Origin of the sequence: Epilithonimonas pallida (genome assembly GCF_900182975.1) — a bacterium.
GTDB lineage: Bacteria > Bacteroidota > Bacteroidia > Flavobacteriales > Weeksellaceae > Epilithonimonas > Epilithonimonas pallida.
The window spans coordinates 55484-113154 of the sequence record NZ_FXUO01000003.1 but is presented as its reverse complement, the minus strand read 5'-3'; the positions used below and the strand labels follow the sequence as shown (position 1 = coordinate 113154).

The window sequence follows — 57671 nt, the reverse complement described above, 5'->3', positions numbered from 1 at the left end:
TTAATTGTCGCAATCATTGGCGGAATGCCGAGACAGTTCAAAAACCTCATCGAGTTTTACAAGCAGGAATATCTGAGAGCAGGACACGACGAGAGCAAAATGCAGATTGCCATCCACTCGCATACCTTCGTAAGTGATGATCAGAAAGATATTGATCAATACTTTTTCAATTACAAATCCCAGATGGACAGAATTGGCAGAACCCGAGGATGGGCACCTTACACCAAAGAGCAGTATGATGGCGGAAGAAGCAAAGACGGTGCATTATTCATTGGAAGCGCAGATGAAGTGGCAGAAAAAATCAATGAGGTGAAAGAACTGTTTGGATTGACAAGATTTATCGGGCATATGGATGTTGGGGATCCGGCACACGACGTGATGATGAATTCTATAGAATTATTCGGGGAAAAAGTAGCGCCAATAGTAAGATAAGTCAATAAGATTTTTTCAATTCAACCCTTTCAGAGTTTGAAACTCTGAAAGGGTTTTTTATTGTTTTTTTTAAATGATTTTTTGACTTTGATTAGTCCGATGAACAGGACGTTTGAAGAGGTGGTCAAAAACGTCTTGATGTTTTCACTAAAACAACTTGATGTTTTGGTAAAAAGGTCTTGATGTTTTCGTTAAAACGTCTTGACTTTTTGATATTCATAAGGACGAAAATTACTCTCTCTGTAAGTCCGATGGGCAGACATTTGTAAAGGTAGTCAAAAACACACGTGTCTTTTCATTAAAACACACGTGTGTTTTTACTAAAACGTCCGTACCTTTTCAGAGAAGGATACGGACGTTTGTTATAATTGATGAAGTTTTATATTAATAATTACTTTCAATCAGTAAGATTTAATAAATTGTTTCCTGCAGACTCTACATAAATTTCATCAAAATCTACCGAATCCAATATGCCAATTCCACCTTGCGGTTTCAATTCTACATTATTATCAAGAAAAATTCTAAAATTAAAGTCTTCCATATTAGAAACTCCTTTTTCTTCATAATGCTTTTGGATAATTATCTGGTACTTTTGATAATTATCATTTTTAATCAAATCTCCTCCAATCACTCCCATACTTTCATCTATAATAGTAAAGAATACTTCTCCTATTTGCTTTTCATCAATATATAAATAGCCTTTCATTTTTTAATATAAAAATTAAGAATGCCCTGCGCCATCTTCCGCTTTCGGAGGTGTTTCAGTTTTCAATTCTTTCACCTCAACGACTTGCTTTCCATCTTTACCTTTAAGGTAAGCTGGTAGCTCTAATCCAGCCATATTGAACAGATCATTGAGTGGCGGAACAGTTTTCATCATTCCCGAAACGAAGTTGGCAGTTGAGGTATTGCCATCCGGATTGTTGCCGCTGTCCCAAACGGTTACTTTATCAATCTTGATATTCTTCACCGCCTCAACCTGGGTTTTAACCAACTCCGGTAATTTCTCAATCAACAATAACTGGAAGGCACTGTTGGTATCGCCACCTGCAGCCTGAACCACTTTGTCGTAACCTTCTGCTTGTTTCGTCAGGATTTCGAATAAACCTTTTGCTTCAGCTTCCATTTTAGCAAAGATCGCATCAGCTTCACCCTTTGCCTGCAATCTTATTTTTTCAGCTTCGGCTTGCGCATCGATGATTGCTTTTTGTTTTGCAATTTCCGCAGGAACTACAATGTTAGCCTGTTGAGTGGAACGTTCTCTTTCCGCTCTGGCAGTTTCCGCTTTTTGTTCAGCCACATAGGATTCTTCCAAAGCTTTCGCTGCCTGAACTTTTTCCGCTGCTGTAGCTATTCTCAAAGCTTCTGCTTCTTTCTCTCTTCTTTCCGCATCGGAATTGGCAATTGTAATTTTTGCTTCGTTCTCCCCTTTTACCGCCAGTGAATTGGCTTGAGACGTAGCGATACGCGCATCCCTTTCAGCTTCGGCTTTACCAATGGATTCATCTTTCCCGGCTGATGCAATGCTGATTTCCCTATCTTTTTGAGTAATCGCAATCTTAACGTCTCTGTCTCTTTGTGTCTCGGCGATCTGCGTATCTTTTTCCCGGTCGGCAATTGCTTTTCCAGTTTCCCCGATTTTGGTTTGTTCTGCTACGGAAATAATCGCTTCGTTAATTGCTTTAGCTGCTGCTTCTTTTCCAAGAGCCTCGATGTAACCGGACTCGTCTCTGATATCGGTAACGTTAACGTTGATTAATTTAAGACCAATTTTCTTTAATTCAGTATCAACGTTTTTAGAGATATTGTCTAGGAATTTATCTCTGTCTGAGTTGATTTCCTCAATCGTCATCGTTGCAATGACTAAACGTAACTGACCAAACAAAATATCTTTTGACAACTCCTGAATCTGCTCCGGAGATAATCCCAATAACCTTTCTGCAGCGTTGCCCATAGAGTCCGGTTCGGTAGAAATCGCAATCGTGAATCGACAAGGCACATCCACACGGATATTCTGTCTTGATAAAGCATTAGTTAAATTAGCTTCAATTGAAATCGGTTTCAAATCCAGATAAGCAAAATCCTGAATCACCGGCCATACAAACGCACCACCACCGTGGATACACTTGGCAGAGCTGCCGCCGGTCTTTCCGTAGATGACCAAAATCTTGTCGGACGGACAACGTTTGTAGCGCGAAATCAGCGCCAAGAATGTTACAAATAATACGAATACTCCGACCAAAATCAGAATAAAAGTTCCATTAATCATAGTTATGAATTTTTAAATTTTTTCAACAATTAGTATTTTTTCTTCGATGCGGACAATCTTCACCATGTTTCCGGAAGGGATTTCTTCGGTTTCGGTTATCGCCAATAGTTCGTGATTGGTACCATTCAGTGACACCTGGACTTTGCCTTTACCTGATTTGTTTGCAGGAATTCTTAAGTAAACTTCCGCTGTTTTGCCAATCAGTTTATCGATATTGAAGGTATTGTCTTCTGTCAATTTCAAAATCTGTTTGATAACAATAAAAAAGATAACCACAAACAGACAACCGACAATTGCAGCGAGAATAATAAGAAATGTTTGGTTTTGAAAACTGTTATAAAAAGCTACACCTGTCCATCCAAATCCCATCAGAAAATTGATCAAATTCCGGAACGAGAATAGTTGGAATGGCCCATGAACGGCATCAAAATCACCATTAAAGTCAGCGTGCAAACCGTCGGTGAAATCGGTACCAACAATCGTAAAAATCAATTGAATCAGGAAAATGAGACTGGCAATAATAGCTACCCACCAAAAGGCCTGCTGTAAAGCACTCATCCCGATAAAGAAATCCATCATAGTTTTTGTTTTTCCTAAAAATACATATTTCTTATGAAAAAGACAAGACTTTATTTATAAAAACTATAATTACTTAAAATCATATTGTTTTCCCTGATAAACGAAAGATCCCGAATCTGAAGGAATATAATTGATTTTAAAATCCTTAATTCGTCTTGAAGTCATATAAGGCTTGATAACAAAATCTAAAATCTTGTCTTCGTTTTTATTTGATTTCATCCAAAATGTAACTTGGTCTTTGTCTTTGACGCTCACGATTTTTTCTTTGTAAAAGCTGTGAACCAGCATTTCTTCTTTATTGTATTGATGAAAATTAAATGCAATTCTAAGTGCGAAAAATAGCATTAGACAAAACCCAAACCTCAACAGATTCTTCGGATTGAAACAATCTTTTATTACGAATTTTAAAAAGTAAATTATTAAAAGTAAAATGCTTAATTCTATCAAATTAACTGAGATATTACGGCTCATCAATGATTCAAAATCGGAAAACCAATGAATGAGTTTTAGAACATAGTCAACGAAACCATCAAAAATAGAATACAAATACGGCATATTATTGAATCCAAAAGCAATCAAAATCACCATCAATAAAGAAGAAACAATGATAATCTCGGACAAGGGAATAATCAAAAGATTCGCAACAATTGATATAAAAGAAAACTGATGAAAATAATAAATCGCTAAGGGTAAGGTTGCAATCTGCGCCGCAAAAGTCATTGCTGAGATTTCATAAAAGAATTTTTCCGCTTTGAATCTTGGTTTTCTGAACAGTTTTTTAATGGGATTCGTCAACCACCAAATGCCCAAAACCGCTCCATAACTCAATTGAAATCCGACATCAAATAATTGATTTGAATCGACAATCAAAAGAATAAAAGCCGATAACGCCAAAGAATGCAGCAAGTCCGACTTTCTCTGCAACAAAATCATAATATAATAACACGTAATCATCAGACAGCTTCGCATTACGGAACTTCCATAATCGATGAAAACAGCGAAAGTCCAAATCAAAAGAATACTAAGAATAATCGAAACTTTTCTAAATTGAACAGGAAGAATTTGATTCAAAATCAACAACGTTATCCAGAAAATAATCACCATGTGCGAACCTGAAATCGCCAAGAGATGCACCAAACCGGTTTGATTAAAATCCTTAACGGTCTCAGCATCCATTTCCGTTCGGTCCGCGAGAATAATGCCTTTCAAAAACTCCTGGATCTTCGGAGATAGAGACGAATGATTGATTTGATTCAGAATATCCAATCGCTTTTGTTTGATTTTATCTTCAAAAGAAACAGATAACTTATCGCTTTTTAGTATGTCATTCGGAAGATAAGCCTGGAAATAAACACCTTGTCTTGCTAGATACTTTTTGTAATCGAACTGAAAATCATTCTTGATTTCTTCCGATGTGTAGATGTAAACTTCAGCTTTATAATAATGTTCAAAATCTAACGCTTCAACATCTTTTGGAATACTGATAACTGTTTTGAAAGGGAAACTCTCTTTTTGTTTTAAATCCGAAACGTCAAGAATATCAACATAATATTTCCTGTTCTTTTCATTGGAATTAAGCTTCTTATCCACTTGAAAAACAATGGTTTCTTTTTCTTTTAAAGTTGGAAAGTTGGGTTGTTGAGAATTCTGAAAATGAACAAAAATTCCTATTGAAAAAAAGAAAAATCCTAAACAATAATATTTGATGCGTTGAAAAAAATGATTTTTGATTAATAAGGAAATTAGTGAAACTGACGAGATTATTAGAAATGAAAAGACGATCACCTGACACATAATCAGGTGTTCCTGAAATAGAATCCCGAAAATGAAACATAGCAGCAATATAAGTAATGGCTGTTTTTTCATTGAAGTTCATTTGTGTTTTTAATTTGTTTTATGAAAGGCTTTGACTCCGATCAGCCTGACATTTTGACATTCTACAAGTTCAATATAACAGCGGTTATTATTAGAGCTGTCACACTGAGCGTAATCGAAGTGTCTGATGATAAAGATAATAAATAAAAAAGAAAGTTTGCCATTCCGGAGGAATCTCTGTAAGAATCGATAAAATGTTTAGATTCCTCCGGAAAGATAAAAATGCTTCAAAGCCTTTTGAATGAGCTTCGGAGTATCTATACCTTTATCATTTCTATGCCTTCAATAATTTCATCAATAATTTTAAGATGATGCTTCGTATGAAGACCTAAAAATTTGAGTGTTGTTTTTTTATCGAGGTCACCGAGAAAAGGATGCGTGATGAATGCTTTCTCAGGTAGATTTTTTACGGCTTCCAGTTTTTCTTTCGCCAGATTCAAAAGCTTTTCGATACTTTCTTTAGTCGGTGTTTCTAATGGAACAAATTGTTTTGGAGACTTGATTTTCCCTCTCGGAATCAACCCAAAATTGAGAAACACAAACTTTTTGATGCTGAATTTCGGATTATAATTTTCCGGATTGGTCATTGTCAATCCTTTCAGACTTCCATTGATGATTAAAAGGGAATGTTCCAAATGCCAGCCGACAGAGGCTTTGGAAACTGATGGGTTTTCCTTATTAATTTCAGGAAGCAATGATTCTATTTTTTGTAATAATTTTTCTAATGTCATTATTTCAGATTTACAATAAATTCTGCTGCGTTCTGACTGGCGCCACTTCCTCCTAATTTTGTTCTCAAAATTTCGTAATTATTCAGAACTTCGTCTCTTTTATTAGTATTGAGGATTTTATTAAGTTCATCAACGAGGTTTTTAGTATTCAGTTCGTTTTGAATGAGTTCGGTCACTACTTCTTTGTCCATAATCAAGTTGACCAAAGAAATATACTTAATATTTTTCACCAGTCTTTTCCCGATTTCGTAGGAAATTCGGCTTCCTTTATAGCAAACAACTTCCGGGATATTGAGCAAAGCGGTTTCCAGAGTTGCTGTTCCGGAAGTTACCAAAGCAGCTTTGGAACATCTCAACAAATCGTAAGTTCTGTTGGAAACAAAATGGACATCGTCATCCACAAATTGTTCATAAAAATCTTTGTCAAGACTTGGTGCACCGGCAATCACAAACTGGTAATCCGGGAAATCATTTCTCACAGACAACATGGTTTGCAGCATTTTTGAAACTTCTTGTTTTCTGGAGCCGGGCAACAATGCAATGATATCTTTATCATTAAGCTGGTTTTCTTTTTTGAATTCCTGAATATCAATCGGTGGCAAACCTTCTATTGCATCCAATAATGGATGTCCGACAAAATGCGCTTCAACCTGATGTTTTTTATAAAAATCCTTTTCGAACGGAAGAATCACCAGCATCTCATCGACATATTTTTTGATGGTTTCAACTCTACCTTCTTTCCAAGCCCAAAGCTGAGGAGAAATATAATATACAACTTTAATTCCCAATTCTTTAGCAAATTTCGCAATCCTCAAATTAAATCCCGGATAATCCACTAAAATCAAAACATCAGGTTTATTTTCCAGGATATCTTTTTTACAGAATTTGATATTGTTGAGAATGGTTCTCAGATTCTGAACCACTTCCAGGAAACCCATAAAAGCCAGATCGCGGTAATGTTTGACCAAAGTTCCGCCTTGTTTCTGCATCAAGTCGCCGCCCCAAAACCGGAATTCGGCATTTTGGTCTTTCTGTCTGATGGCTTTCATTAGGTTGGAAGCGTGCAAATCGCCGGAAGCTTCACCTGCTATTATATAATATCTCAAGGTTTATGGATTTTAGATTTTGATAGTCTGCCCGATAGATAAATCTAAAGAAGTTTTCCGTTCAAAATAATTAACTTTGAGCAAAATTAAAGTTTTTTGAGCGATTAGGATTGTGAAAGTTCTGATATGGGGAAATTTGTTTTACACACCAATCCCTAGCCCCGATAGTAGCGGCATCCTTTTTCTTTTTTGCTAAAAAAGATTAATTTAGCCTAAATCGGCTAATAAAGAGTAGTTTACAAGAGTGGAGAACTCTATCGGTAACGATTTAGTAATGGTGCTTACTGCACTTGCTTTCACTTGATTACCTTGTAAATCATTAATGCAAATGTAATAAAAAATGGGTAGAGTACATTAGTGCTTTACCCATTTTTTCGCCCTTTCCTTTCTACTGAAATATCAATAAAATCTCCCCACTGGGGGTATTCTGTGATATTGGTTTCAATATTATTCCCAAATTTTGGCATATCAACAATAGATGCAGCTCCGAAACAAATTGTGAGAACTTCTAAACGACTATGCTATGGAAATCGTGTTGAATAAGATATTAGCGCAAATTCATCATCAGGAAGATAAATTTTCTTCTCAAAAGATGCCAACGGCGGAAGAGGCTTATCAAATGACCCTGTTCCTAAAGGAAATGTTGTTCAATATAAAAGCCCAAGTCGTACAGGATGGATTTACAAATGAACAGCAGGAGATTGACTTTTTCAAGAACATTAAACCACAAATCTTAGGGAAGCTCATTTACTATAATAAAGTCTTCCGCATCGAAACTACCTGCCCTGTGAGCAATGGCAAAATACACCAAAGCTATTATGAGAACCTATTAAAAACCCTCAAATTACAATATAAAGAAACTATTTGCAATGAGGATTTTTATAGATACTACCGTGCAGGCAGGATAGACCGTGACCATACTTATTTCAGGCTCGGACAAATCAATTACCACGATGGATTAAAGAGTGGTGTATTTGAAATTGACCTTAGCTTTTCAACATATTTTGATAACAAAATAGCCCACATTATAGCGAATGAATTACTTTATACTTATATGCTTACTAAAATCAGCCCCGAAGAAAATCCAGATTTGATTTTATTAAATGGAGAAGCAAACAAGGATATTTCGTGGACAAATTCTCAAAATGCACTTATCGAACTGATATACGCTCTATATGCTTCCAATTCTATTGCATTCGGAAAAATAGGCATCCGAAAATTAGCTTTGATTTTTCAAGTGCTATTCCGAACTCCCTTAAACGATATACATCACTCTTTCCACCGAATGAAAACAAGGGCAGGCTCCCGAACGGCATTTTTAGACCAGCTCAAAATATCCCTCGAAGAATATATGGATAAAGACCTTTAACTATTTCAATACAGTGATTTCAAAGCAGTACACAATATGTACTGTTTTTTTTTGCCCATATCTGCCAATTGGCAAATGTTGGCAAATCCCTGTTACAAAATACTCAAAATGCCCTGAACCACTTATTAAACAAGGAGTTTCCCTAAGTGTAAATATTTTCAAAAAACCGCCAAACCAATTGGCAAGGATTGGCAGACAAACACTGCCACCTTTAGGAGTTTTGCATAGTGAACATTTAAAAGCTGTGCAATGAAAATTATAACTATCGAAGAAGAAGCGTGGCAACAGCTAAACAGCCGTATCAATGCCATTGCCGACTACCTAAAAAGATTGGACGAAACCAGCTATGATGACCTGTGGCTCAATAACCACGAGGTTTGCCAATACCTACACATCAGCGAAAAGACCTTATGGCGTATGCGAACCAAAGGCGAGATTGCTTATTCAAAAATCTACGGTCAGTATTTCTACACCATAGGAGCAATTAAGGATATGCTCAATGCCAATGCCATACAGAGCAGTGATGAATTTGTGCAGGAGCTTATGGCAAAAGGCAAAAGCTATATCGAAAAAGGCAGAAAACTAAAGGCAGATAAAAAATAGGTATGAACCCTTAAAAGTATATCCCTATGAATATTGACAGAATGGAATTTTTGGCGTGGATGGAACGCTTAATGGGTCGCTTGGATATGCTGGGCGACAATATAGATGAACTGCAAAAGAAACGCAACAGCATAGACGGCGAGGAATTGCTGGATAACCAGGATTTGCTTCAAATGCTTAAAATCAGCAACCGCTCCCTGCAACGGTATCGCTCCATTGGCAAACTACCCTATTATACGATAAGCGGAAAGCTGTATTACAAGCTATCCGATGTACATCAGTTCATAAGAGAGAGCTTTAACCCACCCTCAAGCAAATGAACGCCAATGAAAGACAAAGGCTGCCTTTGAGTGCCACTTCGGGCGATACAGCCAACGCTTCATTTACATTCGGCGGTAAACTTTAAATTTTTCAGATTATGAGCGAAGAAACGACAAATAAGCAGGAAATGCCCGAACAATTATCGGACATATTATTGGTGCTGGATAAAGAAAAAATGAAAATCCAAGCCGTAAAAAGCATTGATAAAAACGGGAAAATGGAAACCGTTGAACCCACGAAGAAAAACCAAAACCAGTTTATGCGTGTGGACAAAAGCGGCGATTTCTTTTCCAACTTCTTCTCCAATTTTTTCAGCCAGTTAAAGAACCCTACCAATTTTTCATTCTTCAAAGTGCCTGCACCTGTCGCAGTTGAAAAAGCACAGGAAATGCAAAAGCAGGTTGATAAACCCACACCCGAAGGCGAAAAAGTGATGAAAGAACACGAAGTAAAAACAGAACCGCAACAGGATAAAAAACAAGAAAATCAAAATAATATGGCAACAACACAAACAACACCGGAAGCCAGCGAATACCGCTACAAGCCGGAGCAGATTGATTGGGACACAATGAACAATCTCGGATTAAGTAAGGAATATCTTGAAAAGAGAAACCTGCTTGAACCTTTATTGAAAGGTTATAAAACTAATGAACTCTTACCGATTGGTGTTAACCTCGGTGGTACTATTCTCCGCACGGATGCCCGCCTATCTTTACAGCAAGCCGAAGACGGAAAAGTTGTAGTAGGAATACACGGCATCAAAAAAGAACCAAACCTCCATTTTGAGTTTTTCGGACACAAGTTTACCGATGAGGATAAAAAGAACCTGCTCGAAACGGGCAATATGGGTCGCGTGGTTGATTTGAAAAATACCAAGACAGGAGAATTGATGCCGTCCATTATCAGTATAGACAGGCTGACAAACGATGTAATTGCACTGCGAACGGATTTCATAAAAATTCCCGATGAAATTAAAGGCGTGAAATTGGACGATGCCCAGAAACAAACCTTAATGGAGGGTAAACCACTAAAGTTAGACGGTATGATTTCTACTAAAGGAACTGAATTTTCTGCAACGGTACAGTTCAATGCGGACAAGCGTTATGTTGAGTTCCTGTTTGACAGAAATAACTCTAACAGGCAAACGCAAAGCAACGGGCAGAACAATCAACAAAGCAACCAGCAAAACCAACCGCAGGAAGCTCCAAAAACATTCCGTGGCAAGGAATTGACCGATGAACAACATAAGGATTTCAAAGCCGGACAAACCGTTTACATTGACGGATTGAAGGATAAAAAAGGGCAACCGTATCAGGGTTACATCACTTTCAACAAGGAAACCGGGAAAACTGATTTTGCCTTTCCAAGCCAAGTTAAGGCACAGGCAAAACCTGTCGAAGCCCATAAAACACAAACTGCCGTCAATTCAGAGGGCAAAACCAACGAAGCGACCAAAAACATCCAAGAGCCTTTGAAGTCGGGGCAACAAAGACCGAAAAACAAAAAACAGCAGGAACAACAGGAAAGACCTGAAACACCTGCAAAGTCCAAAGGCAGAAAAATGTAGTAAAATATGAAAACAATAATCGCAGAAAAACCAAGCGTAGCAAGGGAAATAGCCGGACTTGTGGGGGCATCCGATAAAAAGGACGGCTACCTGACAGGTAACGGCTATTTTGTTACGTGGGCATTCGGTCATTTAATAGGATTGGGAATGCCCGAAGATTACGGGATTTCGGGATTTGATAAAGCATCATTGCCAATACTCCCCAACCCGTTTTTGCTGACCGTCCGAAAGGTCAAAAAAGATAAAGGCTATACAGCCGATACAGGTGCATTAAAGCAACTGAAAGTCATTGAACAGCTTTTTAACCGTAGTAACAACATCATTGTAGCTACCGATGCAGGTCGTGAGGGCGAACTCATTTTCAGGTACATTTATGAATACCTGAAATGTAACAAGCCCTTTGAACGCCTTTGGATAAGCTCGCTTACCGAAAAAGCCATCAAGCAAGGTTTTGATAATTTAAAAGACGGGGCAGCATTTGACGGATTGTATCAGGCGGCACAAGGCAGAAGCCGTGCCGATTGGCTTGTGGGCATCAATGCTACACAGGCGTTGAGCATTGCAGTAGGCAATGGCATCTATTCGCTTGGAAGAGTGCAAACGCCTACACTGGCTTTGATATGCAGACGCTACCTGGAAAACAAAAATTTCTCGGTAAAGAAATATTGGCAGATACAGCTATCGCACAACAAAGAGTTGATAGATTTTAAAAGCCTTTCCAAAACAAAATGGGAAGACCAAAAACTTGCCGATGATACGCTGAAAGCTATTCAGCGAAGCGAAGCGGCAACAGTTACATCAGTAGAAACGAAAAGCGTTACAGAACAACCGCCTTTATTGTTCGACCTTACCGGATTGCAAAAGGAAGCCAATAAAAAATTGAACCTTTCTGCCGAAGAAAGCCTCAACATTGCCCAAAGTCTTTACGAAAAGAAGTTTATCACTTATCCCCGTACCGGAAGCAAATACATTCCTGAAGATATGTGGGCAGAAATTCCCAACCTGATAAGGGCTTTGCAGGATAGGGAAACCTGCAAGCAAGCCGTATCAAAAATAAAATGGGGACGTTTCAATAAACGTATCGTGAACGATTTGCGAGTTACCGACCACCACGGATTATTGATAACGGATAAAATACCGTCAGCACTGAACGCAAAGGAAAATATGGTTTATGATATGATTGCCTTTCGGTTGCTCGAAGCCCTTTCACAAGCCTGCATCAAAGAGATAACCGATGTAGGTTTACAGGTATTGCATTATGATTTTACGGCAAAGGGTTGTAAGGTTATAGAAGCAGGCTGGCGTTCCATCAAAGGCAGTTTCTCCGATGATGATACCGAACCTCTACAGGATTTGCCTGAACTGAAAAAAGGCGATGAACTCAAAATAAAAGAAGCCTCCGTTCTCGAAAAGAAAACCAAACCGCCCGTACTTTATACCGAAGCAGGGCTTTTGTCGGCTATGGAAACTGCCGGAAAGGAAATCGAAAATGAAGACGAACGCAAGGCTTTACAAAATATCGGTATCGGTACTGCGGCTACAAGAGCCGCAATAATCGAAACCCTGTTTACCCGTAACTATATTCAAAGAGAAAAGAAATCCTTAATCCCTACCGAAAAGGGATTGCAAGTGTATGAATTGGTTAAAGAACGGAAAATTGCGGACGTGGTAATGACTGCCGAATGGGAACTCGCATTGCAGAAAATTGAGAACAACGAAGCGGATGCAGGTGCTTTTCAAAAGGAAATGGAAACTTACGCTTCCTCTATTACCAATGAATTGCTGCAAACTTCCATTGCCCAAAACAACCTGCCCAAATTGGTTTGCCCAAAATGCAAAAGCCAGCAACTCCTTATCCGTGATAAAATCGTGAAGTGTCCTGATGAGGCTTGTAATTGGGTACAGTTCCGTAATGTGTGTGGCGTACAAATCGGCATAGCCGATATTGAAAGCCTTATCAATAAAAAGAAAACTTCACTCATCAAAGGAATGAAAAGCAAGGCAGGTAAGAAATTCGATGCGTATATCGTATTGAAAGAGGATTGTACAACCTCTTTTGAGTTTGATAAAAATAAAAGCTACAAAAAGTAATGGAAAATAAACCCATCATTATCAGCAAGGAAATCAGAAACCTGATTTATACCATACGTGGAAAGCAAGTGATGCTGGATAGCTCCCTCGCTTCCTTATACGAGGTGGAAACCAAGAACCTCAACAAAGCCGTAAAAAGAAATATTGAAAGGTTTCCCGTTTCTTTTTGCTTTCAACTGACCGAAGAGGAAGTTGAAAACTTGAGGTTCCAAATTGGAACCTCAAGTTTAAGCTACGGTGGAAGACGGTATTTGCCCTATGTTTTTACTGAACAAGGGGTCGCAATGGCTTCTGCCATACTCCGTTCAGATATAGCGGTTAAAGTCAGTGTTGAAATTATGGAAGCTTTTGTAGAAATGCGAAGAATGCTTATCAGCAATGCTTCTCTTTTTCATCGTTTGGATAAAATTGAACTGAAACAATTAGAAGCCGACCAAAGATTTGAAGAGATTTTTAAGGCTTTGGAAAGTGATAAACTCCACAGCGAAAAAGGTATTTTCTACAATGGGCAGGTTTTTGATGCCTATGCCTTTGTTTCCGATATTATCCGAAGTGCCAAAAGCTCCATTATCCTGCTGGATAATTATGTGGATGATACCGTATTGACCTTATTGGGCAAGCGAAGCGACAATGTAACCGCAACAATTTATACCAAAAGCATCAGCAATCAGCTACGGCTGGATGTACAACGGTACAACAGCCAATATTCTCGGATTGAAGTTGAGTTATTTTCGGATGCTCACGACCGTTTTATGATAATTGACGGCACGGAACTTTACCATATCGGAGCATCACTGAAAGACCTGGGCAAAAAATGGTTTGCCTTTTCGAGAATGGATATTGAGGTTGGCAGAATGCTCCAAATCTTACACAACTAATAAACAAACCCTCTGATAATTCAGAGGGTTTGTTGTCTAATTTATACTATAATTGTAATTGGGCTGTAATACTCTTATAATAAACTTTTAGTGCATCACGTTCATCATTACCAACGTAACTATTGTGAGCAACTAAACACCGTATCTTGTATAATTCATCAACCATTACATTCAACCAATGTTCATTCTGTTTAGGGAAATATTTTCCAAAAATTATCCAATTTCCAACTATTATTTTCCCTAACTCTATAAAGTCGCAATAAAACAAATCACTATTACCTCGTATGGGTAAATATTTACTCTCTTGTTCGCTTTTCTTCAATTTATCTATTGTGTCTTGTACTTTTCTGGGAATATTTACTGTTTCTGTTTTCATTATTTCTTCAATAAATATTCTTAAAGAATTTTCAATACAATATAAATACAAATAAACTTCCGACATTTCTCGCCCTTTCTGTTGTATATCTTGGGGTAAAAGGTTTAAATGACCAAAGTTTACATTTTGTTGTATTTCCTCTATACTATCCAATAAGGAATTTTCATCCGAAATTAGAGGATAGAATATCTCATTAATGTATTTTCTTCGTTCTGCATATCCACCTTTGGCTTGCATTTCTCTCCTAAATTCCTGAAGTGTAACACAGATTTTAAATTCTTTTGGTTGGTTAGTTTTGAACTTAGCAGACTTATTCAGTTCATTTTTTAAACTTTTATATTCTGCTTCATTTTCACTTGTTATAGTAACATCGGTGGATGCTCCTGTAAGTAATATTTTTAAACGTTCAATGTTTTCTGTATAATTCATTTAGATTAATATTTTCTATTGGTTATTCTTCTCTACTCTGTGGCTCTTCTTCTTGGAGCATAAAATCAAGGAATAATAATTCTGCTTTGGCAGTTTCATCTTCAAACTTTAAGTCCCAACGCTGTTCCATAAATTCCAATAATTTATTGCCTCTATCAAGGATAGTATCAGAGTTCCAAAAATCATATCCTGAAACTTCGATTTCAGAATGTGAACCATCAGAATAACCTTGTCTTATTTTTTCTTTTTTGTCATTATATTTTGCATTCTTCTTGTCATCAAAGCAATCATTTTGTAGGCTTGAATTTATACTTTGTGATAATGGCAAAAGATTTCCTAAACTTCCTTGAAAAAAAGGTATCTGTGATTTTTTGTAGCCTTTGAAACTATCTTTCCAACTTTTATGTGTGGGAGTTTGAGGATAAATATGTTCAATAGAAACTTTGTCTTTTTCACTTTTTACAAATAACTTCCAATCAATCTTTTGGCTTCCTCTTTGTCTTACTTTTTCCATTTCATATTCATATAAGAAATACCGAAGCCCATTCCAGTAATAAAACCCACCTCCGCTTTTGAATTTCTTATCAATAAATTTTTGGAAATATGTATAATCGAAATAGGTTTCTTCGGAATTTTCAGGTGTATAAAAACAGTAACTCATTCTATCATTCAATCGTTGAATAATACTATCGATTGTCAATTCTCCGTTTCGCAACTGTCTTGCTGCACGATAAAATTCACTATTTCTATATGTCGAAAAAGCTCGGCTAAGCCTGAATGTAATAAATATAAAACGTTCAATTGCTTTAAGTAATTGAACTCGCTTATCCGAATTAATATCCTTGTTTAAAAAAGCTACGGTTACAAGCGGACGGAAATAAATTATACCAATTCTATTCAATCGGTCTATCCAAAGGCTTTCTTGTGCAGTTAGGTCTGAGTTGTTTACCGGATTGTGCGTATTATACCAGTGAACGGCAGCAGATTTCAAACTGTTTACATAATCTTCAATTTCTTTTGGAGAAAGTTGGGAACGCATCACTATTATTTCTTCTTCTCCATTTGCCTCAACTTCTTCTTGGTCGGTATCTTCATCTTCTCTAACTTCTTCAAATTCCTGTATGGAACTAAGTCTTACTTCAGTTTTAGCATAAATATTTTGTGGTGTAAACTTCTGTTCTAATAAAAACCTTATGTAATCGTCGCCTTTTTCCCTTGTGTATTGAAAATACATAATCCAATGAGCAACTAAAAAATCATCATCGTTGAGTGGATTTTTTTTGTTTCTTCCAAGTTGGTAATAGACTTCTTTCCACGCATCATTGATTTTCTCACGCAAAGAAATCCGTTCATCATTTTTTAACTCTTTTTCATCATATAAAGTAGTTAAGTAAATCAGGCGATTTTTAAGAAGCTCCAAATTTGATAACTTTTTTCCACGATTATTCATCGTTTCAAATGCAACGAAAACATCAAAGTCATCACTTATTTCATAGACATTAAACATCATATTCTGTGTGACCTTTTTGAACAGCGCTTCAATTTCACTCAAACCATATTTATCAAAATAATTTTGCAGATTTTCTTTGAAAAAGCGTTTGGCATTTTCAAGGTTGAGTGTATAAAAAGTTTCCTGAATTGTTCCGCTATTGGGTTCTAAAAAAATTTTATGTCGTAGAAATTTGAAACTTGGATTATCAACCTCGTATCCAAACTTGTATGTTTTGATAATGAATTGTGGGGGTTTTTCAATTACCAAATATTCTTCCTTAATTGCTTTTAGGCTGAAAGAACCAAGATAAATTTCTTCGTCCTTTTTATCCTTGTTTTCAGGAATAGCTTTGAGTTGTTCCGAAATAGCTTGTATAAAAATTACAAATGTTGTCAGGCGTTGTTGCCCATCAACAATATGAAAAGGTTTAAAACCTCTATCTTCGATTAGCCAACGTTCGTCATTCCAACTACTCCAAATGTTTTTATCTACTTTTTTTAAAGAGAGTAGTCCTGTATAATGAAACCTATCAGTTGGAAGATTAACCAAATCCTCCCAAAAATCTTTTAATTGTCGTGTCGTCCAAGCATAGCCACGCTGGTAATCAGGAATTTTAAATATTCTGTCTTTAAAAATACTTTTTAGGGGTTCTAATTCATTCATTATTTATAGTCTGTCGATTAATTGTTTGCTTTGATAGCTCAAAAATACAAATTAAATCCCCGGTTATTAATTTCCTTACGACAAATCCCGCCTCTCAAAGCCAAACCCTGCCACATTTTTAAAGGCTCTTATCTACTGCTATAATTTTAGGCTTCAAGTAAAATTCTAAACAAAATTATAGTATGGATACACAGCAAAAAGACCTATCGTATTTCAGATTACGACTGCAAGAATTATTAAACACCAGCTTTCCCGAAAAAGCCAATGAGCAGAAATTTATTGAGCAACGTTCTTCGTGGGCTGCCAATGCCTACGAGGGGGCTTTTAGTTCGGGAAACGCTATTGAGCAATGCAACGAAATAGCCAATTACATACTTTTTGAGGGCTTGCATTTCTCCAAATTCGATACCGTGTTTCAGGTGGTATGCAATGAGTTTGATACCATAATGACAGACGAGGAACTGCGACCGTTCGCCCTTAAAGTGTTTCCTGTTTGCGAGCCTGTTTTCTCCAGCTATGAACTAACCGATGATTTCGCATACGGTTTTGAGTTTGACCTGCTCTATACCGAAATAACCGGAACCATCGCAATATGGATAGAGGAAAATGGGCTTCAGTAAAAAGCAACATCTCCAACAGAACATTGATGCCCTGCGAATTGCTTTTAAACTGGAAAAGGAGAAACGGCAAGCCACCGTAGGCGAAAGACTGCTAATGATGCAATACAGCGGATTTGGCGGCCTTAAATTCGTGTTGAACCCCATAGCGAACGAAATAGACATCAACAATTGGAGAAAGACTGAACACGACCTTTTCCCGATTACGCAGGAACTCCACCAGCTACTCAAAGAAAATTCCGAAGACGAAAAGCAATACCGCAGGTATGTGGATAGTATGAAAAGCTCTGTTCTGACGGCTTTTTATACACCGCCACAGGTCATAGATGCGATTTCCGCAACTTTGCGTGAAAGCGGTCTGAACATTGATAAATTCATCGAACCCTCCGCAGGTATCGGGTCTTTCATACAATCCTTTTCAGAAAATAAAAAAGCCAGTGTTACTGCTTATGAAAAGGATTTGCTCACAGGCAAGATTTTAAAACAGCTTTATCCCGAAAGCATAATCCGTATAAGCGGTTTTGAGGAAATCCCCGAAAAGGGACAAAACAGCTTTGATGTAATCGCCAGTAATATTCCATTTGGCGATACTTCCGTTTTCGACCTTTCCTATTCCCGAAGCAGGGACAGTGCAAAAGTACAAGCTGCCCGAAGCATACACAACTATTTCTTTCTGAAAGGAACGGACATGCTCCGTGAGGGAGGTTTGCTGGTGTATATAACATCGCAAGGCATTCTGAATAGTCCGAAAAATGAACCGATACGCAGAGCGTTGATGGAGCATAATAATTTGGTTTCGGTTGTACGCTTACCCAACAACTTGTTTACAGAATATGCAGGTACAGAAGTTGGTAGTGATCTAATCATTCTACAAAAGAATACAGCAAAGCAAAATCTAACCGAGTTGGAAGAATTGTTTTGCCAAAGCAGACAAACAGATTTTAACACGCCTGGTAACGCTTTCTTCCAAGACAGCACAAGGATTGTTCATACCGATCAGAAGTTAGATACTGACCCTTATGGACAACCAGCTTTAATCTTTACCCATAAAGATGGTGTTGAGGGCATTGCCAAAGATCTCAAGCAAATGCTTTCCGAAGATTTTAGCAAAAATCTGAATTTGAGCTTATACAAAGGGGAACGCAATGATGAACCTGTTATACAAATTCCTTTAACACCTCCGGTTAGCGAACCCGTAACCGCTCAACCTGTAATACAATCTTCACCTGTTCCCATAATCAATAGGGAAAGTCCTCAGGAGCTAAAACAACTAAGCATTTTTGACTTGTTTGAAAGTGTAGATGAGCCTGTAATGGTGGCTACGAAAAGTAAAACAACCGTACCAACCAAGAAACAAGCTCCCAGAAAAGCGAAACGGACAACGGGTCGTCAAACAAATCTCTTTAGCGGTTCAATGCAACAGCCCTACACGGCTCCCATTAACAATAAGGCTATAAGTGAAAAACCAGCTACAAATACGCAAAGGCAAATCATCGCCGATTTGTTTTCGGATACAAATGCCACTGAAATACCAATTCTGACGAATACCATTCCCGAACCTGCACCGTATAGTGGTGAATTGCAAACGTTTCATCGTAACGATTGTCTTGTGGTGGATAATGGTTGGGTCGGTCATCTGCAATATGTATCGGACGGTACTGCTATTTTTCATCCATTGCAATTGCCGTCTTCTCAAAAAGCGAGAGCCGAAGCATATATCGGGGTGCGTGATGTTTACCAACAGCTCTATACCAAAGAAGCTGAACAACAAACAGAATACAAAGAAGACAGAGAAAGTCTCAATCAGCTTTACGATGCCTTTATCAAAAAGTACGGCAATTTCAACAGTACGGATAACATCAAATTGATCAAAACCGACAGTGGGGGTAAAGAAATGCCTTATCTGGAACGTGTCATCGGTGGTGTGGTGCATAAGGCGGATATTTTCAGCCGTCCTGTCAGTTTTTCAACTATAACCATAGCAACTGATAATCCCGAAGAAGCTTTAGCTGCATCGCTAAACAAAAGCGGAAGTGTGGATTTAAGCTATATGTCCGAAATCAGCGGTATGACTGATGATGCTTTGAAAGAAGCTTTACACGGTCGTATTTTCTATAATCCTCTGCAAAAAGAATATGAGATAGCGGAACGTTGGATTGCAGGAAATGTCGTAGAAAAAGCAACCGACGTAAAAACATATCTCGAAAATAATCCGGATGATACCGAAGCCAAAGCAAGCCTTACTGTTTTGGAAGAAGCACGACCAAGGCGAATTGAATTTGAGGAACTCGACTTCAATTTAGGTGAACGATGGATACCCACAGGAATTTATGCCCGTTTTGCTTCACATCTTTTTGATACGGAAGTAAATATCCATTATTCAGACAGTTCAGATGATTTTTCGGTTACAGCCCAACGAGGTAATATGCACATTTGGGAAAAATATGCGGTAAAGTCTGAAAGCAGAACCTTTGACGGTATTGCACTGCTCAAACATGCTTTGGTCAATACCACACCAGATATTACCAAAAAAATCACTATTGATGAAAAAGAAGTAAAGGTTCGGGATATGGAAGCCATACAAATGGCAAACACCAAGATTGATGAAATCCGCACCGCATTTACTGACTGGCTTCATGCTCAGAGCGATGAGTTCAAAAAACGGCTGACCGACCAGTATAACGATACATTTAATTGTTTTGTGCGTCCAAAATATGACGGAACACATCAGGACTTTCCGGGATTAGACCGTAAGGCTCTTGGTATTGAAGATTTGTATTCCAGCCAAAAGGATACTGTTTGGATGATTAAACTGAACAATGGTGCGATCTGTGACCACGAAGTCGGTGCAGGAAAAACATTAGTCATGTGTACGGCCGCACAAGAAATGAAGCGTTTGGGATTGGCTCACAAACCAATGATTATCGGATTAAAAAGCAACGTTCACGAAATTGCAGAAGCCTATCGTACTGCTTATCCACATGCTAAAATCTTGTTTCCGGGCAAAGAAGATTTTACGCCTCAAAAGCGTATGCGGATTTTTGGCGACATTAAAAACAACGATTGGGATTGCGTGATCCTCACGCATGACCAGTTCGGGATGATACCTCAATCACCCGAAATTCAAAAGGAAATTCTTCAAATAGAATTGGACAGCGTGGAGCGTAATCTTGATGCCTTGCAATCGCAGGGAAAAGAAGTGACCAGAGGAATGCTTGCAGGGATAATCAAACGAAAAGAAAACCTTGAAGTAAAGCTCAAAACCTTGCAACACGATATTGAAAACCGAAAGGATGATGTGGTGGATTTTAAGATGATGGGCATTGATCATTTGTTGGTAGACGAAAGTCACCAATTCAAAAATCTAATGTTCAACACACGACATTCCAGAGTTGCCGGATTAGGAAATGTAGATGGAAGCCAAAAAGCAATGAACCTGTTATTTGCTATTCGCACTATACAAGATCGTACCAATGCAGATATGGGAGCCACTTTTTTGTCAGGAACAACCATCAGTAATTCCTTAACCGAATTATACCTCTTGTTCAAGTATCTGCGACCACGAGCAATGGAAAAACAAGGTATATATTCCTTTGATGCTTGGGCAGCCATTTATGCAAGAAAAACAACCGATTATGAGTTTTCGGTAGCGAATAATATTGTAGCAAAAGAGCGGTTTCGTTACTTTATCAAAGTGCCGGAGCTGGCTCAGTTCTATTCTGAAATTACGGATTATAGAACAGCAAAAGATATTGGGATTGACCGCCCGAATAAAAATGAAATCCTGTACAATATTCCGCCAACACCTGATCAGGACCATTTCATTCAAAGCTTAATGCAGTTTGCAAAATCGGGTGATGCGACTTTATTGGGTAGAGCTCCTTTAAGTCCGACAGAAGAAAAAGCAAAGATGTTGATTGCTACCGACTATGCCCGTAAGATGTCACTGGATATGCGAATGGTAAGCAGTGCGTATGACGATCATCCCGACAATAAGGCTTCGCATTGTGCGATGAACATTGCCAATTATTACAACCAATACAACGCACAAAAAGGTACACAGTTTGTCTTTTCTGATTTGGGAACCTACAAACCAAATGAATGGAATGTCTATTCCGAAATCAAACGCAAATTGGTAGAAGATCATAACATTCCCGCACATGAAGTCCGCTTCATTCAGGAAGCGAAAACGGATAATCAACGCAAGGAACTTATCAAAGGAATGAACGAAGGTAAAATCCGCGTGTTGTTTGGTTCTACGAGTATGTTGGGTACAGGTGTGAACGCACAGAAAAGAGCGGTAGCTATTCATCATCTGGATACACCTTGGCGACCGAGCGATTTGGCTCAACGTGATGGTCGGGCTATCCGAAAAGGCAATGAAATTGCCAAGTTCTTTGCAGATAACAAAGTAGATGTGGTGATCTATGCCGTAGAAAAATCGTTGGATAGCTATAAGTTCAATCTGCTGTACAATAAACAACTTTTTATTGACCAGTTAAAAAACAACAATCTCGGTAAGCGAACGATTGACGAAGGTAGTATGGACGAAAAATCAGGCATGAACTTTTCGGAGTATGTTGCTATCCTTTCGGGTAATACTGATTTGTTGGATAAAGCCAAAATAGAAAAACAGATAGCAGGATTGGAAAGTGAAAAGCAAGCGTTTAACCGCTCCAAGTCAAGTGCTAAATACAAATTACACGATTTTACAGAAATGCTTCAAAGTGCAGAATCCCGAGTTAACCGTATGAGCCTTGACTGGAACAATCTGCAACAACGGGTACAAAAACGTTCGGACGGAGCTATTGTAAATCTAATTCAATTAGACGGATTATCGCCGAATGCTGATGTCAAACAGATTGGAGCAAAACTCAATCAAATAGCAGATAAAGCCCGAACGGGTGGCGATTATCAGGAAATAGGTAGTTTGTACGGTTTTCAGTTATTGGTCAAAACTGAAATGTCCGAAAAAGAAGGTATGGATATTCGGGTAAACCGCTTTTTAATACAAGGCGAAGGGAATATAAAATACACGTTTAATAACGGAATCATTGCTAAAGATGAAAAACTGGCGGCTATGAATTTTTTAAACGCACTGGAAAAACTACCAAGCTATATTGAGCAGGAAAAAAAGAAAGTTGCAGAGATACAAAAAGACCTGCCTGTTCTTCATGAAGTAATCAATGGAACCTGGTCTAAAGAAAACCGATTGAGCGAACTTAAAACGGAATTGGCTTCCGTTGAACGAAAGATACAGTTGTCTATTACGCCCGAAACTAAAGAAGAGCCTACAGAACAGAAAGAAGTTCCGCAGGCGATTGTTCAGTCAAGGGATAGCCATTCGGCTAGACAGGGTTTAAGATAATTCTACTTTTCGTCCTGCTCGTTCATTTTTTTTGTCAACCCTTCACGTAATGCGTCAATAAATTTGGTACGGTTTATTTTTCGAGATTTAATTTCCATAAACGTATGGTAAAAATCACCTAATTCGATATTGAAAATGCTTTCAAAATACTTTGCAATATGCTTTACATCTGCATTTCCATTTTCGAATACTCCTTGAGAGTGCAATGCATAAATTAACTCTATTAATGCAGTTTTACTTGAGGTCCAATTTAAATTTGAATGATTTATTGGTTTGCTCCTTTTTTGTAAGTAGGAAAGCCGATCCTCCAAATAGACTTGTATTAAATCATTTGCCAAAATTTTTGCAACTTTATAATCGTGGGATGTTGAAAAATTATGATCTGATTCAAAAAAATATGTGTCAAGGCTAAGCTTGATATCATGTTTACCCCTTACAAAATATTTTTGATCCAAAAAAGTGCTATTCGTTCTATAGTATTTATAAAACTCCAAATTATTATCAAAGTATTTTTTCAGCCTTATTTGTTCGTTGATAAGATACTTTTTTATTAATTTATATGAGCCGTGAGGTTTTTTCGATTCAATCTTAAAAATAGCATTATAGTATATTAATTTAGACAAAATATCTGGCTTCAGTTTTTTAAAGAAATATATTTCATCTTCTTCTTTGTCAAATCCTTTTTCCAGAACATATAGTTTAACTTCCTTAAGATAATTTAGGATGAGAGAAACGGATGCCTCTGCCAGTTGGATTGGTTCATCAAACTCAATTTTATATACTTCAATTCGTTCATCAAGTTCTTTTAGTTTATCTCTATAAAATTTATGCATTTGAAAAATATGATAAAAGTGTCAACAACGAACTAAATTATATTAGCTCGAACACTTAAATTATTGGTATTAATATGTTAGAAGTGTTTATCTATGGAATTTAGCGTAAAGCAAAAAGTACTACCAGCACCATACTCACTCTCTACCCAGATTTTTCCTCCCTGAGCTTCAATAAACTCTTTGCTGATACTTAAGCCTAAACCAGTACCTTCTTTTTTGGTGCCGGGAATGCGGAAATAACGTTCGAAGATTTTATTCAAAAATTGAGGTTGTATGCCTTGACCCGTATCTGTTACAGAAAATCTTATTTGATTTTCTGTCTTTTCAACTTTGACATCAATTGTAGCATTCTCATACGAATACCGAACGGCATTGGAGATGAGATTGGTAAGAACCCATGCCGTTTTTTCACTATCGGCAGCAACCAGTGTATTATCCTCTATATCAACATCGATTTTAATATTCTTGTACTCAGCAGCAGATTTATTTGCGTTAACAGCATATTCAATCATAGGCTTTATTTCTGAACTAATTAAGTTTATTTGAATAGCCCCACTTTCAACCTGTGTGATGTTTAGTAGTTCTCCGGTAATTCTTAAAAGGCGGTCAGCATCGTCTTTTATACCATTAACCAGTCCTTTTTGTTCCTCATTTAAGTGACCTGTCTTTTCATTCTCCAGAATTTGAATACCTAACTGTATCGACGCAATAGGTGTTTTAAATTCATGGGAAACAGTTCCCATAAAATTGGTCTTTGCCAGATCCAGTTCTTTAAATGGTGTGATATTTCTCAGAAGAATAACCTGACCTATAAATTCACTGTCTGCTTCTCCGGTTGGAACGATGTTGATATCCACCACCTCTTTTTCAAAGTAGCTTTCCTTTCTGTCTGCATAAATCTTTAATTGTTCGGATTTAGCATTTTCGGGCTTTGGAAGAAAAATATCCTTGATAATACTTCTAATTAAATCATTGGTAACGGCTACATCCTGTATTTGTTTACCAATGAATTCTTCTTTTTTTAGACCACAAATATTTAATGCCTCTTCATTAGCGAAAAGCACTTTTTTGTTTTCATCGATACCGATAACTGGATCATGAAGATTATCAATTAACGTTTCAATTCGTTTTTTACCTTTTAGGATTTTATCGAGCTTACTCTCGGAATATTCTTCCAGCTTCTCCGCCATCGTATTGAATGATTTTGCCAAGTCACCAAACTCATTATGGCTTTCAAAATGCACCCTCTTTTTATAATTCTGCCCGGCTATTTCTTTTATACTATCGGTTAATTCCTTAATCGGGTTGGCTATATTAGAAGGCAAATTGACCAGTAAAATAAATGCAATCAGGAAGCAAAGTGAACCAGTAACTGAAATGATGACAATTGCTTTTTGAGCTGTATCATCGGCTATATCACTTTTTCGGTTGATCGCCTCCATATTTAGACGCATTAACTCCGTGATGTCTTTCCTTATGGATGATATAACTATAGAATCTTCGGGGTTTTCTTTTAAATCTTTAAAATGTTTAACGATAAGATTGGTAGCTTCGATTTCTCCAATCTCAGTTACATTCTGCTTTTGCAGATCGAGATTTTTTTGAAAAGTATCTACAGCGGATTTGTCTGAACGAACATCTTCCAAAGACAACAGCATGTTGCGGGCATACTGTAAGGTATTGTAATTGGCAACTAAGATATTATTAGTGTCTTTTTTCAGTTGGTTTACATACCAGCCACTAACAATTGCCAGTGCCAGTATCAGTAAAAATAGAGCACCAACTCCAACCGTTAATTTTGCTTTAATTCTCATTTTATGATAGTATTACGAGATCAATATTTTCTTGTGACAGCTTGTTCAGTAAGGCATTAAATGTGTCAGTTGCTAATATAATCTTAGCTAAGTTTAAATGTGGTTTACCTATACACACTGTTGTTATCTTACGATCTTCACATTCTTTGATGATTGCCTTAGTGGTATTTTTTGCTTTCACCTTAATTATTTCTGCCCCTAATTCTGTAGCTAATTTAAAATTATTAATCAAATGCCGTTGTTTATCTAGAGCGATTTTATCAGAACTTTCCTTAGGTATTTGCACATACATCACATACCATTTGCTGTTGTAATAATTAGCTAATCGTGCCGTTTTCCTAATAACGTTTTTTGCAGTTTTTTCGTTTGAACTGATACAGGCCAGGAAACGTTCTTTTTTGACACTTCTTGTAAATACTACTTCGGTTTCTACTTTTCGCTGCACCTGCGAAGCTACCTCCTTTAACGCCAACTCACGAAGCTGCAAAATATGCTCGCTCTTAAAAAAATTATTAAGTGCTGCTGTTATTTTAGAGCTTTCATAAATTTTTCCGGCTTTTAAACGATCTATCAGATCTTCTGCTGTAAGGTCGATATTGACTACCTCATCTGCCTGAGCGACTACGCTGTCGGGAATACGTTCCTGTACATCAATCCCCGTAATTTCCCGTACTTCTTCATTCAAACTTTCAATGTGTTGAATATTGACAGCACTGATGACATTGATACCCGCATCTAAAATATCGAGTACATCTTGCCATCTTTTTTCGTTATTGCTGCCTTCAATATTGGTATGAGCCAATTCGTCTACAATCACAACTTCCGGACGAAGGTTTATAATGGCTTGCAGATCCAGTTCTTCGAGTTCTTTCCCTTTATAGAAAAGTTTTCTGCGTGGAATGATCGGAAGCCCATCCAACAAAGCATGGGTCTCTGGTCTTTTGTGTGTTTCGATATATCCGATTTTCACATCGATACCGTTTCGCAATAGCGTATGTGCTTCCTGTAACATTCTATAGGTTTTACCCACACCAGCACTCATCCCGATATAGAGCTTGAATTTTCCTCTTCGGGATTTCTGAATGAGGTCTAAAAAATGTTCTGCACTTTTTCTTTCGTCCATACAATCTGTTTGCTTATATAAATTTACAAATTCCCCTTAGACAAATTGTCCAGGGGAATCATTAGTAAATGGAAATATTTAGAAACGTATCGCCAGCGATGTAACCGCCATAACGTTGTCTTTTTTCATATTGTCATCTCTGTTTAAGAAAATGGCATCTTTACTATTTAAGCTTTTAACTTCTGTTCTCCATACCAAATTAGGCAGAATTTGATAATCAACGTTGAGTGAAGCCCCAAATGTTTGAAATCCGTTTTCCGTTCCCGAGGCGATGATAACGCCATTCTTATCGTGGTAATATTCTCCTCTTGCAGCGATGCTTATTTTTTCAGTAGGGCTGTATTTCGCAATCAGTACAGGCGTATACCATGTATCATAGTCATCACTTGCTTTTTCTTTTTGTTGTGCGCCGATATCAAAGCCAGCGATCAATGCAAATTGATTGCTGATTTGAAACTGCCCATACAGATTGTGGAAGTAACGCATCTTACGCTCTTCATCAGGGAAGTCGTTGCCTATGAAAGAACTACTGTTTAAAGTCACTTTATCCGAAGGACGGTAAGTTAATTGATGACCAAAAGCTGGTGTGCTATTCCCTTCAACACGTTGGATACGTTGCCAGCCATTCAACACCAATACCGCCATATTCCATTTTCCATTATCGGTAGCATACGACAACTTAGCTCCGGTTTCAAAATAGGGCGAATTATCAGCCATCATACTTCTTGTCAATGTAAAGCAGTCCGCTCCGATAGCACTTTCAAAGCCAATGTGAGATGGCAAGATACCTGCATCTAACCATAAATTCTTCGTTTTAGATAGTTTCACCCCTACATTTGCTTCATATATATTTTTCAGCACGCCTTCTTCGGCTGCATAATTAGCATTCATATAAGAACCTACTCCAAGAGCCAGATTTGCTCTCATATTTTCTGTTTCATAAGCTGCTTTTATAAATCCCAAATTTAGACTCACTTCATTGTTGCGGTTGTGGCTGTACACAAATCCGGGTCTGGTATTGGATTTCGGGTTATTAAAATCCTGCTGATAATATACCTCAGCATATCCACTGATGGTTAACGGCTTTTTTTCAGTTTCCTGAGCACATACACTTCCTGTTGCTCCCAGAAGAATAGCTGAGAACATAATTATTTTTTTCATCTTATTAATTTGATTTTTAAACGTGATGAAGCTATCAGATTTATCCTCCCTGTGTGGTTGAATAAATCATGATGGTTTCATTTTTGAATTATTAAAATTTTACTGTTTATTGAATTACTCCTACAAGGCATTTTCAATGGCTACACACACATTTGAAAACCTGTAAGTTTTTTTAGGAATTACTTATTTAAGTTGATCCAGAGCGATATTTAATTTAAGTACATTGATCTTTTCGGGACCAAACATGCCCCACAAAGGTTTTTCGGTTTGTTCATCAATTAATTGATTCAATTTAACCTCATCAATCCCCCTTGTTTCAGCGATTCGTGCTACCTGTACCTTGGCAGCCTGAACGGAAAAGTTCGGATCCAATCCACTTCCGCTGGCAGTAACTAAGTCAACAGGTATTTCAGATTTATCAATTCCGGGATTATGTACTAAAAAAGTATCAATTCGTGCCTGAACCTCTGCTAAATATTCCTCATTAGAAGGACCTTTGTTACTACCTCCTGAACCAGCAGCATTGTAATCTACGGCCGATGGTCTTGACCAGAAATACTTATCCTCTGTGAAAGACTGACCAATATTGACATAATGTTTCTTTCCGTTGTGTTCTATAATTTCTCCTTTTCCAGCATTAGGAGCAAACTGTGCGATACCCCAGACTGCAAGTGGGTAAATGACTGTAAAAAACAGGATCATAACAGCAGTCAATTTTATTGCGGGCAAAATATGTTTTTTCATTTTATCTAAATTTTATAAAGGATTAAAAGAAAACGGATATAAGCATATCTATCAGCTTGATTCCTACAAAAGGTATCAGTACACCGCCTAAACCATAAATGAACAGGTTTCTTCGAAGTAATGCACTTGCTCCAATAGGTTTGTAAGCTACACCTTTCAATGCTAATGGAATCAACATCGGAATGATGATTGCGTTGAAAATTACAGCTGATAGTATTGCACTTTCCGGACTGTGTAAATTCATAATATTCAGTCCTTGCAATGCAGGAATCGCTGTGATGAACAGTGCTGGAATGATGGCAAAATACTTAGCCACATCATTCGCAATACTGAAAGTAGTCAATGTACCACGGGTCATCAGCAATTGTTTTCCGATTTCTACGACTTCAATCAATTTGGTCGGATCGTTATCCAGATCGACCATGTTTCCTGCTTCTTTTGCTGCCTGAGTACCAGAATTCATTGCTACACCCACATCAGCTTGTGCTAAAGCCGGAGCATCGTTTGTTCCATCACCCATCATAGCGACCAAGCGACCTTCCGACTGTTCTTTTTTGATGTAATTCATCTTGTCTTCGGGTTTTGCTTCTGCGATGAAATCGTCCACACCTGCCTTCTCAGCGATAAATTTAGCAGTCAAAGGATTGTCGCCCGTTACCATGACGGTTTTGATACCCATTTTACGCAGCCGTTCGAAACGTTCTTGAATACCCGGTTTGATGATGTCCTGTAGCTCAATTACACCCAATGCGATTTCATTCTCTGATACGACCAACGGTGTACCTCCATTAGAAGAGATGGCTTTCACTCTTTCTTCGACCTCTTTTGGAAAGTTATTACCTGCTTTTGTAACCAGATTTTTTATCGCATCGGTTGCACCTTTTCGGACACGCACATTCTCATAGTCTATACCTGAACTTCTAGTTTCTGCTGTAAACTTGATGAATTGAGGATTTTTGACTTCGTAACTCAAAGGGTTGATACCTGCTAATTCGATAATCGATTTACCTTCAGGAGTTTCATCAGCCATGGAGCTTAATACAGCCGCTTTAATTAATCTTTTCTCGTCAATACCATTTGTTGGATGAAAATGAGTTGCTTTACGGTTACCAATCGTGATTGTTCCTGTTTTATCCAATAATAAGACATCGATATCACCTGCGGTTTCTACCGCTTTACCACTTTTTGTAATAACATTGGCTCTCAATGCTCTGTCCATCCCTGCAATACCGATTGCAGACAACAATCCTCCAATGGTAGTCGGGATAAGACATACAAATAAAGAGATAAAAGAAGCAATGGTAATCCCCACATTTGCATAATCAGCAAATGGCTTAAGCGTCACACAGACAATGATAAACACAAGTGTAAATCCTGCTAACAAAATGGTTAAAGCAATTTCATTTGGTGTTTTTTGTCGGGCTGCACCTTCTACCAAGGCAATCATCTTGTCCAGGAAGCTTTCGCCCGGTTGCGTTGTTACCTGCACCACGATTTTATCGGACAAAACTTTGGTACCACCGGTAACAGAACTTTTGTCGCCACCTGCTTCACGAATCACAGGAGCAGATTCTCCGGTAATTGCACTTTCATCGATGGTCGCTAAGCCTTCAATAATTTCCCCATCAGAAGGAATGATGTCGCCAGCTTCACAGATGAAAACATCACCTTTTTGTAATTGAGCAGAGGAGATCGTTTTCCCATTTTTTAATCTTGCAGGCGTTTCTTCTCTTGTCTTACGCAAACTATCTGCTTGTGCTTTACCTCTTGCCTCAGCAATTGCCTCGGCAAAATTGGCAAATAACAGGGTAAGCAAAAGGATAATAAAGACGGTAAAATTATAACCAAAACTTCCTTGTCCCTGAGCTCCTGCCAACGTCCATAAACTCACGGCTAGCATAACCAAAGTACCGATCCATACAGTAAACATGACCGGATTACGGAACATGGTTTTCGGATTGAGTTTCACAAAAGATTGTTTCAGTGCTTCCTGAACCATATCTTTTTGAAACAATGATGTATTATTGTTCATTTCTAAATTCTTTAATCAGTTTAATAAAGTGAAAAGTACTCTGCAATAGGACCTAATGCCAATACCGGGAAGAATGCTAAGGCAGCTACGATTGCGATTACAGCGAATACCATTAGTCCGAAAGTTGCCGTATCGGTTTTCAGGGTTCCGTCTCCCTCTGGTATAAATTTCTTTTGAGCTAACAAGCCTGCAATGGCTACCGGACCAATGATCGGTAAGAATCTTGAAAGAATAAGTACAAATCCTGTTGCAATATTCCACCAAGGTGTATTATCTCCCAATCCTTCAAAACCACTACCATTATTGGCAGATGACGAAGTGAACTCGTATAGCATTTCACTCAATCCGTGAAATCCCGGGTTATTTAGAGAGTCCATAGTATATTGTGGTGATGCAGCGGCTAATGCTGTTCCTACTAATATCAGGAAAGGATGAAGCAAGGCAATAATCATGGCTATTTTCATTTCCCTAGCTTCCACTTTTTTACCTAAGAATTCTGGTGTTCTTCCTACCATCAATCCACTGATAAATACAGCAAGAATGATAAAAATAAAGAAGTTAAGTATTCCTACACCGACTCCTCCGTAAAACGCATTGATCATCATTGCTAATAGCTCATTCATTCCTGACAATGCCGTGGAACTATCGTGCATAGAGTTTACTGATCCAGTAGAGATTACAGTGGTGACAATGCTCCAAAAGCCAGATGCAGGAGCTCCTAATCGAATTTCCTTTCCTTCCATAGCCCCCAAGGAATTGTCTATACCCATGGCTGCAATTGCGGGATTGCCATTCATTTCCATATTGATATTTGGAATGGCCAGCATTAAAAAACCTACTGTCATTACACCAAATATCATCCACGATAGTTTTCTTCTTCTGGTAAAATAACCAAAGGCAAAGATCATAGCCAAGGGTACAATCAGCTGAGCCACCATTTCGACCATATTGGACAGATAAGATGGGTTTTCAAACGGATGGGCAGAATTCACTCCAAAGAATCCACCTCCGTTGGTTCCTACGTGTTTAATAGGCACAAATGCTGCTGCGGGTCCTCTTGATACTTCCACAGAATCACCTTGTAAAGTGGTAATAGCGTCTTTACCTTCAAAAGTCATCGGAACTCCATCGAATGCAAGAATTATGGCAATCACAAATGATACAGGTAATAAAATACGTGTACATGATTTTATAAAATTGCTGTAAAAATTCCCCAAGGTTTCAGATGATTTGTCTCTGAATGCTCTAAATAGCACTACTGCGGCAGCCATACCAGTTCCGGCACTTACGAACTGTAAGAACATTAACCAGTATTGTCCAAGATAACTTAATCCTGATTCCCCGGAATAGTGTTGCAGATTACAGTTTACCACAAATGATATCACGGTATTGAATGCAAGGTCTGCGGACATACTTGGATTGTTATCCGGATTAAGCGGGAGGCTTCCCTGAGTCATTAGAACAACCATTCCCAACAGGAACCACACCATATTGATCGTGATCATGGCTACCATCTGCTGTTTCCAGTTCATTTCTGTTTGCGGATTGATACCGCTTATTTTGTAAAAGATTCGCTCTATCGGATTAAAAATCGGATCGAGCAGCGTTTTTTCACCGCCATAAACTTTTGCAATGTATTTACCGAAGGGTATTGCAAGCAATATCGACAGGGTAAACATTACGATTATTCCTAAAATTTCTGTATTCATTTTTATTAATTAAATATGGTTTTAAACATCCATCCGAACAGCCTGACCAATGCCAATACAATCAGGAATATCAAAGCAATTCGGGCTACATCTTTCATTTCAGTAAATATCTTTTTCATAGCAATATTTGAATTTTTAGAAAAGCCAGATAAATGATCGAAATGAAGAACAGTATCCAGAATATAATGGATATCCATTCCTTGATTTTTCCTTTTGTATCTTTCTTCATCTGCTGAAGCGTTTTAAAATTTTTCCGGTTTGAGCAATACGTAACATATATAGGCAAATACACCTATGGCTACTATGAATAATGCTGTCATAGACTTGTTTTTTGTGTTAAATAATTTGTGTTCTGAAGCTGATAAACATGTTTCAGGTTATTGGGAATGAGCTGGTACATATAAATCCATTGTTCTGTAGTGCAACGTCTTTTCATTCCTTCAAAAGAGCGTACAAACAAATTTTCAATGATGTACTGTACATATTCATTACCTCTTTTATGAAGCCAACCGATGAACTTGATCTTTACCCCAATTTTCTCTATCTGTCCTTTGGAAAGCAAGAGATTGATGTGGTTGACGATTGCCTGAAATATTCCCGCAAAATTTTTTCGCATGGATAGTTCGTTGATCTCTTCTTTAATTTCACCGTAGTGATGTGCCAGGTACGTACTGGCTGCGTTTTCATTTATTTCATTCATTGATTTATAAACTTCTTTTTATTTACCGAAGAACATCGCATAGAAAATACAGAAGACAATAAAAGCTAAAAGTATTTTTGCCAATATATCCGTAACTATTTCCCTGTTTGATTTTCGTTCTTTTTTCATCTGCTTATTAATTGAAAGAATAGAAAGAAAAACACAAAGCCGATCAAAATACCTGCGAATCCTCCGAGCTTTACGCAAACGGCAAACAGGACAAACAATAAGATTGCTAATACTGCTTTTTTTATTTTAGCCGACCAATGTATTTTTCCCTTTAAAACTTTCATTATTTAATTAGTTTTCTAAAATGGTTTTGATATATCCTTTTCGTAATTCGATGGGAAATAAATCCATGTGTTTTTTTAGGCTTCCGGGGCTTTCTTCAAAAGACAAGGCTGTCAGAAACTCATTTTCAATGGCATTCCGGGTGTATTGATTCCCTCCCTGATATAAAAGGTTTATAACTTTGGCTATCTCCTGAACACACTCTAATTCATCTTCCGATCCAGAACCTATTTTTTGGGAACAAACTTCTGCCAGTTTATGTAGTAACAGATAGTCTGCGATAGAATCGTCCAAAGTATCCAAATCAGGAATGAGTCTTGCGGCTTCAGGAGCCCATTGTTGTATCGTATTTATGATTTTTGTTTTCATTTTATTTTAGATTTTCTCAAAGAAGTCAATTGACTTAATGAACAGACCGAAACAGGCTAAACCTGCGAGTACTAAAACTATTGTTATCATTTTTATCTATTTTTAAGTGGTACTAATGTGCTTCATAATTGCTCCAAAAATCATGACCACAATAAAGGCAAAAAGCAATAAGTGGTATGATTTTAGCCATTTTGGAAACGAAGGAGGCTCTTTTCTTTGCTTCCATTTTACATTTCTTTTCCTCATTTTTAATTTCTTTTATATCCTCTATGCCAAATCCTATTCCAATAGAACTTTTTTGAATTTAAAATATTGATTTTCAATATTTTATCTCGTTATTTCAGGATTTGTTGATGCAAAAACCTTATCAAAATGATAGGGTAATTATCATTTTGATAAGAGCACAGATTTTTTGGTGGTAATGAGCGAAATCCTAAAGGACTATATCACCTTGATTAATACGGGGAATCGTTTTTAATTTTATATTTTTGTACTTTATTAATCATAGAATGACTGGTTTCTAAGTCATTTTCAGCACAAATCGGAGGGATAAGCAAAAAAAGATGAGTAAACTAAAAAAGACCCCTATTGAGAAAATCGTATCGCCAATTCAAAGCTTTATTAAAAATGAAAAAGCAGGTGGCATTGTATTAGGAATCAGTGTAGTGATTGCATTGATGTTAGCCAATTCGCCTTTAGCAGAAGAGTACCATCATGTTCTGGAACATAAATTTGGATTTCAGTTAGACGGAAGCACGTATTTTGAATACAATCTGCATCATTGGATTAACGATGGTTTAATGGCTATATTTTTCTTTGTAGTGGGTTTAGAACTAAAAAGAGAAATCGTTGGCGGGGAGTTATCCAATCCACGTAAAGCTTTATTACCCATCGCTGCTGCATTTGGTGGAATGGCTGTGCCAGCTGCAATTTATTTATTTTTGAATCCAACAGGAGAAGTGCATAGTGGTTGGGGAATTCCAATGGCGACAGATATTGCATTTGCCTTGGGGGTACTATATTTATTGGGGAATAGAATTCCGCTTACACTAAAAGTTTTCTTAACCGCTTTAGCTATTGTTGATGACTTAGGAGCTGTATTGGTTATCGCATTTTTCTATACTTCGGATATCTCTATGTTCCATCTCATTATCGGTGCTTTGGTGCTTTTGACGATGTATATCGGTAATAAAATGGGGGTAAGAGCCATTTTATTCTATGCCATTTTAGGAATAGGCGGAGTTTGGACAACTTTTTTACTTTCGGGGGTACACGCCACTATCGCAGCTGTTTTAGCAGCATTTACCATTCCGGCAGATGTAAAGATCAATGAGAAAATATTCAGTAATAATATCCAAAAACTTTTAGATAAGTTTAAAGGTATTGACCCGGATAACAGTAAACCTACTTTGACAAATGAACAATTACATATTCTGGAAGAAATTCAAAATAGTACAGTAGCCGCCACTCCGCCATTACAACGATTAGAACATGCTATGCATCCCATGGTAACCTTTTTGATCATTCCTATATTTGCTTTGGCAAACGCTGGTGTTTCATTGGCTATCGATATGGAACATTTATTCAGTACCAATGTAGCTTTGGGTGTTGCTTTAGGTCTTTTGGTAGGTAAGGTTGTTGGAGTAGTTGGTTTTACATTGCTTTTGGTGAAGCTGAAAGTGGCTCCTTTTCCAGAAGGAATGAATGTAAGAAATTTGTTTGGTTTAGGTTTACTGGCTTCTATAGGTTTTACGATGTCCTTATTTGTAACTTCTTTGGCGTTCTCGCATGAGGAATACATGACACAGGCGAAGATTGGAATTTTTGCAGCTTCTATTATTGGCGGTGTATTGGGTTATTACGTGCTGAGTAAGCAGTCTAAAAAGCAACTGTAAACCTTGTAAGCAAATGAGCAATAAATTATGGGATTTTATCAATCTGCACAATGGTGAAGAAGATAAACAGAAAGTTTTAGAGAATGTAACAGCTAACATTTCGTTCAGGGGATCCAACCTCTGGATATTAGCTTGTGCCATCCTTATCGCTTCTGTTGGATTGAATGTCAATTCAACAGCTGTGATTATTGGAGCCATGTTGATCTCTCCTTTGATGGGACCTATTTTAGGAGCAGGATTTGCCTTAGGAACCTATAATTTTTTACTCTTACGGAAATCTATTAAAAATCTTTTAATAGCAACTGTGGTCAGTTTATTGGTCTCTGCTTTTTACTTTTATATCAGTCCGTTCAAAGATGTACAATCCGAATTATTGGCTCGTACTTCTCCGAATATATATGATGTATTGATTGCTTTTTTTGGAGGTTTAGTCGGTGTTATTGCGATCACACGGGTTGAGAAAGGAAATCCAATTCCCGGTGTAGCCATTGCTACGGCTTTGATGCCTCCATTGTGTACGGCAGGTTATGGATTGGCTACCTTTAATTTTAGCTATTTCTTTGGTGCTTTCTACCTTTATACCATCAACTGTTTTTTTATTTGTATTGCTACTTTTTTAGTCATCAAATACTTAAAATATCCTGCTTCTGCTACGATCGAACCGAAGAATGAAAAACGTATTCGCTACGGAATTACCACCTTGATGATGATTATGATCATTCCCAGCTTTTATCTGCGTATAATCTATTTGAAGAAAAGAAGTTTACTAAAACCGTGGAAGAATTCATCAATTCTGAATTCAATAGCAGAGGATATACGGTGATTTACAAGAAACTGAATTACAATTCAAACCCTAAAAAGGTGGATCTGGCATTTCTGAATAAAAAACTCAGCAAAGAAGAAATGGAAATGTATAACCGATTACTGGATGAAAGAGGTATTCACAATACGATGCTGAATTTCAGACAGGATGATGCAGATCTTAAGTCGGAGATACTAAGTGAACTGAATAAGCAGGATGCTTCTTTATCTGAAAAAGATGTAACCATCAACAACCTTCGACAAGAACTGAATAAATATAAAGTAAATGAACCGGGACTTGTTAGAGAACTGAACGTTCTTTTCCCTGAACTGAAAGATGTTTCTCTTGGAAAAATAGAAAAATTTTCAGGAACAGATAGTGCCAAAGTTGAATGGTTGGTGTTATATCATTTGGAACAAGGGACAAAAGAAATTGATAAATCGAAAATGAAAAAATGGCTGAACGAGCGTCTTGATGTTGATAATACATTAATCCTACAAGACACACAATCGGAATAGCCTGAGAATTTTTAAATGAAAGAGTTTTTATATGCCAAATGGATACAACAGCTCATTGTTGTATTGCACTTGGTTGCACTTACAGCATTAATAGCTGATTACGGTTTTATACTCAATCCAACCTTACAACTAAGTATCATTTCTTTGTATCTTTTTGTATTGGTTATTGGTGTTTTTTATACTGTCCTGAAATACTATTATCATCGAAAAGAATTCATATTAAGTGTATTTATTTTTGATACATTGAGTGTTTTGTTTGTACTTTATTGTTTGTACAAACAATTATCAACAGGGGGAATATCGGAAATAACCCATTGGATACGGTTGGCTGTTATCTTAAAATTGATACGGGAGTTTACACGTCCACGTTTGAGCTATAAGCGTTCTTTACTCAATCCTGCCCAATTGTTTATCATCAGTTTCATGGGATTGATTGTCGTGGGAGCCCTACTATTAATGCTGCCCAATGCAACCTATCAAGGTATCAGCTTTGTAGATGCTCTATTCACTTCTACCAGTGCCGTTTGCGTGACAGGCCTTATCGTAGTCGATACGAGTAGTTATTTTACTCCTTTTGGGCAAACCTTAATCATGCTGTTGATCCAAGCCGGTGGTTTAGGTATCCTTACATTTGCCAGTTACTTCAGTTACTTCTTCAAAGGTGGATCTACCTACGAAAACCAATTGGCATTGAGTGATATGACCAATTCAGAGAAAATAGGCGAGGTTTTTACGACGGTAAAGAGGATTTTAACCATTACTTTTTTAATAGAGTTTATTGGAGCGATATTAATTTTCCTCAACCTGGATAAAGCTTTAATTCCATCCTTTTCAGAAAGAGTTTATTTTTCTGTGTTTCATTCTATATCCGCTTTCTGTAATGCGGGATTTTCAACCTTGCCCAATGGAATGATGGAAGACAGTTATGTGTATAATTATCCCCTACAGTTTATCATTGTCATCATCTTTGTATTCGGAGGTTTAGGTTTTCCAATTGTTATTAATTCAGTACGGTACATTAAACATTTGATAGCAAGATATATTCTTTGGTTTGTAGAGAAAAAGAACAATTACCGCCCATGGATTTTAACCTTGAGTAATAAGATAAATTTATTGACCACTTCCATATTGATTGTTTTGGGAACCGTCATTATCTACATCAAAGAATATTACAATGTATTGGGCAATCATCAAGGTTTGGGAAAGGTTGTTACGGCATTATTTACAGCAACTACACCCAGAACGGCAGGTTTTAATTCTATAGACTTTAGCCAAATGCACTTTTCATCTATCATCATTATCATTTTTTTGATGTGGGTAGGTGCATCTCCAGCTTCAACCGGTGGTGGTATTAAAACGAGTACGTTTGCCATTGCTACATTGAACTATTTTAGTCTTGCAAAAGGAAAAACCAGAATAGAAGTCTTCAGAAGAGAGATTGCGGATATTTCCGTGAGAAGAGCTTTTGCCGTAATGAGTCTATCCTTATTGGTAATAGGAATAAGTGTCTATCTGATTTCTCATTATGATAATCATGTACCTCTTTTGGATATTGCATTTGAGAGTTTTTCGGCTTATAGCACTGTTGGGCTTAGCTTAGGAATAACCGGAGATTTAAGTAGTGAAAGTAAATTGGTTCTTATTGGAACTATGTTCGTTGGAAGGGTAAGTATGTTAACCATTCTGATTGCCTTTTTTAAGAAGGTCAGACAGGGTAACTACCATTATCCATCGGATGAAATATTAATCAACTAAAAGAATAATTGAAATGAAATTTATAATTATAGGATTGGGAAATTTTGGAGGCTCATTGGCAGAAAAACTAACCCAACAAGGAAATGAAGTTATCGGTGTGGATTCACGTTCGGAAAAAGTTGTAGCATTAAAAGATAAATTGTCTCACACCATCTGTATGAATGCTACAGATCAATCAGCCATTACTCATTTACCGCTAAAGAATACGGATATAGTGATGGTTTGTATTGGTGAAGACGAAGGTGCAAATATCATGGTTACTGCTCATTTTAAAAATCTGGGGGTAAAACGATTGATTAGTCGTGCCATTAATCCACTTCACGAAAGTGTTCTACAGGCTATAGGCGTTAATGAAATTGTACGTCCGGAAGAAGAAACTGCTGAAAGATGGGCTAAAAAACTATGCCTAAAAGGTGTTATAGATTCTTTTGAGCTGAACAAGAGTTATAGTATTGTAGAGATTGTAGTACCAGAAAAATACATTGGAAAAACCATAGAAGAAGTAAAATTCAGAGAATTGCATAATGTGTTAATTCTGACTATTATCAGAGATGCCCAAGAGAAGAGTTTCTTAGGAAGAAGTAAAACCGTTGCTAATGTGCAGGGAATTCCGGAACCTACTACTATGCTACAAAAAGATGATATCATCGTTATTTATGGTAATAATGAAGATCTACAGAGATTTGCAAAAGTAAAATATGAATAATTGCTACGATTACGTATAAATCAAAATGGATAAAATCAATAAATATCAAACGATTGTTATTTTAATCGCAGTCATTGTAGGCTTAGTTATTGGTCAATCTTCCTTGATTTCGGACATCTCGGCATCCTTTATTATTCCGCTACTGATGGTCATGCTTTTCGGTTTATTTCTGACCATTGATATCTCAGAGCTCAAGCACTCGTTTCTGAATATCAAGTTTTCTATAACCAGTATTCTAATCAATTTTGTGTGGACACCGATCTTTGCTTATCTATTAGGAAGTATATTTTTAAATAATGATATAGCTATCTGGATGGGGTTTGTCATGCTTATGGTCACACCCTGTACCGATTGGTATTTGGTTTTTACAAGTGTAGCAAAAGGAAATGTTCCCTTGTCAACAGCTATTCTTCCAACAAATTTAATCTTACAGGTATTACTTTTACCAGTATATCTTTTACTGTTTTTTGGTAAATCAGGCAATGTAGATTTAGGGACACTTGCAGAGAGTATTATTATAGTGTTAGTTATACCTTTTACTTTGGCAGTTTTAGCCAAAACAATCGTGAAAAGCAGGAAGAGTCTAAGTAAAAATGCCTTTTTAGGATTTTTTGAGACTTCACAAGTGTTTTTTCTTTCTTTGGCTGTAGTCGCTATGTTTGCATCTGAAGGAAAAGATTTGATCAATCATCCGAGCATTATTTACAAAATGCTTCTCCCTGTTTTAATATTCTTTTTCGTAGCATTTCTAGTAGCATATTTTGTAAGTAAGATACTGAAGTTCAACTATGCGGACAGAGTAAGCTTAACATTGACAACCATGGCCAGAAATTCACCGATTTCATTAGCCATAGCCGTGTCTGCATTTTCGGCAGAACCGCTGATTGCTTTAGCCTTGGTAATCGGGCCACTAATAGAGTTGCCTATTTTGGTTCTGACCACTCAATCACTTTTGAGGACACAAAAAGAATAATCTGCTACTGAAGTTTATACAATTCCATTTTTCGGTAAAGTGTTGCAATACCGATTTCTAACAAGCGAGCTGTTTCTGCTTTATTTCCATTGGTATGATTTAATATTTTTTGAATGTGCAGTTTCTCTGCACTAGCCATAGAAAATGCAGACAATTGTTTTGCATTTGATTTTGCATATTGAAGGTCTACAGGCAGCGTATCTAAATCAAGCAGGTCATCATCCGCTAAAATCACGCTTCGTTCAATCACATTTTTCAGCTCGCGTATGTTTCCTTTCCAGAGATTATTTTCCAAAGCTGTAACATAATCTTCCGATAGGGCTAGCGGCTTTCTATTGGATTTAATTGCAAAAAGATCGGCATAATACTGTGCCAACAATTTGATATCTTTTCCCCGCTCTCTCAAAGACGGAAGTTCAATACCAAATACAGAAAGTCTGTAAAATAGATCACTTCTGAAATGACCTAACTCAATTTCATTTTCCAGATTTCGATTGGTTGCTGCGATGACTCTTACTTTGACTTTAATGGGTTTGGCATCACCAACACGCAGAAATTCGCCTGTTTCTAATACACGTAAAATTTTAGCTTGCAAGTCCATGGCCATTTCTCCAATTTCATCCAAGAATATGGTTCCATTATGAGCTTCTTCAAAAAGTCCTTTTTGATCTTTGGTAGCTCCTGTAAATGAACCCGCTTTGTGACCAAATAATTCGTTTTCTAAGAGCTCTTTGCTAAATGCGGAGCAGTTTATCGCAACAAAATTTTGGTTTGCTCTCGGACTACCTTGATGAATGGCCTGTGCAAAAACTTCCTTACCAGTACCTGTTTCTCCGGTTAATAATACTGTTGTATCTTTTGGAGCCACTTTTTTAGCCAGTTCAATTGCTTTTAAGATGGGCTTTGATGTACCGATAATTTTATCAAATGAATATTTTCTGCCTAACTGCTTTTCTAATTGTAAGACTCTTTTGTTTAAAGCTACTTTTTCACTGGCTTTATAGAGAAGTGGAATAATCTTATTATTGTCATCTCCTTTGGTTATATAATCGAACGCACCGTTTTTAATAGCTTGTACACCGTCCGGTATATTGCCGTAGGCAGTCAAAAGAATCACTTCTACAGCAGGATATTTATCCTTAATGAGTTTAGCGGTGTCCACACCGCTTCCATCAGGGAGTTTGACATCGCAGATAATAATATCTATTTCTTCAACCTCTAACCTTTGTAATCCTGATTTGATATTGGATGCCTGAAAAACATCAAACCCTTCAAAACCAATTATTTTTGAAAGGAGGTTTCTCAATTTTTCCTCATCGTCTATTATTAATACTTTAACCATTTATGAGCTGAATTATTAGGTGTAAAAATACCAAATATTACGTTTGTTTGATGAATAGATGATCTACAAAAAGTATTATTTTATTTCTCCTGTACCAGATGCTGTAAATCCGGGTCGTTTTTAATACGTTTCAATTCGTTCTCTACAATATGTAAAATATCTGTTTTTATCTGTTTGTAATTGCTTTCAATTTGCTGTTTCATTTGGTCTTCGCCCAGCTCATTTACAAAAGACAAAATCTGCGGTATCTTTTGATAGGTTTTTGTTTCGGATGCAACCTTTTCATTGTCTACCACAATTTCAGCGTGAAATATTTTTTGCTCGATACGTTCTTCAAAATTGTCCGATACGGCACCAACAAACATACCTTGTGTAAGCGTTGAGATTTTAGAAGCCGGAATAAGGCTGTCTAACTGTGTGGATATAGATGTAGATTTATCATTGCGGTTGATGGTCATACTCTGACGTTTTTGCAACACTTTTCCAAATCGTTCCGAAAGATTTTTAGCCGTTTCGCCTACAACCTGACCGCTAAAAATATTACCTACCGTATTCTGAATTACTTTTGCTTCTTTATCGCCATAATCTCTGATTAATTGTGAAAAGTCTTGAAAACCCAAACACACGGCGACTTTGTTACTTCTGGCAGTTGCGATAAGGTTATCCAAACCTCTGAAATATATTGTTGGCAACTCATCAATAATTACAGAACTTTTCAATTGCCCTTTCTTATTGATGAGTTTTACAATTCTTGAATTGTATAATCCCAAAGCTGCGGAATAAATATTCTGCCGATCAGGATTATTGCCTACACATAAAATCTTCGGCTCTTTTGGATTGTTGATGTCCAATGAAAAATCATCGCCTGTCATTACCCAATACAAACTTGGTGAAATCATTCTTGACAAAGGAATTTTAGCTGATGCAATCTGTCCCTGCAACTGGTCTTGTGCCCCACCTTGCCAAGCATCCATAAATGGCGATAGGTAATTTTCTAAATCAGGATAGGAAGTTAAAATGGTGAAAACATCCGAATACTTTTTATTCAATAATTCAATGGCGTGTGGGAACGTACAGTATTTACCGTCTTCGTAGATTTTCAGATACCAAATAATGGCAGCCAATAAAATAATTGGGCTTTCCACAAAGAAATCGCCTTGCTTCTGTATCCACGACCTGTTAAGGTTCAGCATTATGGTATATGCAGCTTCGTAAGCATCAGAAATGTCCGTCATAAAATCGGGGTTGAGTGGGTTGCAACGGTGGCTCTTGCGTGGGTCGTCAAAATTTATCACATAAAATTTTGGCTGTACTTTGTACTTATCCCGGTGCTTCAGCAAATGGTTGTAGGCAATGGTAGAAAGGTCATCAAACTTAAAATCGTAAATGTACATTGAGAAGCCTTTCTCAATCTGCTGTTTGATGTAGTTGTTTACGATGGCATAAGATTTACCAGAACCAGGAGTACCCAGAACAATGGATGCTCTGAATGGGTTGACAATGTTTATCCAACCGTTGTTCCATTTGCCTTTGTAGTAAAATTTGGTGGGCAGGTTTACGGAATACTCATTTTCCATCAATTTGGTTTCCTGCTGAAAACTTTCGTTCTCGTTATTGAAAACATCATCCATTAAATTATTTTTCAGTAATCTGCTCATCCATACGCCTGCCATCAGCAAAGCGATGTAACCTAATGAGATAGTAAGCATATAAAGAAATGTGCCTGTTGCCGGAGGTAGTTTTAGCAACGGGGTGTTCAGGAAAAACAGAACAAACCCAACCCCCAAAGCCACGTAAATTTTAGACCAGGTTATCTTCTCGTTCTTTACGCCCTTTGTGCCTAAGCAGCTTAAAGCCAGTAAAACCAAAGCAAATGCTTTGGTATAAAGGGTATGTGAAAACAAACCCGCCGTCCGGTCAAAATTGCCTAAAATCTTATTGATTACTTCCAACGTCCAACCACGTTCCATAAAGAAACCATAGCAGAACCAATAAAGGTGCATCAGTACCAAAAGAATACTGACTGCCCGCATAAAAGCCATTATCTTGGCAAGCCCTCTTAAATCGTCTTCTCCCTGCATTATTTTAAGTTTTAATGTTCAGGCGTGAATTTAAAGGCTCTATGGAGTGGCTCTAAGAATGTGGCAGCCAGTGGCGTTGAGTGGCAGTATTTGGCTAAATGTTATTTCTGACCTCTTTGGCGTTTGCGCTTCTTCTTCTTCATCTTATTGGCAAAGTCCTGTTCCTCGTTATCTTCGCCCTGGGCTTCGGGAATTAATCCGCCTAACGCTTCAATCAAACCGTCTTCGTGTTTGTCCGTAGTTAAGAAGTCGAACAAACGATGTGGTTCTTCCGCAGGAAGATCTGCATCATTTGATGTAGATAATTTTGGTTGAGATATGGCAGGTTCTTTAATATCCGGTTTGATGTTATTGTTCCAATAATTATTAAAAGTATTGGCAGAAAGTTCTGTTCCTAACCGTGAACCGTTCCAAACCGCTTTGGAATTGTGGTCAATAAATGTGATACCATAAATGCGGACTGTATTATTCCGGCGCACGACTACGTTAATGCCCTGTCCTGCTAACTGCTTTTTAAATGCCTGTTCATCGCTCGTGGTTTTCAGGGCAATGGTAACGGCAGATTTTAGGGTCTGTTTGGTAGGGCTATCTTTCAAAGTCGTTTTGCATTTCGCAAAATGCAATTCCAAAGCCGGAAGCCCTGCACTCTTTCCGAACAGCGAAGCCTTGAACGGATGCCCGGCTCGTTCGCCTTTTTCATTTAAAGGAATGTACAATAAACCCTGCTGCATTTTTCCCTGCAATTCGCCCTCGATTTTCTCGGTGGTAATGTTGAACAAGGAAAGCAGGGCATTATATTCACCCAGTGTTTGATATTGGTAGTAGTTTGGCAGGTGGCGAACAACCGAAGCAATTTGGCTTTTTACATCGCCTGCCCGATAATCTACCGGACGGAAAACCTTATCAGTTTGCTTGCGCTCCTTATCCGTTGCGGGTATCAATCCGTGTTTTCTTTCCAGTTCACGGCATACATTCATTGACCGCATTTTCTCGAATTTGTCCGAAATCTTTTTGCCTTGCTCATCCACGCAAATCGATACAATATGAATATGGCTACGGTCAATATCGGTATGTTTGAAGACAATGTAAGGTTGTAAGCCGTAGCCCATTTCACGCATATATTGTTCTGCCATTTCCTTAAACTTATCATCACTTAACTTATCGTTCGGGTCGGGGTTGAGCGAAATATGTAACGTATGTTTCTCGGTATTGCGGTTGGCTATTAGGTAAGGTGCAAAAGACTGGGTTAATTGTGCTACGGAATAATGACCGCATGCGGTTTCAATCATCTTATTGGCAAACAAAATTTGCCCGTTTTCATTCTCCACTTTGAGCTGATTGTACGCCAATGCCCCGTATAAATTTCCGCTTCTGCCAATTTTTACTATCATTTCTACCGCTATTTTTTCAGGTGCTTCGCTTCAAATTCTTCGGTTAGCTGAATGATTTTTTGGCATAACATCGCCAGTTCAGCCGTTTGTTTTTCCAGTTTGTAAAGGAATGCAGCGGCTTTTTTCTCGGAAAAATGCTTGTACAGTAGCTTCACAACCTGATTATAGTTCACACCTACGGAGCGAAATTGACTGTGAAACGAAGTCAACCGCATATAGAAATCAACTGTTCCTTTGTCAATCTTAACTGACTTCATTTCCTTACTGAATAGCAGGGAGATGATAAACTTTGCTTTATTGGGCATTCCCGACGCTTCAAAAAGCGATAAAAGTTTGGCGTTTTCCTCGTCCGTAAGACGGAAAACGTGGCGATGGATGCTTGGGTCTGTTTTGGGTGTCCGTCCGCCCTTACTCTGTTTTCTGTAACTGTTCTCGTTCATCACAAATCCATTTTAAAATCCATACAAAACCCTGACTTTGGAAGGTGTTTTCTGCCCCCTGCAAAGGGCAAGTTGTTTTGAGGCACGAACTCGGTTTCGAGTGCCTCAAAACACAACTTGCCGTGTTCTGGTGAACACAATAATCCGCCCTTCGGGACGGATTGAAGGTAACAGGGAAAAACGGTTCGATGCCGTTTCCGTTACTCCCTGATATATCAAAAGACTTTTGCATAAATCCGTTAATAAAAATCATTTCACAAAGTAAAGACCTGTTTAAAAGAGTATTGCAATGCGATACCCGGACAAACACTGCCTTTGAAAGCCAAACACTGCCACACTTCCAAACCCGGATAAATCAATCGCTTTATTTGCCTTATAGTTTTAAGGCAGGCAGTAAAAAATGTATTTAAACAAGAAAACAAATCAGTTCTGTAAACAGGCAGTTTGGAATAAAAGCGTAAGGTTTTAAAAGTGTAAAAGCATAAAAGCGGTAAAGCATTTTGCTTTTTGTAAGGTTTGCCACTTGCTAAAATATATGCCTAATAAGACTGTAAGGAAAGCAAAAAACAGTATAAGAATATCCCCAAAAACCAATGCAGGAATATGGGAACGAGGAAATATTCGAATACACGAATATTCAAACCTGTAAAACAGGTAAAGTGTGTAACAATAAATTTTTAAATAATGGAAACAAGAAAGAAAACCTTAAAAATCAGCTTCTCCACCCAGAAAGGCGGTGTGGGAAAATCTACGATGACCACCTTGCTGGCAAGTGTGCTTCACTACCGCTTAGGGTTTAATGTCCTGGTTTTGGATTGTGATTTTCCGCAACACAGTCTGACCAATATGCGTGAACGGGATAAGAAGACCATTATGCAGAATGACTACCATAAAAAGGTAGCAATGAAGCAATTCCAGACCATCAACAAAAAGGCATACCCGATTATCAAAAGCAAGGCTGAATATGCTTTGGAAAAAGCATCGGAATATGTAAGTCAGTCGGCAGTTGTACCGGATGTTATTTTCTTTGACCTGCCGGGAACCGCCAATACCAAGGGGGTATTGACCACCCTGAAAATGATGGATTATATCTTTTCACCCATTACGGCCGACCGCTTGGTGGTGGAAAGCACATTGGGCTTCACCAAAGCCTTTCTTGAACTACCTAAAACTATTGAAGGAAACGATGAGCAAGAGTTGTGGCTATTCTGGAACCAGGTAGATGGAAGGGAAAAAACAAGTTTGTACGAGGCATATCAAAGTGTTATCAAACAACTGAAACTACCCATAATGGAAACGAGGATAATGGACAGCAAACGTTTCCGAAAAGAAACGGACGATACGGAAAGTTACGTGTTCAGGTCAAGCCTGCTGCCTGCCGAAACACAACTGATGAAAGCAACCAAAATGGATTTGTTTGTCGAAGAATTCTTGAAAATTACGCATCTCTAAAATCATTCAGCTATGAGTTCAGATAACAAAAACGAAGATTTTAAAAAGCCCGATGTTGATGAGGATTATTTAATGAACATCATCAGTGGTGATGAGCCGGTAGCTCCACCCCAAAATAATCAGCAACAGGAAGAACAAAAGGAAATCAAGACAAAGCCCAAAGACAAAGCCCGAAACAGTTCGTCAAAAAAAGTGGACTATGAGGAAACATTCCTGGTCAATCGGTTTCCGTCAGGTCGCAGCGGTAAGGTTGTTTACATACGCCCCGAATACCACGAAAGATTGCTCCGGATAGTGCAATTAACGAGGGAAGAAAAGACAACCCTCTACTCATACATCGACAATATCCTTGAACAACACTTCAGAGAGTTTGGGGATGATATTACAGATTATTTCAATGAACGTTTTAAACCTATTTTATAAAGTATTGATTATGAAAAATTTATTTAAGAAAAAGAAACAGCCTGACAGTACAATCAAAGAATACAAGGATATTTTTTTACAGCCAACAGAATTTTTGGCAAGAAATGGCAAAACTGTTTATATCAGTGAAGAGTTTCATCAGAACATATCCCGTATTGTTTTTATGCTCGGGGATGGAAAAATCACAATTTCAGATTACTTGTATAGTGTGTTGAAACAACATTTTCAGGATTGTGGAGAGGATATTAAAACCTTGTATAATGAAACTCAAAAAACAATTCTTTGATTATGGAAATCTTAATTGTGATATGCCTGCTCATCGTCATTGTCCTGCTCTTGCAGGATAAGATTGTCATTCATAAAAGGTCTGAGCAGAAACCTACGCAGGAAAAAGTAAACCCGAACTTGCCGGATATTATGGGCCAGCCCAAGCCCGTAAGAAGCCTTTCGGTGCCAAACACTGCCAATGAAAGCCAAACTGAGGAACCAGAGGTAGACCCTGATAATTTAGACATCGAATACGACGAGAACGAAGAAGTCGCTATTCAAATTCCGCAGGAAGAACTGGACGAAGTTTTCAGTAACATACCTGATTTGGAGGAAGAGGAAGAAGAATGGAACAGGTACGGAATATCCGGAGGCGATGACAGTCTTGCCCAAGGGGTTACCTATGACGAACTAAGCTCCGTAGGGGCATTGCTCCAAAAAGAGAATTTGGAACACTCCCAGAAGGAAACAGCGGTTGCGATAGTTCAAAAATTACAGGGAACTGAATTATTCAGCCTGTTGGAAAATTCCATTGAGGGTGCTTCCCGAAAAATTGCCGAGCTTTTGGACAGCACAATCTCTACTGAAACGGAAACCGGTTCTTCCACTTTGCGGAAAAGTGATTTGAATGATTTTGACATTGGGGAGTTTGTGTAAACTCCATTTGCAAATCCCTAAAACAGTGAAACGCCAAACAGTAGAAATGTTTGGCGTTTTTTTTATGCTTTTCCGCTCAATACAAAGCCACTCACCGCCAAACACTTCCTCTGACTGCCACTTTGTTATACCGCCTCAATTTCCGAAACACCTTTGTCCCGAAAGCCCGTAAGGTGCGGGATAAACAGTAACAAATTAATGTGTTTCAATTATGGAAAAACAAAGAAAAAAAGTTCTGCTGGCAGCCGTGGCTATGCTGTCAGCAATTGGCGTGTTCGCACAGGGAAACGGTTCGGCAGGTATCAACGAGGCTACCCAAATGGTAACCTCTTACTTCGACCCCGCAACGCAATTAATCTATGCCATCGGTGCGGTCGTCGGGCTCATAGGGGGCGTTAAGGTGTACAACAAATTCAGTTCCGGCGACCCCGATACCTCGAAAACGGCAGCTTCGTGGTTCGGTGCGTGTATCTTCTTAATCGTAGCGGCTACCATCCTGCGTTCATTCTTCCTTTAATCCTTTGCCTTATGAATTACAATATCAACAAAGGCATTGGGAGGACGGTAGAATTTAAAGGGCTTAAAGCACAATACCTGTTCATCTTCGCCGGTGGGCTGCTCGGTACGCTCATCTTCGTGATGATACTGTATATGGCAGGCGTAAACTCCTATATCTGCCTGTTCCTCGGAGCAGGCGGTGCTTCGCTCATTATATGGCAGACTTTTTCGCTGAACAGGAAATACGGAGAACACGGATTGATGAAGATAGCAGCCAATAAAAGACATCCCCGCTATATCATTTGCCGCAAGCCTGTATGCCGCTATTTAAAATTCACTCCTAAACAGAATGCCCTATGAGAAACGTATCTAAAGCAACAACACTGGAAAACAAATTTCCATTGCTGGCAGTAGAAAACAATTGCATCCTATCGAAAGATGCAGACATTACCGCCTGCTTTGAAGTACGTTTACCGGAATTGTTTACCGTAGCATCTGCGGAATATGAAGCGATGCACTCTGCCTGGCACAAAGCCATAAAGACTTTGCCGGACTTTACGGTCATTCATAAGCAGGATTGGTACATCAAAGAAAGTTATGCTCCCGATATGGCAAAGGAAGACCAGAGCTTTTTGGCAAAGTCTTACCAACGTCACTTCAACGAGCGACCATTTCTGAACCATTATTGCTATCTGTTTCTGACCAAGACCACTAAGGAAAGAATGCGGATGCAAAGCAATTTTTCATCGCTTTGCAAGGGTACACTTATACCAAAGGAAATCAGGAACAAAGAAACAATACACCGCTTTATGGAGGCAGTTGCCCAATTTGAGCGTATCGTGAACGATAGCGGTTTTGTAAGCCTGAAACGTCTGACCGAAGATGAAATTATCGGAACGGAAGATACACAGGGATTACTGGAGCAGTACCTTACGCTTTCGAGAGAAACCGGAACTCCAATGCAGGACATTAGTTTAGGTTCCGAAGAAGTGCGTATCGGCAACAAAAAATTGTCTTTGCACACTTTATCCGATACGGATGATTTACCCGGAACGGTATCGGCAGATACCCGTTATGAAAAGCTGTCCACCGACCGTAGTGATTGCCGTTTATCGTTCGCTGCACCTGTGGGCTTGCTTCTTAGCTGTAACCACATTTACAACCAGTATTTGTTTTTAGATAACAGCGAAGACAACCTGCAAAAGTTTGAGAAATCCGCAAGGAATATGCACTCTTTGGCTCGGTACAGCCGTGCCAACCAAATCAACAAAGAGTGGATAGAAAAGTATCTGAATGAAGCACACAGCTTCGGGCTGTCATCCATCCGTGCTCACTTCAACATTATGGCGTGGTCGGAAGACCCTGCGGAACTGAAGCAGCTAAAGAACGATTGCGGTAGTGCCTTGGCACTGATGGAATGTAAACCACGCCACAACACTACGGACGTAGCCACTTTGTATTGGGCAGGAATGCCGGGAAATGCAGGCGATTTTCCGAGTGAGGAAAGTTTCTATACGTTTATCGAACCTGCCTTGTGCTTCTTCACGGAAGAAACGAATTATCATAATTCACCTTCGCCATTCGGGATAAAAATGGCTGACCGCCTGACCGGAAAACCTATCCATTTGGATATATCAGATTTGCCGATGAAGCGTGGTATCATCACAAATCGAAACAAATTCATATTGGGTCCGTCAGGAAGCGGGAAATCTTTTTTTACCAACCACATGGTTAGGCAGTACTACGAACAAGGTGCTCATGTATTACTGGTTGATACGGGTAATTCCTATCAGGGATTATGTGAACTCATCAAAGGAAAGACTAAAGGCGAAGACGGTGTATACTTCACATATACCGAAGATAATCCGATTGCCTTTAACCCATTCTACACTGATGATGGCGTATTCGATATTGAAAAGCGTGAAAGTATCAAGACTTTGATACTCACGCTATGGAAGCGTGATGACGAACCGCCAACACGTTCGGAAGAAGTGGCATTATCCAATGCCGTATCCGGTTACATAGACCGTATCAAGCAAAAGGACGAATACCCATCGTTTAATGGCTTCTATGAATATGTGAAAGGTGATTACCGCAAGGTACTGGAGGAAAAACAGGTACGGGAAAAAGATTTTGACATTGCCAATTTCCTGAACGTACTCGAACCCTATTACAAAGGCGGAGAATACGATTACCTGCTGAACTCCGACAAGCAGTTAGACCTCTTATCCAAACGCTTTATCGTGTTTGAAATTGATGCCATCAAGGGTGCGCACGTAGAGGCTGCATAACAAATGTACTCATGGCAGAGTACTGGGTTAGTGTTCTTTAAATGACCCATCATCCGCCGACTTATCCGTGAGGGAAACCAAATATCGGGGAGTGTAGCATGTCGGCAAAAGCTATGAGTTGGCCAGTTGTCAGGCCACGACTGAATAGCAGGATGAGTAACAGATATGAGGATAAAATCCATACTGATTGAATGATAGTCTAAGCGGCTCCCGGTTGTATCTGTGACGTAAGACAACTGAACTCGTCATACCGTGACACTCCCCATCCCGTCTTTTAGGAGGGGGAGCAATGAACAGGTCACGGCGCAAGTGCAATATGCATTAAAGGACGGAAGTCATATCCGACAATCTGTAACGCCATTGTTGTTACGCAGCTAAACGTGGATTGCCTAAGTCGGAAAGCCACTGATGTGGCTATGGGGTGCAGACCCCTGAATATCCGATATGGCAACGGAGTCTCCGTAGTAGTCCGAGCAAGGGAAAGCCTTGTACATGGCGAAGGGAGACAGCTAATATTATTTAATACAATTAACGGAAAATGTGAGAGACATTATGAGAAATCCAGAAAGCGTATTAAACAGTCTGGCAGAGCACAGCAAACTTTTGGACTATAAGTACGAAAGGCTCTACCGCATTATGTTCAACGAAGAGATGTACTATGAGGCTTACCAACGCATCTACGCAAAGCCCGGCAACATGACCCAAGGGGCTGACGGACTGACCATAGACGAGATGAGCCTGAAACGCATCGACAAGTTAATGGCAGCTATCAGAAATGAAAGCTACCATCCCCGTCCATCAAGACGTACCTATATCCCGAAGAAAAATGGGAAAAGACGTCCGTTGGGCATACCGTCCTTTGATGATAAACTGGTGCAGGAAGTAATAAGGATGATACTTGAAGCCATTTATGAGGGAAGTTTTGAACATTCCTCACATGGTTTCAGACCGCACAGAAGCTGTCACACGGCAATGATGCAGATAAGCAAGTCCTTCAACGGAACCAAATGGTTCGTCGAAGGAGACATTCGGGGTTTCTTTGACAACATCGATCACGATGTTCTTATTGGAATACTGAAAGAGCGTATCGCCGATGAACGTTTCCTACGGCTCATCCGAAAATTTCTTAATGCAGGGTATGTCGAAGACTGGGTATTCCACAAGACCTACAGCGGTACACCGCAGGGAGGAATCGTCAGTCCGATACTGGCGAATATCTACCTCGACAAGCTGGACAAGTTTATGAAAGAATACATCAAGTCATTCGACAAAGGGGAAGAACGCAAAAGAAGCAGGTTGCGCCAAGAGTACGAGTACGAAAAGAGGATTGCCACGGCAATGCTAAAAGCCGAAGATGATGTAGCCGACAGAAAATTGCTCGGTAAACGCATCAGGGAAATTGATAGAAAAAGAGCCTTGGTTCCAAGTTGTGATGAAATGGATAAGGATTACAGAAAGCTGAAATACGTTAGGTACGCAGATGACTTTCTTATCGGAGTAATTGGAAGCCTTGAAGACTGCAAACAGATAAAACAAGATGCCGCACAGTTCCTGAACGACAAACTGAAACTGGTGCTGTCTGAAGAGAAAACACTGATCACTCATGCGGAAAAACCTGCAAAGTTCCTTTCGTTCGATGTAACCGTAAGAAAATCCAATCTGACCAAACGGAACGCCAGCGGAAAAATGGTCAGGGCTTACCACAAGAAAATCGTTATCAAAATACCTCGGGAAACCATCAGGAAGAAACTGCTTGATTATGAAGCGTTGGAGATAAAACTCCATAATGGTAAAGAGCAATGGAAGCCGAGACCGAGGACTGGACTGATATTCAACGATGACCTTGAAATCCTGAGCAAATACAACGCTGAACTTATAGGCTTCTACAATTATTATTCGATTGCCTTGAACAGCGGAACTATCAACAATATGCGCTACATCATGGAATACAGTATGTACAAAACCTTTGCTGCGAAGTACAGGACAACTGTACCCAACATCTGTAGAAAGTACATGAAACACGGCGTGTTTACTGTCACCTACACGAACAAGAAACGTGAAGTGAGGTTCAGGACTTTTTATAAAGATGGATTCGGACGGAAGATTGAAGCCAAGGAGGCTTTCTTTGACAAACTTCCCAACTACTTCTACGCCAAGATGCGGACGAGCCTTATCGACAGGCTGAAAGCACGGAGCTGTGAACTGTGTGGGGAGACAAGCGAACTTGAAATGCACCATGTGAGAAAACTAAAGGACATCCAAAAGGGAAAAGCCCCCTGGGAAATCCACATGATGGCAAGGAAACGTAAAACTATGGCATTGTGCCATAAATGTCATATGAAAGTCCATCATGGAAGCTAGACTGAAAATATTAGTGGAGAGCCGTATACGCGGGAACGTGTACGTACGGTTCGGGGGCGAGTATTCGGAAACCTACCGTAGCAATACGATAAGGCGCTGGGTGCTTAGCCTACATCATAAAATCCTCTTTCCCATCGTGACCATCATCATTATGGAGGTCTTTATCAACAAGATGCGAAGGCTGAAAGGTATCCGAAAGCTGATACTAATCGAAGAAGCCTGGAAAGCCATTGCGAAAGAAGGTATGGCAGAATACATAAAGTATTTGTTTAAAACGGTTAGGAAGTTTTTTGGCGAAGCAATCGTCGTTACGCAGGAAGTGGATGATATTATTCAGTCGCCCATTGTCAAGGAAAGTATCATCAATAACTCCGATTGTAAAATCCTATTAGATCAACGCAAGTATATGAACAAGTTTGATGATATACAGGCAATGTTAGGATTGACGGACAAAGAAAAAGGACAGGTACTTTCTATCAATATGAACAACGATCCGTCACGGCTTTACAAAGAAGTTTGGATTGGATTAGGTGGAACGCATTCGGCAGTCTATGCCACAGAAGTTAGTTTGGAGGAGTATCTCGCATACACCACGGAAGAAACTGAAAAAATGGAAGTGATGCAACTCGCATCGGAACTCGACGGTAACGTCGAACTCGCCATCAAGCATATCGCTATGCAAAGGCGTGATCAAGTAAATCAATAATTATTAATCATTTAAAATTTAGAAACAATGAAAAAAGTAATGTTACTGGTGTGTACGGCACTAATGCTTGCCGTAGCACCCTGTGCAAAAGCACAGTTTATAGTTGCCGATCCGGCAAACCTGGCATCAGGTATTCTCAACTCTGCAAATGAAATCATACAGACTTCCTCTACGGTAAGTAATGTGGTGAAGAATTTCAAGGAGGTCGAAAAGGTCTATAAGCAGGGTAAAGAGTATTACGACAAGCTGAAAGCCGTAAACAATCTCGTAAAAGATGCAAGAAAGGTGCAGCAAACGGTACTCTTGGTAGGTGATGTGTCCGAAATGTATGTACAGAATTTCGGAAAAATGATGAATGACCCAAATTTCACACCGCAGGAATTGGTCGCTATCGGCAACGGCTATTCGGCACTGCTCAAAGAAAGTACCGAATTGCTGAAAGAATTGAAGCAGATCGTTTCCTCGTCCAGCCTTTCACTGAATGACAAAGAGCGTATGGATATTATTGATCGTGTGTACAAAGAAGTAAAGGAATACCACAGCCTTGTACGCTATTACACCAACAAAAACATATCTGTAAGCTATTTAAGAGCGAAAAAGAAAGACGATGCCAAAAGAGTGCTTGACCTCTATGGAACTGCTAATCAAAAATATTGGTAAAGATGGAATGGAATAATCTTCACGAAGTCCTCCGTTCACTGTATGATGATATGATGCCGCTTGCCGGCGATATGGCGGCAGTAGCTAAAGGTTTGGCCGGATTGGGTGCATTGTTCTATGTAGCATTAAAGGTTTGGCAGGCTTTAAGCCGTGCCGAACCTATTGATGTGTTTCCGTTGCTCCGCCCGTTTGCATTAGGTCTGTGCATTATGTTCTTTCCAACCATCGTGTTGGGAACCATCAATGCGGTGTTAAGTCCGGTGGTTACAGGAACACACGCCATACTTGAAGACCAGGTACTCGACCTCAATAAACTGCAACAGCAGAAAGACCAATTGGAATACGAAGCAATGGTCAGAAATCCCGAAACTGCCTATATGGTATCGGACGAAGAGTTCGATAAGAAGCTGGACGAATTGGGATGGTCACCCTCCGATATTGGAACAATGGCAGGAATGTATATGGACAGGACAGGCTATCAGATAGAAAAAGCCATAAAGGACTGGTTTCGTAATCTGCTGGAAATACTGTTTCAGGCGGCAGCTCTGGTCATTGATACCATACGGACATTTTTTCTGATTGTCCTCTCCATACTCGGACCAATAGCCTTTGCCATTTCTGTGTGGGATGGGTTTCAGTCCACGCTCACGCAATGGCTCACACGCTACATCAGTGTTTACCTCTGGCTACCTGTTTCAGACCTGTTCAGCTCAATGCTGGCAAGAATACAATCGCTTATACTGGAAAGGGATATTGAAATGCTGACAGATCCGACATACATACCTGATACCTCAAATACGGTGTACATCATTTTTATGATCATCGGGATTATCGGCTATTTCACCATTCCGACGGTAACAGGCTGGGTTATCCAGGCAGGCGGAGCAGGAAACTTTACACGAAATGTAAACCAAACAGCGATGAAAACCGGAAATATTGCCGGAGCCGGGGCCGGTTCAGCCGCAGGGAATATTGGTGGCAAGCTAATGGGAAAATAACAACAATCAAATCATAAAAAAAATGGAATTTAAAACACTGAGAAATATTGAAAACAGCTTCAGACAGATCAGGCTATATGCCATCGTGTTTGCTGTTCTCTGCATTGGCGTGGTAGGATATGCCGTATGGCAGTCCTATCGCTTTGCAGAAGAACAACGCCAGAAAGTCTATGTATTGGACAATGGAAAATCACTGATGCTTGCCTTGTCGCAAGATGCCAGCATTAACCGCCCTGTGGAGGCAAGAGAACACGTAAGGCGGTTTCACGAACTGTTCTTTACGCTTGCTCCCGATAAGAATGCCATCGAAAGCAATATGAAACGGGCGTTTAACCTTGCCGACAAAAGTGCCTTTGATTACTACAAAGATCTTTCTGAAAAAGGTTATTATAACCGTATTATATCGGGTAATGTACAGCAACGCATCGAAGTAGATAGTGTCGTGTGCAACTTCGACACCCATCCTTATGCTGTACGAACCTATGCCAAACAATTCATCATCCGTTCAAGCAACGTAACCCGGCGTAACCTGATTACTACCTGCTATCTCGTGAATTCTGTTCGCTCAGACAATAACCCGCAGGGTTTCAACATCGAAAAGTTTGCCGTGGTGGAGAACAGGGACATTGAAGTCATCGAACGCTAAAATTTGGGATATGAAGCAATTACTTGAATTAGACACGTTCGCAAAAACCCTTACAGATAAAGGGTATGACGGCTATTTTCAGACAGAAGCAGCTTATGCAGACAAAATAAAAGACAGCATCAGTAGGTTTTTGGAGGCTTGTAACAGCGGAATGGACAAACCGATACTGCCTAATATTATGATGCTGAAAACCTACCTGCAATGGAATGGCGACGATAAGCCAAAAGTTGAATGCAATATGTGGGTAAAATACGAAGATGGTCTTTTCGATGTCAAGAAAATGAATATTGAAAGAATAGATCAGTACGGGCAATTATTGAAGCAATCGAAATTAACAGACCTCACTACAAATTCGGTTCCAACAAGGAAAGAAGCCATTGCACAAGTGACTGAAAAACCGAAAGAACAGTTGTCTGCCCGCAAAAGAGGGTTTAGGATGTGATAACACATAATCATTAAAGTATGAAAAAATTAAGAGCAAATATGGACAGGTACTTTGACCAATTGGACGAACGCTGGCGGGCATTGCCTGTACGTAAACAGCATAGGTACACACTATACCTGTTTGTCGGTTATCTACTACTCACCGCAATGGTTATCGCCAAAGTATGGTACGATGCAGAAAATTCCGATAACAGTATGGTAATCGAGCATATTGAAAACCCTGTCCTCCAAAAGAAAGAACATCCTGCACCCTTGCAGGATACATTAACAACAATCTTTAAAAATAAGTTTTATGAAAGAAAATGAGAACAAAAAAACGGTTGTCCGGGTAACAGAAGGAAGCCCGGTAGCAACCGCTGATATGCTGCAAGACAGCACACAGAACAAAGCCCAAAAGCTCAAAAAACCACTCATATTCGGTTTGATGGGAATTGTATTCGTAGGCTGTATGTACCTGATATTTAAACCGTCTTCAGATAAAAAGGAAATCGAAAATATCGGGCTGAACGATGCCGTACCGCAGGCTACAGAAGCAGGGTTGCAGGCAGATAAGCAAAAAGCGTATGAGCAGGAAATGCTCGAACAGAAAAATCAGGAAAAACGCAACGCCCTGACAACTCTATCAGATTACTGGAACACAGACAGCTCGCAGAATTTAGAAGAAAAAATGCCTGAAGAGGATGAAAGTTACAATTCAGTAAGATCAGGCAATACGGCACTGAACAGCTACCGAAATGCACAAAGCACATTGGGAGGGTTTTATCAGGATGACAATACCGAAACAATGGAACTCCGCAGACAATTAGATGAGCTGAAAGAGCAA

The 57671-nt window shown here is 38.7% G+C and carries 49 protein-coding genes and 3 pseudogenes (2 of these 52 running past the window's edge); 29 read left to right on the top strand and 23 right to left on the bottom strand.

All coding sequences use genetic code 11. The features are described 5' to 3' along the window. Positions 1-432 carry the final stretch of an LLM class flavin-dependent oxidoreductase gene (locus QOL71_RS06605; protein ID WP_283416155.1) on the top strand. The gene continues 588 nt to the left of window position 1, outside the view, so 432 of the gene's 1020 nt are visible here — the last part of the coding sequence; its start codon lies off the left edge, out of view; it ends in the stop codon at positions 430-432. Between the two features lie 397 nt (positions 433-829). Here QOL71_RS06605 and QOL71_RS06600 read toward each other — a convergent pair whose 3' ends face one another. The 6 genes from QOL71_RS06600 to lpxB all read right to left on the bottom strand — a co-directional run bounded on the left by QOL71_RS06600 (position 830) and on the right by lpxB (position 6992). Beyond that, the gene (locus QOL71_RS06600) at positions 830-1138 is read right to left on the bottom strand and encodes a hypothetical protein (protein ID WP_283416154.1); all 309 of its coding nucleotides are present in this window, start codon (positions 1136-1138) and stop codon (positions 830-832) included. Positions 1139-1153: 15 nt separating this feature from the next. After that, a complete protein-coding gene (locus QOL71_RS06595; protein ID WP_283416153.1) occupies positions 1154-2701 on the bottom strand; it encodes a flotillin family protein in 1548 nt (515 codons plus the stop codon). A gap of 12 nt (positions 2702-2713) precedes the next feature. After that, positions 2714-3280 (bottom strand): NfeD family protein, encoded by a 567-nt coding sequence (locus tag QOL71_RS06590; RefSeq protein ID WP_283416152.1) that lies wholly within the window; start codon positions 3278-3280, stop codon positions 2714-2716. A 69-nt stretch (positions 3281-3349) separates the two neighbouring features. Beyond that, positions 3350-5146: a ComEC/Rec2 family competence protein gene (locus QOL71_RS06585; RefSeq protein WP_283416151.1), complete on the bottom strand. Its 1797-nt coding sequence runs from the start codon at positions 5144-5146 to the stop codon at positions 3350-3352. Between the two features lie 266 nt (positions 5147-5412). Continuing rightward, complete coding sequence (locus QOL71_RS06580) at positions 5413-5886, bottom strand: DUF1569 domain-containing protein (protein WP_283416150.1); 474 nt, start codon at positions 5884-5886, stop codon at positions 5413-5415. Further along, on the bottom strand, positions 5886-6992 hold the full coding sequence (lpxB, locus tag QOL71_RS06575) for a lipid-A-disaccharide synthase (RefSeq protein WP_283416149.1): 1107 nt from the start codon (positions 6990-6992) through the stop codon (positions 5886-5888). Before lpxB ends, QOL71_RS06580 begins: the two co-directional genes overlap by 1 nt. A 523-nt stretch (positions 6993-7515) precedes the next feature. On the opposite strand from lpxB, the gene QOL71_RS06570 reads away from it, so the two are divergent. From QOL71_RS06570 to QOL71_RS06545, 6 genes are all read left to right on the top strand, one after another. Further along, a complete protein-coding gene (locus QOL71_RS06570) occupies positions 7516-8361 on the top strand; it encodes an RteC domain-containing protein (RefSeq protein ID WP_283416148.1) in 846 nt (281 codons plus the stop codon). Positions 8362-8610: 249 nt separating this feature from the next. Then, positions 8611-8964 (top strand): helix-turn-helix domain-containing protein, encoded by a 354-nt coding sequence (locus tag QOL71_RS06565; protein WP_283416147.1) that lies wholly within the window; start codon positions 8611-8613, stop codon positions 8962-8964. 26 nt (positions 8965-8990) lie between these two features. Next, a complete protein-coding gene (locus QOL71_RS06560; protein ID WP_283416146.1) occupies positions 8991-9284 on the top strand; it encodes a helix-turn-helix domain-containing protein in 294 nt (97 codons plus the stop codon). A 98-nt stretch (positions 9285-9382) separates the two neighbouring features. Beyond that, positions 9383-10852: a DUF3945 domain-containing protein gene (locus QOL71_RS06555; RefSeq protein ID WP_283416145.1), complete on the top strand. Its 1470-nt coding sequence runs from the start codon at positions 9383-9385 to the stop codon at positions 10850-10852. A 6-nt stretch (positions 10853-10858) separates the two neighbouring features. Then, the gene (locus QOL71_RS06550) at positions 10859-12943 is read left to right on the top strand and encodes a type IA DNA topoisomerase (RefSeq protein WP_283416144.1); all 2085 of its coding nucleotides are present in this window, start codon (positions 10859-10861) and stop codon (positions 12941-12943) included. Then, entirely contained in the window at positions 12943-13821 is an 879-nt protein-coding gene (locus tag QOL71_RS06545; protein WP_283416143.1) for an ORF6N domain-containing protein, read from the top strand. Before QOL71_RS06550 ends, QOL71_RS06545 begins: the two co-directional genes overlap by 1 nt. Positions 13822-13867: 46 nt before the next feature. On the opposite strand, the gene QOL71_RS06540 is transcribed toward QOL71_RS06545, so the two are convergent. Continuing rightward, positions 13868-14626 carry a Swt1 family HEPN domain-containing protein gene (locus QOL71_RS06540; RefSeq protein WP_283416142.1) on the bottom strand — a complete coding sequence of 253 codons (759 nt, stop codon included), beginning with the start codon at positions 14624-14626 and terminating at the stop codon, positions 13868-13870. Between the two features lie 22 nt (positions 14627-14648). Continuing rightward, positions 14649-16781, bottom strand: a complete 2133-nt coding sequence (locus QOL71_RS06535) for a DUF262 domain-containing protein (protein ID WP_283416141.1) — start codon at positions 16779-16781, stop codon at positions 14649-14651. A 182-nt stretch (positions 16782-16963) separates the two neighbouring features. On the opposite strand from QOL71_RS06535, the gene QOL71_RS06530 reads away from it, so the two are divergent. Both QOL71_RS06530 and QOL71_RS06525 read left to right on the top strand, forming a co-directional pair. Then, positions 16964-17401, top strand: a complete 438-nt coding sequence (locus tag QOL71_RS06530; protein ID WP_283416140.1) for a DUF1896 domain-containing protein — start codon at positions 16964-16966, stop codon at positions 17399-17401. Then, a complete protein-coding gene (locus QOL71_RS06525; RefSeq protein WP_283416139.1) occupies positions 17388-22766 on the top strand; it encodes an N-6 DNA methylase in 5379 nt (1792 codons plus the stop codon). Before QOL71_RS06530 ends, QOL71_RS06525 begins: the two co-directional genes overlap by 14 nt. Positions 22767-22768: 2 nt before the next feature. Here QOL71_RS06525 and QOL71_RS06520 read toward each other — a convergent pair whose 3' ends face one another. The 10 genes from QOL71_RS06520 to QOL71_RS06480 all read right to left on the bottom strand — a co-directional run bounded on the left by QOL71_RS06520 (position 22769) and on the right by QOL71_RS06480 (position 33542). After that, entirely contained in the window at positions 22769-23599 is an 831-nt protein-coding gene (locus QOL71_RS06520; protein WP_032131832.1) for an RteC domain-containing protein, read from the bottom strand. A 77-nt stretch (positions 23600-23676) separates the two neighbouring features. Next, the gene (locus QOL71_RS06515; protein WP_283416138.1) at positions 23677-25413 is read right to left on the bottom strand and encodes an ATP-binding protein; all 1737 of its coding nucleotides are present in this window, start codon (positions 25411-25413) and stop codon (positions 23677-23679) included. 1 nt (position 25414) lies between these two features. Continuing rightward, positions 25415-26536, bottom strand: coding sequence for a sensor protein KdpD (locus QOL71_RS06510; RefSeq protein WP_032131834.1), 1122 nt, complete (start codon positions 26534-26536; stop codon positions 25415-25417). A gap of 78 nt (positions 26537-26614) precedes the next feature. Further along, positions 26615-27682: a porin gene (locus tag QOL71_RS06505; RefSeq protein WP_283416137.1), complete on the bottom strand. Its 1068-nt coding sequence runs from the start codon at positions 27680-27682 to the stop codon at positions 26615-26617. A gap of 198 nt (positions 27683-27880) precedes the next feature. Beyond that, complete coding sequence (locus QOL71_RS06500) at positions 27881-28441, bottom strand: K(+)-transporting ATPase subunit C (RefSeq protein WP_055041566.1); 561 nt, start codon at positions 28439-28441, stop codon at positions 27881-27883. A gap of 22 nt (positions 28442-28463) precedes the next feature. Further along, positions 28464-30473 carry a potassium-transporting ATPase subunit KdpB gene (gene kdpB, locus QOL71_RS06495; RefSeq protein ID WP_234108521.1) on the bottom strand — a complete coding sequence of 670 codons (2010 nt, stop codon included), beginning with the start codon at positions 30471-30473 and terminating at the stop codon, positions 28464-28466. Between the two features lie 20 nt (positions 30474-30493). Next, entirely contained in the window at positions 30494-32182 is a 1689-nt protein-coding gene (kdpA, locus tag QOL71_RS06490) for a potassium-transporting ATPase subunit KdpA (protein ID WP_234108519.1), read from the bottom strand. 242 nt (positions 32183-32424) lie between these two features. Beyond that, positions 32425-32502, bottom strand: coding sequence for a potassium-transporting ATPase subunit F (locus QOL71_RS17710; RefSeq protein WP_078691099.1), 78 nt, complete (start codon positions 32500-32502; stop codon positions 32425-32427). Then, positions 32499-32882 carry a DUF7674 family protein gene (locus QOL71_RS06485; protein WP_032131839.1) on the bottom strand — a complete coding sequence of 128 codons (384 nt, stop codon included), beginning with the start codon at positions 32880-32882 and terminating at the stop codon, positions 32499-32501. Before QOL71_RS06485 ends, QOL71_RS17710 begins: the two co-directional genes overlap by 4 nt. Positions 32883-33182: 300 nt before the next feature. After that, entirely contained in the window at positions 33183-33542 is a 360-nt protein-coding gene (locus QOL71_RS06480) for a DUF7674 family protein (protein ID WP_234108511.1), read from the bottom strand. A 563-nt stretch (positions 33543-34105) separates the two neighbouring features. On the opposite strand from QOL71_RS06480, the gene nhaA reads away from it, so the two are divergent. The 5 genes and pseudogenes from nhaA (at position 34106) to QOL71_RS06455 (ending at position 40191) form a co-directional block, all read left to right on the top strand. Further along, positions 34106-35437 carry a Na+/H+ antiporter NhaA gene (gene nhaA, locus QOL71_RS06475; protein WP_234108509.1) on the top strand — a complete coding sequence of 444 codons (1332 nt, stop codon included), beginning with the start codon at positions 34106-34108 and terminating at the stop codon, positions 35435-35437. 13 nt (positions 35438-35450) lie between these two features. Beyond that, a pseudogene (locus QOL71_RS06470) lies at positions 35451-36757 on the top strand (DUF389 domain-containing protein). 15 nt (positions 36758-36772) lie between these two features. Beyond that, positions 36773-38512, top strand: a complete 1740-nt coding sequence (locus QOL71_RS06465; protein ID WP_228444889.1) for a TrkH family potassium uptake protein — start codon at positions 36773-36775, stop codon at positions 38510-38512. A 13-nt stretch (positions 38513-38525) separates the two neighbouring features. Then, the gene (locus QOL71_RS06460; protein ID WP_048500228.1) at positions 38526-39218 is read left to right on the top strand and encodes a potassium channel family protein; all 693 of its coding nucleotides are present in this window, start codon (positions 38526-38528) and stop codon (positions 39216-39218) included. 25 nt (positions 39219-39243) lie between these two features. Continuing rightward, complete coding sequence (locus QOL71_RS06455; RefSeq protein WP_144282588.1) at positions 39244-40191, top strand: arsenic resistance protein; 948 nt, start codon at positions 39244-39246, stop codon at positions 40189-40191. A gap of 4 nt (positions 40192-40195) precedes the next feature. On the opposite strand, the gene QOL71_RS06450 is transcribed toward QOL71_RS06455, so the two are convergent. From QOL71_RS06450 to QOL71_RS06430, 5 genes are all read right to left on the bottom strand, one after another. Further along, positions 40196-41533 carry a sigma-54-dependent transcriptional regulator gene (locus QOL71_RS06450; protein WP_055041558.1) on the bottom strand — a complete coding sequence of 446 codons (1338 nt, stop codon included), beginning with the start codon at positions 41531-41533 and terminating at the stop codon, positions 40196-40198. Positions 41534-41613: 80 nt separating this feature from the next. Continuing rightward, the gene (mobC, locus tag QOL71_RS06445; RefSeq protein WP_283416136.1) at positions 41614-43614 is read right to left on the bottom strand and encodes a conjugal transfer protein MobC; all 2001 of its coding nucleotides are present in this window, start codon (positions 43612-43614) and stop codon (positions 41614-41616) included. A 101-nt stretch (positions 43615-43715) separates the two neighbouring features. After that, positions 43716-45005 (bottom strand): conjugal transfer protein MobB, encoded by a 1290-nt coding sequence (gene mobB / locus QOL71_RS06440; protein ID WP_283416135.1) that lies wholly within the window; start codon positions 45003-45005, stop codon positions 43716-43718. Between the two features lie 8 nt (positions 45006-45013). Further along, positions 45014-45445 (bottom strand): conjugal transfer protein MobA, encoded by a 432-nt coding sequence (mobA, locus tag QOL71_RS06435; protein ID WP_283416134.1) that lies wholly within the window; start codon positions 45443-45445, stop codon positions 45014-45016. Further along, positions 45414-45698: a hypothetical protein gene (locus QOL71_RS06430; protein WP_283416133.1), complete on the bottom strand. Its 285-nt coding sequence runs from the start codon at positions 45696-45698 to the stop codon at positions 45414-45416. The genes mobA and QOL71_RS06430 overlap by 32 nt, the downstream gene beginning before the upstream one ends. Before the next feature lie 431 nt (positions 45699-46129). Here QOL71_RS06430 and QOL71_RS06425 point away from each other — a divergent pair, with 431 nt between their 5' ends. The 15 genes and pseudogenes from QOL71_RS06425 to traM form a co-directional block, all read left to right on the top strand. Continuing rightward, entirely contained in the window at positions 46130-46897 is a 768-nt protein-coding gene (locus tag QOL71_RS06425; RefSeq protein ID WP_130143441.1) for a ParA family protein, read from the top strand. A gap of 12 nt (positions 46898-46909) precedes the next feature. Next, on the top strand, positions 46910-47320 hold the full coding sequence (locus tag QOL71_RS06420; RefSeq protein WP_130143440.1) for a DUF3408 domain-containing protein: 411 nt from the start codon (positions 46910-46912) through the stop codon (positions 47318-47320). 10 nt (positions 47321-47330) lie between these two features. Next, complete coding sequence (locus QOL71_RS06415; protein WP_130143439.1) at positions 47331-47606, top strand: DUF3408 domain-containing protein; 276 nt, start codon at positions 47331-47333, stop codon at positions 47604-47606. Positions 47607-47608: 2 nt separating this feature from the next. Further along, positions 47609-48244, top strand: a complete 636-nt coding sequence (locus QOL71_RS06410; protein ID WP_130143438.1) for a conjugal transfer protein TraD — start codon at positions 47609-47611, stop codon at positions 48242-48244. A 211-nt stretch (positions 48245-48455) separates the two neighbouring features. Then, complete coding sequence (locus QOL71_RS06405; protein ID WP_154492968.1) at positions 48456-48761, top strand: DUF4134 domain-containing protein; 306 nt, start codon at positions 48456-48458, stop codon at positions 48759-48761. An 11-nt stretch (positions 48762-48772) separates the two neighbouring features. Then, positions 48773-49102: a DUF4133 domain-containing protein gene (locus QOL71_RS06400; protein ID WP_130143435.1), complete on the top strand. Its 330-nt coding sequence runs from the start codon at positions 48773-48775 to the stop codon at positions 49100-49102. Beyond that, positions 49099-51009 (top strand): annotated as a pseudogene (locus QOL71_RS06395) (TraG family conjugative transposon ATPase); the annotation flags it as partial. The gene QOL71_RS06400 and the pseudogene QOL71_RS06395, both read left to right, overlap by 4 nt. 576 nt (positions 51010-51585) lie before the next feature. Beyond that, positions 51586-53394 carry a reverse transcriptase/maturase family protein gene (locus QOL71_RS06390; protein WP_283416132.1) on the top strand — a complete coding sequence of 603 codons (1809 nt, stop codon included), beginning with the start codon at positions 51586-51588 and terminating at the stop codon, positions 53392-53394. Positions 53395-53509: 115 nt separating this feature from the next. Further along, a pseudogene (locus QOL71_RS06385) lies at positions 53510-54100 on the top strand (TraG family conjugative transposon ATPase); the annotation flags it as partial. A gap of 27 nt (positions 54101-54127) precedes the next feature. After that, positions 54128-54760 carry a DUF4141 domain-containing protein gene (locus QOL71_RS06380; RefSeq protein ID WP_283416131.1) on the top strand — a complete coding sequence of 211 codons (633 nt, stop codon included), beginning with the start codon at positions 54128-54130 and terminating at the stop codon, positions 54758-54760. Positions 54761-54762: 2 nt separating this feature from the next. Beyond that, positions 54763-55758, top strand: coding sequence for a conjugative transposon protein TraJ (gene traJ / locus QOL71_RS06375; protein ID WP_283416130.1), 996 nt, complete (start codon positions 54763-54765; stop codon positions 55756-55758). Positions 55759-55780: 22 nt separating this feature from the next. Then, positions 55781-56404 carry a conjugative transposon protein TraK gene (traK, locus tag QOL71_RS06370; RefSeq protein WP_078677409.1) on the top strand — a complete coding sequence of 208 codons (624 nt, stop codon included), beginning with the start codon at positions 55781-55783 and terminating at the stop codon, positions 56402-56404. 10 nt (positions 56405-56414) lie between these two features. After that, positions 56415-56846 carry a hypothetical protein gene (locus QOL71_RS06365; protein ID WP_283416129.1) on the top strand — a complete coding sequence of 144 codons (432 nt, stop codon included), beginning with the start codon at positions 56415-56417 and terminating at the stop codon, positions 56844-56846. Between the two features lie 20 nt (positions 56847-56866). Then, entirely contained in the window at positions 56867-57154 is a 288-nt protein-coding gene (locus QOL71_RS06360; protein WP_283416128.1) for a nitrogen regulatory IIA protein, read from the top strand. Next, a protein-coding gene (gene traM / locus QOL71_RS06355; RefSeq protein ID WP_283416127.1) for a conjugative transposon protein TraM crosses the window boundary here: on the top strand, positions 57141-57671 show its beginning. The gene runs 792 nt beyond the window's last position; only the first 531 of its 1323 coding nucleotides appear in the window; the start codon lies at positions 57141-57143; the stop codon falls past the right edge of the window. Before QOL71_RS06360 ends, traM begins: the two co-directional genes overlap by 14 nt.

Excerpts from the sequence above, each read along its gene's own strand:
- QOL71_RS06600 (WP_283416154.1), bottom strand. The coding sequence starts at position 1,138 with ATGAAAGGCTATTTATATATTGATGAAAAGCAAATAGGAGAAGTATTC.
- QOL71_RS06595 (WP_283416153.1), bottom strand. The coding sequence starts at position 2,701 with ATGATTAATGGAACTTTTATTCTGATTTTGGTCGGAGTATTCGTATTA.
- QOL71_RS06590 (WP_283416152.1), bottom strand. The coding sequence starts at position 3,280 with ATGATGGATTTCTTTATCGGGATGAGTGCTTTACAGCAGGCCTTTTGG.
- QOL71_RS06585 (WP_283416151.1), bottom strand. The coding sequence starts at position 5,146 with ATGAAAAAACAGCCATTACTTATATTGCTGCTATGTTTCATTTTCGGG.
- QOL71_RS06580 (WP_283416150.1), bottom strand. The coding sequence starts at position 5,886 with ATGACATTAGAAAAATTATTACAAAAAATAGAATCATTGCTTCCTGAA.
- QOL71_RS06570 (WP_283416148.1), top strand. The coding sequence starts at position 7,516 with ATGGAAATCGTGTTGAATAAGATATTAGCGCAAATTCATCATCAGGAA.
- QOL71_RS06565 (WP_283416147.1), top strand. The coding sequence starts at position 8,611 with ATGAAAATTATAACTATCGAAGAAGAAGCGTGGCAACAGCTAAACAGC.
- QOL71_RS06560 (WP_283416146.1), top strand. The coding sequence starts at position 8,991 with ATGAATATTGACAGAATGGAATTTTTGGCGTGGATGGAACGCTTAATG.
- QOL71_RS06555 (WP_283416145.1), top strand. The coding sequence starts at position 9,383 with ATGAGCGAAGAAACGACAAATAAGCAGGAAATGCCCGAACAATTATCG.
- QOL71_RS06550 (WP_283416144.1), top strand. The coding sequence starts at position 10,859 with ATGAAAACAATAATCGCAGAAAAACCAAGCGTAGCAAGGGAAATAGCC.
- QOL71_RS06545 (WP_283416143.1), top strand. The coding sequence starts at position 12,943 with ATGGAAAATAAACCCATCATTATCAGCAAGGAAATCAGAAACCTGATT.
- QOL71_RS06540 (WP_283416142.1), bottom strand. The coding sequence starts at position 14,626 with ATGAATTATACAGAAAACATTGAACGTTTAAAAATATTACTTACAGGA.
- QOL71_RS06535 (WP_283416141.1), bottom strand. The coding sequence starts at position 16,781 with ATGAATGAATTAGAACCCCTAAAAAGTATTTTTAAAGACAGAATATTT.
- QOL71_RS06530 (WP_283416140.1), top strand. The coding sequence starts at position 16,964 with ATGGATACACAGCAAAAAGACCTATCGTATTTCAGATTACGACTGCAA.
- QOL71_RS06525 (WP_283416139.1), top strand. The coding sequence starts at position 17,388 with ATGGGCTTCAGTAAAAAGCAACATCTCCAACAGAACATTGATGCCCTG.
- QOL71_RS06520 (WP_032131832.1), bottom strand. The coding sequence starts at position 23,599 with ATGCATAAATTTTATAGAGATAAACTAAAAGAACTTGATGAACGAATT.
- QOL71_RS06515 (WP_283416138.1), bottom strand. The coding sequence starts at position 25,413 with ATGAGAATTAAAGCAAAATTAACGGTTGGAGTTGGTGCTCTATTTTTA.
- QOL71_RS06510 (WP_032131834.1), bottom strand. The coding sequence starts at position 26,536 with ATGGACGAAAGAAAAAGTGCAGAACATTTTTTAGACCTCATTCAGAAA.
- QOL71_RS06505 (WP_283416137.1), bottom strand. The coding sequence starts at position 27,682 with ATGTTCTCAGCTATTCTTCTGGGAGCAACAGGAAGTGTATGTGCTCAG.
- QOL71_RS06500 (WP_055041566.1), bottom strand. The coding sequence starts at position 28,441 with ATGAAAAAACATATTTTGCCCGCAATAAAATTGACTGCTGTTATGATC.
- kdpB (WP_234108521.1), bottom strand. The coding sequence starts at position 30,473 with ATGAACAATAATACATCATTGTTTCAAAAAGATATGGTTCAGGAAGCA.
- kdpA (WP_234108519.1), bottom strand. The coding sequence starts at position 32,182 with ATGAATACAGAAATTTTAGGAATAATCGTAATGTTTACCCTGTCGATA.
- QOL71_RS17710 (WP_078691099.1), bottom strand. The coding sequence starts at position 32,502 with ATGACAGCATTATTCATAGTAGCCATAGGTGTATTTGCCTATATATGT.
- QOL71_RS06485 (WP_032131839.1), bottom strand. The coding sequence starts at position 32,882 with ATGAATGAAATAAATGAAAACGCAGCCAGTACGTACCTGGCACATCAC.
- QOL71_RS06480 (WP_234108511.1), bottom strand. The coding sequence starts at position 33,542 with ATGAAAACAAAAATCATAAATACGATACAACAATGGGCTCCTGAAGCC.
- nhaA (WP_234108509.1), top strand. The coding sequence starts at position 34,106 with ATGAGTAAACTAAAAAAGACCCCTATTGAGAAAATCGTATCGCCAATT.
- QOL71_RS06465 (WP_228444889.1), top strand. The coding sequence starts at position 36,773 with ATGAAAGAGTTTTTATATGCCAAATGGATACAACAGCTCATTGTTGTA.
- QOL71_RS06460 (WP_048500228.1), top strand. The coding sequence starts at position 38,526 with ATGAAATTTATAATTATAGGATTGGGAAATTTTGGAGGCTCATTGGCA.
- QOL71_RS06455 (WP_144282588.1), top strand. The coding sequence starts at position 39,244 with ATGGATAAAATCAATAAATATCAAACGATTGTTATTTTAATCGCAGTC.
- QOL71_RS06450 (WP_055041558.1), bottom strand. The coding sequence starts at position 41,533 with ATGGTTAAAGTATTAATAATAGACGATGAGGAAAAATTGAGAAACCTC.
- mobC (WP_283416136.1), bottom strand. The coding sequence starts at position 43,614 with ATGCAGGGAGAAGACGATTTAAGAGGGCTTGCCAAGATAATGGCTTTT.
- mobB (WP_283416135.1), bottom strand. The coding sequence starts at position 45,005 with ATGATAGTAAAAATTGGCAGAAGCGGAAATTTATACGGGGCATTGGCG.
- mobA (WP_283416134.1), bottom strand. The coding sequence starts at position 45,445 with ATGAACGAGAACAGTTACAGAAAACAGAGTAAGGGCGGACGGACACCC.
- QOL71_RS06430 (WP_283416133.1), bottom strand. The coding sequence starts at position 45,698 with ATGATTTTTATTAACGGATTTATGCAAAAGTCTTTTGATATATCAGGG.
- QOL71_RS06425 (WP_130143441.1), top strand. The coding sequence starts at position 46,130 with ATGGAAACAAGAAAGAAAACCTTAAAAATCAGCTTCTCCACCCAGAAA.
- QOL71_RS06420 (WP_130143440.1), top strand. The coding sequence starts at position 46,910 with ATGAGTTCAGATAACAAAAACGAAGATTTTAAAAAGCCCGATGTTGAT.
- QOL71_RS06415 (WP_130143439.1), top strand. The coding sequence starts at position 47,331 with ATGAAAAATTTATTTAAGAAAAAGAAACAGCCTGACAGTACAATCAAA.
- QOL71_RS06410 (WP_130143438.1), top strand. The coding sequence starts at position 47,609 with ATGGAAATCTTAATTGTGATATGCCTGCTCATCGTCATTGTCCTGCTC.
- QOL71_RS06405 (WP_154492968.1), top strand. The coding sequence starts at position 48,456 with ATGGAAAAACAAAGAAAAAAAGTTCTGCTGGCAGCCGTGGCTATGCTG.
- QOL71_RS06400 (WP_130143435.1), top strand. The coding sequence starts at position 48,773 with ATGAATTACAATATCAACAAAGGCATTGGGAGGACGGTAGAATTTAAA.
- QOL71_RS06390 (WP_283416132.1), top strand. The coding sequence starts at position 51,586 with ATGAGAAATCCAGAAAGCGTATTAAACAGTCTGGCAGAGCACAGCAAA.
- QOL71_RS06380 (WP_283416131.1), top strand. The coding sequence starts at position 54,128 with ATGAAAAAAGTAATGTTACTGGTGTGTACGGCACTAATGCTTGCCGTA.
- traJ (WP_283416130.1), top strand. The coding sequence starts at position 54,763 with ATGGAATGGAATAATCTTCACGAAGTCCTCCGTTCACTGTATGATGAT.
- traK (WP_078677409.1), top strand. The coding sequence starts at position 55,781 with ATGGAATTTAAAACACTGAGAAATATTGAAAACAGCTTCAGACAGATC.
- QOL71_RS06365 (WP_283416129.1), top strand. The coding sequence starts at position 56,415 with ATGAAGCAATTACTTGAATTAGACACGTTCGCAAAAACCCTTACAGAT.
- QOL71_RS06360 (WP_283416128.1), top strand. The coding sequence starts at position 56,867 with ATGAAAAAATTAAGAGCAAATATGGACAGGTACTTTGACCAATTGGAC.